Source organism: Gammaproteobacteria bacterium, assembly GCA_035501935.1.
Classification (GTDB): Bacteria; Pseudomonadota; Gammaproteobacteria; order JAJPIJ01; family JAJPIJ01; genus JAJPIJ01.
On record DATJVC010000024.1, the window covers coordinates 1 to 55927 of the forward strand.

The 55927-nt window shown below is 60.6% G+C and carries 62 protein-coding genes and 3 tRNA genes (1 of these 65 cut by a window edge); 27 read left to right on the forward strand and 38 right to left on the reverse strand.

What is annotated here, in order from left to right; genetic code table 11:
* The coding region (locus VMH34_05890; protein ID HTT08305.1) for a sodium/proton-translocating pyrophosphatase at positions 1–996 on the reverse strand (996 nt) is incomplete at its 3' end.
* Positions 997–1099: 103 nt separating this feature from the next.
* Positions 1100–2365, reverse strand: a complete 1266-nt coding sequence (locus VMH34_05895; GenBank protein ID HTT08306.1) for a 6-phosphofructokinase — start codon at positions 2363–2365, stop codon at positions 1100–1102.
* A 144-nt stretch (positions 2366–2509) separates the two neighbouring features.
* Between VMH34_05895 and VMH34_05900 the strand changes: the two genes are divergently transcribed.
* From VMH34_05900 to soxZ, 3 genes are read left to right on the forward strand one after another with little or no spacing between them, the layout of a single operon-like run.
* Positions 2510–3964, forward strand: coding sequence for a M48 family metalloprotease (locus VMH34_05900; protein HTT08307.1), 1455 nt, complete (start codon positions 2510–2512; stop codon positions 3962–3964).
* On the forward strand, positions 3961–4443 hold the full coding sequence (locus VMH34_05905) for a thiosulfate oxidation carrier protein SoxY (protein HTT08308.1): 483 nt from the start codon (positions 3961–3963) through the stop codon (positions 4441–4443). The genes VMH34_05900 and VMH34_05905 overlap by 4 nt, the downstream gene beginning before the upstream one ends.
* 1 nt (position 4444) lies before the next feature.
* Positions 4445–4756 (forward strand): thiosulfate oxidation carrier complex protein SoxZ, encoded by a 312-nt coding sequence (soxZ, locus tag VMH34_05910; protein ID HTT08309.1) that lies wholly within the window; start codon positions 4445–4447, stop codon positions 4754–4756.
* Between the two features lie 7 nt (positions 4757–4763).
* Here soxZ and glcF read toward each other — a convergent pair whose 3' ends face one another.
* The 5 genes from glcF to VMH34_05935 form a co-directional block, all read right to left on the reverse strand.
* Positions 4764–6020, reverse strand: coding sequence for a glycolate oxidase subunit GlcF (gene glcF, locus VMH34_05915; protein ID HTT08310.1), 1257 nt, complete (start codon positions 6018–6020; stop codon positions 4764–4766).
* A 4-nt stretch (positions 6021–6024) separates the two neighbouring features.
* Entirely contained in the window at positions 6025–7083 is a 1059-nt protein-coding gene (gene glcE / locus VMH34_05920) for a glycolate oxidase subunit GlcE (protein HTT08311.1), read from the reverse strand.
* Positions 7084–7102: 19 nt separating this feature from the next.
* A complete protein-coding gene (locus tag VMH34_05925) occupies positions 7103–8575 on the reverse strand; it encodes an FAD-linked oxidase C-terminal domain-containing protein (protein ID HTT08312.1) in 1473 nt (490 codons plus the stop codon).
* A 64-nt stretch (positions 8576–8639) separates the two neighbouring features.
* On the reverse strand, positions 8640–9623 hold the full coding sequence (locus tag VMH34_05930; GenBank protein ID HTT08313.1) for a lysylphosphatidylglycerol synthase domain-containing protein: 984 nt from the start codon (positions 9621–9623) through the stop codon (positions 8640–8642).
* 174 nt (positions 9624–9797) lie between these two features.
* Positions 9798–9873 (reverse strand) — tRNA-Glu (locus tag VMH34_05935).
* A 147-nt stretch (positions 9874–10020) separates the two neighbouring features.
* Between VMH34_05935 and pcnB the strand changes: the two genes are divergently transcribed.
* From pcnB to VMH34_05965, 6 genes are read left to right on the forward strand one after another with little or no spacing between them, the layout of a single operon-like run.
* Positions 10021–11370 carry a polynucleotide adenylyltransferase PcnB gene (gene pcnB, locus VMH34_05940; GenBank protein HTT08314.1) on the forward strand — a complete coding sequence of 450 codons (1350 nt, stop codon included), beginning with the start codon at positions 10021–10023 and terminating at the stop codon, positions 11368–11370.
* Positions 11367–11861 carry a 2-amino-4-hydroxy-6-hydroxymethyldihydropteridine diphosphokinase gene (folK, locus tag VMH34_05945; GenBank protein HTT08315.1) on the forward strand — a complete coding sequence of 165 codons (495 nt, stop codon included), beginning with the start codon at positions 11367–11369 and terminating at the stop codon, positions 11859–11861. The genes pcnB and folK overlap by 4 nt, the downstream gene beginning before the upstream one ends.
* Complete coding sequence (locus tag VMH34_05950; GenBank protein ID HTT08316.1) at positions 11858–12499, forward strand: deoxynucleoside kinase; 642 nt, start codon at positions 11858–11860, stop codon at positions 12497–12499. Before folK ends, VMH34_05950 begins: the two co-directional genes overlap by 4 nt.
* Before the next feature lie 6 nt (positions 12500–12505).
* The gene (panB, locus tag VMH34_05955; GenBank protein HTT08317.1) at positions 12506–13306 is read left to right on the forward strand and encodes a 3-methyl-2-oxobutanoate hydroxymethyltransferase; all 801 of its coding nucleotides are present in this window, start codon (positions 12506–12508) and stop codon (positions 13304–13306) included.
* Complete coding sequence (gene panC / locus VMH34_05960; protein ID HTT08318.1) at positions 13306–14160, forward strand: pantoate--beta-alanine ligase; 855 nt, start codon at positions 13306–13308, stop codon at positions 14158–14160. The genes panB and panC overlap by 1 nt, the downstream gene beginning before the upstream one ends.
* Positions 14161–14165: 5 nt before the next feature.
* Entirely contained in the window at positions 14166–14792 is a 627-nt protein-coding gene (locus VMH34_05965; protein ID HTT08319.1) for a class I SAM-dependent methyltransferase, read from the forward strand.
* A gap of 28 nt (positions 14793–14820) precedes the next feature.
* On the opposite strand, the gene VMH34_05970 is transcribed toward VMH34_05965, so the two are convergent.
* The 10 genes from VMH34_05970 to rpe form a co-directional block, all read right to left on the reverse strand.
* Positions 14821–14897 (reverse strand) — tRNA-Arg (locus tag VMH34_05970).
* A 19-nt stretch (positions 14898–14916) separates the two neighbouring features.
* Complete coding sequence (locus VMH34_05975; protein HTT08320.1) at positions 14917–15279, reverse strand: DUF1232 domain-containing protein; 363 nt, start codon at positions 15277–15279, stop codon at positions 14917–14919.
* A gap of 5 nt (positions 15280–15284) precedes the next feature.
* Positions 15285–16160, reverse strand: a complete 876-nt coding sequence (locus tag VMH34_05980) for a hypothetical protein (protein HTT08321.1) — start codon at positions 16158–16160, stop codon at positions 15285–15287.
* Between the two features lie 40 nt (positions 16161–16200).
* Positions 16201–17001 carry an indole-3-glycerol phosphate synthase TrpC gene (trpC, locus tag VMH34_05985; GenBank protein ID HTT08322.1) on the reverse strand — a complete coding sequence of 267 codons (801 nt, stop codon included), beginning with the start codon at positions 16999–17001 and terminating at the stop codon, positions 16201–16203.
* Positions 17002–17015: 14 nt separating this feature from the next.
* Positions 17016–18035 carry an anthranilate phosphoribosyltransferase gene (trpD, locus tag VMH34_05990; GenBank protein HTT08323.1) on the reverse strand — a complete coding sequence of 340 codons (1020 nt, stop codon included), beginning with the start codon at positions 18033–18035 and terminating at the stop codon, positions 17016–17018.
* 4 nt (positions 18036–18039) lie between these two features.
* Complete coding sequence (locus VMH34_05995; protein HTT08324.1) at positions 18040–18621, reverse strand: aminodeoxychorismate/anthranilate synthase component II; 582 nt, start codon at positions 18619–18621, stop codon at positions 18040–18042.
* A gap of 111 nt (positions 18622–18732) precedes the next feature.
* Positions 18733–20757, reverse strand: a complete 2025-nt coding sequence (locus VMH34_06000; GenBank protein HTT08325.1) for an AsmA family protein — start codon at positions 20755–20757, stop codon at positions 18733–18735.
* Between the two features lie 59 nt (positions 20758–20816).
* A complete protein-coding gene (gene trpE, locus VMH34_06005) occupies positions 20817–22301 on the reverse strand; it encodes an anthranilate synthase component I (GenBank protein ID HTT08326.1) in 1485 nt (494 codons plus the stop codon).
* Between the two features lie 11 nt (positions 22302–22312).
* Entirely contained in the window at positions 22313–22984 is a 672-nt protein-coding gene (locus VMH34_06010) for a phosphoglycolate phosphatase (protein HTT08327.1), read from the reverse strand.
* Positions 22981–23655 carry a ribulose-phosphate 3-epimerase gene (gene rpe / locus VMH34_06015; GenBank protein ID HTT08328.1) on the reverse strand — a complete coding sequence of 225 codons (675 nt, stop codon included), beginning with the start codon at positions 23653–23655 and terminating at the stop codon, positions 22981–22983. Before rpe ends, VMH34_06010 begins: the two co-directional genes overlap by 4 nt.
* A 130-nt stretch (positions 23656–23785) precedes the next feature.
* On the opposite strand from rpe, the gene VMH34_06020 reads away from it, so the two are divergent.
* The 3 genes from VMH34_06020 (at position 23786) to VMH34_06030 (ending at position 25984) form a co-directional block, all read left to right on the forward strand.
* A complete protein-coding gene (locus VMH34_06020; protein HTT08329.1) occupies positions 23786–24244 on the forward strand; it encodes a CopD family protein in 459 nt (152 codons plus the stop codon).
* 174 nt (positions 24245–24418) lie between these two features.
* Complete coding sequence (locus VMH34_06025) at positions 24419–25159, forward strand: prepilin-type N-terminal cleavage/methylation domain-containing protein (protein HTT08330.1); 741 nt, start codon at positions 24419–24421, stop codon at positions 25157–25159.
* Positions 25160–25270: 111 nt separating this feature from the next.
* On the forward strand, positions 25271–25984 hold the full coding sequence (locus VMH34_06030) for an ABC transporter ATP-binding protein (GenBank protein ID HTT08331.1): 714 nt from the start codon (positions 25271–25273) through the stop codon (positions 25982–25984).
* Positions 25985–25991: 7 nt separating this feature from the next.
* Here VMH34_06030 and VMH34_06035 read toward each other — a convergent pair whose 3' ends face one another.
* The gene (locus VMH34_06035; GenBank protein ID HTT08332.1) at positions 25992–26411 is read right to left on the reverse strand and encodes an OsmC family protein; all 420 of its coding nucleotides are present in this window, start codon (positions 26409–26411) and stop codon (positions 25992–25994) included.
* A 122-nt stretch (positions 26412–26533) separates the two neighbouring features.
* On the opposite strand from VMH34_06035, the gene crp reads away from it, so the two are divergent.
* The 3 genes from crp to VMH34_06050 all read left to right on the forward strand — a co-directional run bounded on the left by crp (position 26534) and on the right by VMH34_06050 (position 28108).
* On the forward strand, positions 26534–27172 hold the full coding sequence (gene crp, locus VMH34_06040; GenBank protein HTT08333.1) for a cAMP-activated global transcriptional regulator CRP: 639 nt from the start codon (positions 26534–26536) through the stop codon (positions 27170–27172).
* Between the two features lie 57 nt (positions 27173–27229).
* Positions 27230–27306 (forward strand) — tRNA-Met (locus VMH34_06045).
* A 154-nt stretch (positions 27307–27460) separates the two neighbouring features.
* Positions 27461–28108 (forward strand): ferritin family protein, encoded by a 648-nt coding sequence (locus tag VMH34_06050; GenBank protein ID HTT08334.1) that lies wholly within the window; start codon positions 27461–27463, stop codon positions 28106–28108.
* A 24-nt stretch (positions 28109–28132) separates the two neighbouring features.
* On the opposite strand, the gene VMH34_06055 is transcribed toward VMH34_06050, so the two are convergent.
* The 3 genes from VMH34_06055 to VMH34_06065 form a co-directional block, all read right to left on the reverse strand.
* Entirely contained in the window at positions 28133–29179 is a 1047-nt protein-coding gene (locus tag VMH34_06055; protein ID HTT08335.1) for a glycosyltransferase family 1 protein, read from the reverse strand.
* Positions 29176–30009, reverse strand: coding sequence for a UDP-2,3-diacylglucosamine diphosphatase (locus tag VMH34_06060; protein ID HTT08336.1), 834 nt, complete (start codon positions 30007–30009; stop codon positions 29176–29178). The genes VMH34_06055 and VMH34_06060 overlap by 4 nt, the downstream gene beginning before the upstream one ends.
* A 114-nt stretch (positions 30010–30123) precedes the next feature.
* Positions 30124–30573, reverse strand: a complete 450-nt coding sequence (locus VMH34_06065) for a diacylglycerol kinase (protein ID HTT08337.1) — start codon at positions 30571–30573, stop codon at positions 30124–30126.
* Between the two features lie 134 nt (positions 30574–30707).
* Here VMH34_06065 and VMH34_06070 point away from each other — a divergent pair, with 134 nt between their 5' ends.
* Positions 30708–31820, forward strand: a complete 1113-nt coding sequence (locus VMH34_06070) for a glycosyltransferase family 1 protein (GenBank protein ID HTT08338.1) — start codon at positions 30708–30710, stop codon at positions 31818–31820.
* A 48-nt stretch (positions 31821–31868) separates the two neighbouring features.
* On the opposite strand, the gene rimK is transcribed toward VMH34_06070, so the two are convergent.
* The 3 genes from rimK to VMH34_06085 form a co-directional block, all read right to left on the reverse strand.
* Positions 31869–32774 carry a 30S ribosomal protein S6--L-glutamate ligase gene (gene rimK / locus VMH34_06075; protein ID HTT08339.1) on the reverse strand — a complete coding sequence of 302 codons (906 nt, stop codon included), beginning with the start codon at positions 32772–32774 and terminating at the stop codon, positions 31869–31871.
* Complete coding sequence (locus tag VMH34_06080) at positions 32771–33232, reverse strand: RimK/LysX family protein (protein ID HTT08340.1); 462 nt, start codon at positions 33230–33232, stop codon at positions 32771–32773. Before VMH34_06080 ends, rimK begins: the two co-directional genes overlap by 4 nt.
* A gap of 62 nt (positions 33233–33294) precedes the next feature.
* Positions 33295–34071, reverse strand: a complete 777-nt coding sequence (locus tag VMH34_06085) for an SDR family oxidoreductase (protein HTT08341.1) — start codon at positions 34069–34071, stop codon at positions 33295–33297.
* A gap of 251 nt (positions 34072–34322) precedes the next feature.
* Between VMH34_06085 and VMH34_06090 the strand changes: the two genes are divergently transcribed.
* The 3 genes from VMH34_06090 (at position 34323) to VMH34_06100 (ending at position 36560) form a co-directional block, all read left to right on the forward strand.
* A complete protein-coding gene (locus tag VMH34_06090; protein ID HTT08342.1) occupies positions 34323–34532 on the forward strand; it encodes a cold-shock protein in 210 nt (69 codons plus the stop codon).
* Positions 34533–34987: 455 nt separating this feature from the next.
* Positions 34988–35845 carry a tRNA 2-thiocytidine(32) synthetase TtcA gene (ttcA, locus tag VMH34_06095; GenBank protein ID HTT08343.1) on the forward strand — a complete coding sequence of 286 codons (858 nt, stop codon included), beginning with the start codon at positions 34988–34990 and terminating at the stop codon, positions 35843–35845.
* A 37-nt stretch (positions 35846–35882) separates the two neighbouring features.
* A complete protein-coding gene (locus VMH34_06100) occupies positions 35883–36560 on the forward strand; it encodes a VTT domain-containing protein (GenBank protein HTT08344.1) in 678 nt (225 codons plus the stop codon).
* 74 nt (positions 36561–36634) lie between these two features.
* Here the strand turns inward: VMH34_06100 and VMH34_06105 are convergent, their stop codons facing one another.
* Together VMH34_06105 and VMH34_06110 are read right to left on the reverse strand one after the other, a co-directional pair.
* Positions 36635–36916 (reverse strand): hypothetical protein, encoded by a 282-nt coding sequence (locus VMH34_06105; protein ID HTT08345.1) that lies wholly within the window; start codon positions 36914–36916, stop codon positions 36635–36637.
* Positions 36917–37191: 275 nt separating this feature from the next.
* The gene (locus VMH34_06110; protein HTT08346.1) at positions 37192–37713 is read right to left on the reverse strand and encodes a Crp/Fnr family transcriptional regulator; all 522 of its coding nucleotides are present in this window, start codon (positions 37711–37713) and stop codon (positions 37192–37194) included.
* Between the two features lie 265 nt (positions 37714–37978).
* Here VMH34_06110 and VMH34_06115 point away from each other — a divergent pair, with 265 nt between their 5' ends.
* A complete protein-coding gene (locus VMH34_06115; GenBank protein ID HTT08347.1) occupies positions 37979–38440 on the forward strand; it encodes a RimK/LysX family protein in 462 nt (153 codons plus the stop codon).
* Between the two features lie 23 nt (positions 38441–38463).
* Here VMH34_06115 and VMH34_06120 read toward each other — a convergent pair whose 3' ends face one another.
* The 7 genes from VMH34_06120 to gshB all read right to left on the reverse strand — a co-directional run bounded on the left by VMH34_06120 (position 38464) and on the right by gshB (position 44475).
* Positions 38464–39798: a dihydroorotase gene (locus VMH34_06120; protein ID HTT08348.1), complete on the reverse strand. Its 1335-nt coding sequence runs from the start codon at positions 39796–39798 to the stop codon at positions 38464–38466.
* 1 nt (position 39799) lies between these two features.
* Positions 39800–40765, reverse strand: coding sequence for an aspartate carbamoyltransferase catalytic subunit (locus VMH34_06125; protein ID HTT08349.1), 966 nt, complete (start codon positions 40763–40765; stop codon positions 39800–39802).
* Positions 40762–41250, reverse strand: a complete 489-nt coding sequence (gene pyrR, locus VMH34_06130) for a bifunctional pyr operon transcriptional regulator/uracil phosphoribosyltransferase PyrR (protein ID HTT08350.1) — start codon at positions 41248–41250, stop codon at positions 40762–40764. Before pyrR ends, VMH34_06125 begins: the two co-directional genes overlap by 4 nt.
* 41 nt (positions 41251–41291) lie before the next feature.
* Complete coding sequence (gene ruvX, locus VMH34_06135) at positions 41292–41714, reverse strand: Holliday junction resolvase RuvX (GenBank protein HTT08351.1); 423 nt, start codon at positions 41712–41714, stop codon at positions 41292–41294.
* Positions 41711–42271, reverse strand: coding sequence for a YqgE/AlgH family protein (locus tag VMH34_06140; protein ID HTT08352.1), 561 nt, complete (start codon positions 42269–42271; stop codon positions 41711–41713). Before VMH34_06140 ends, ruvX begins: the two co-directional genes overlap by 4 nt.
* A gap of 146 nt (positions 42272–42417) precedes the next feature.
* Positions 42418–43413 (reverse strand): TonB family protein, encoded by a 996-nt coding sequence (locus tag VMH34_06145; protein HTT08353.1) that lies wholly within the window; start codon positions 43411–43413, stop codon positions 42418–42420.
* A 105-nt stretch (positions 43414–43518) separates the two neighbouring features.
* The gene (gene gshB / locus VMH34_06150) at positions 43519–44475 is read right to left on the reverse strand and encodes a glutathione synthase (GenBank protein ID HTT08354.1); all 957 of its coding nucleotides are present in this window, start codon (positions 44473–44475) and stop codon (positions 43519–43521) included.
* 93 nt (positions 44476–44568) lie between these two features.
* Here gshB and hemC point away from each other — a divergent pair, with 93 nt between their 5' ends.
* Positions 44569–45504, forward strand: coding sequence for a hydroxymethylbilane synthase (hemC, locus tag VMH34_06155; protein ID HTT08355.1), 936 nt, complete (start codon positions 44569–44571; stop codon positions 45502–45504).
* Positions 45505–45590: 86 nt separating this feature from the next.
* Here hemC and VMH34_06160 read toward each other — a convergent pair whose 3' ends face one another.
* Entirely contained in the window at positions 45591–47135 is a 1545-nt protein-coding gene (locus VMH34_06160; protein HTT08356.1) for a porin, read from the reverse strand.
* 201 nt (positions 47136–47336) lie between these two features.
* Between VMH34_06160 and phoB the strand changes: the two genes are divergently transcribed.
* The 6 genes from phoB to VMH34_06190 all read left to right on the forward strand — a co-directional run bounded on the left by phoB (position 47337) and on the right by VMH34_06190 (position 53486).
* Positions 47337–48032, forward strand: coding sequence for a phosphate regulon transcriptional regulator PhoB (gene phoB / locus VMH34_06165; protein HTT08357.1), 696 nt, complete (start codon positions 47337–47339; stop codon positions 48030–48032).
* Positions 48033–48155: 123 nt separating this feature from the next.
* Positions 48156–49472 carry a phosphate regulon sensor histidine kinase PhoR gene (gene phoR / locus VMH34_06170; protein HTT08358.1) on the forward strand — a complete coding sequence of 439 codons (1317 nt, stop codon included), beginning with the start codon at positions 48156–48158 and terminating at the stop codon, positions 49470–49472.
* A gap of 190 nt (positions 49473–49662) precedes the next feature.
* Entirely contained in the window at positions 49663–50295 is a 633-nt protein-coding gene (locus VMH34_06175) for a helix-turn-helix domain-containing protein (protein HTT08359.1), read from the forward strand.
* On the forward strand, positions 50292–51407 hold the full coding sequence (locus VMH34_06180; GenBank protein ID HTT08360.1) for an efflux RND transporter periplasmic adaptor subunit: 1116 nt from the start codon (positions 50292–50294) through the stop codon (positions 51405–51407). Before VMH34_06175 ends, VMH34_06180 begins: the two co-directional genes overlap by 4 nt.
* A complete protein-coding gene (locus tag VMH34_06185; GenBank protein HTT08361.1) occupies positions 51388–52341 on the forward strand; it encodes an ABC transporter ATP-binding protein in 954 nt (317 codons plus the stop codon). The genes VMH34_06180 and VMH34_06185 overlap by 20 nt, the downstream gene beginning before the upstream one ends.
* Positions 52338–53486: an ABC transporter permease gene (locus VMH34_06190; protein ID HTT08362.1), complete on the forward strand. Its 1149-nt coding sequence runs from the start codon at positions 52338–52340 to the stop codon at positions 53484–53486. The genes VMH34_06185 and VMH34_06190 overlap by 4 nt, the downstream gene beginning before the upstream one ends.
* Positions 53487–53502: 16 nt before the next feature.
* Here the strand turns inward: VMH34_06190 and VMH34_06195 are convergent, their stop codons facing one another.
* The 4 genes in view from VMH34_06195 to pstB are tightly spaced (at most 29 nt apart) and all read right to left on the reverse strand, a layout consistent with a single transcriptional unit that may run on beyond the window.
* Complete coding sequence (locus VMH34_06195; protein ID HTT08363.1) at positions 53503–54117, reverse strand: DedA family protein; 615 nt, start codon at positions 54115–54117, stop codon at positions 53503–53505.
* A gap of 29 nt (positions 54118–54146) precedes the next feature.
* A complete protein-coding gene (locus VMH34_06200) occupies positions 54147–54734 on the reverse strand; it encodes a DNA-3-methyladenine glycosylase I (protein ID HTT08364.1) in 588 nt (195 codons plus the stop codon).
* Positions 54735–54740: 6 nt separating this feature from the next.
* Entirely contained in the window at positions 54741–55457 is a 717-nt protein-coding gene (gene phoU / locus VMH34_06205; protein HTT08365.1) for a phosphate signaling complex protein PhoU, read from the reverse strand.
* A gap of 23 nt (positions 55458–55480) precedes the next feature.
* Positions 55481–55927: the 3' portion of a phosphate ABC transporter ATP-binding protein PstB gene (pstB, locus tag VMH34_06210; GenBank protein ID HTT08366.1), read on the reverse strand. Its footprint extends 330 nt past the window's final position; only the last 447 of its 777 coding nucleotides appear in the window; its start codon lies beyond the right edge, outside the window — the gene reads right to left on this strand; it ends in the stop codon at positions 55481–55483.

Consider the following 55927-nt stretch of genomic DNA (forward strand, 5'->3'; position numbering starts at 1 on the left):
GCAGAGATAGAACTTCCACCAATGGGGCGCGACCCCGCCCTCCCCGAGCTTGAACGTCACGTCCTTCATCATCCAGTACGTGATCGGGAGGAACGCGAGCGCCGCGAGCAGGCCCGACGTGATCAATCCCTGGTACAGGGCGCGCTCGACGTTCCCGGCCTTCGATCGCACGGCGAACGTGCCGATGATCGAGGCGACGATCGACACGCCGCCGAGCACCAGCGGGTACAGCGCGACCGTCGACTGCTCGCGGAACAGCAGCACGCCGAGCAGCATCACGGCAACCGCCGTAACGGCGTAGGTCTCGAACAGGTCCGCCGCCATCCCCGCGCAGTCGCCGACGTTGTCGCCGACGTTGTCGGCGATCACGGCCGGGTTGCGCGGATCGTCCTCGGGAATGCCGGCCTCGACCTTGCCGACCAGATCGGCGCCGACGTCGGCGCCCTTGGTGAAAATGCCGCCGCCCAGACGGGCGAAGATGGAGATGAGCGAGGAGCCGAAGGCCAGCCCCACCAGCGCGTGCAGGGCCTCATCGGTGCCCATGCCCGTTTTCAACAGCACGGTGTAATAGCCGGTGACGCCGAGCAGGGCGAGTCCCACCACCAGCATGCCGGTGATGGCGCCGCCGCGGAAGGCGATCTGCAGTGCCGCATTTAGTCCTCTCTTGGCAGCCTCCGCCGTGCGCAGATTGGAGCGCACCGAGATGTTCATGCCGATGAAGCCGGTGGCGCCGGAGAGTACCGCGCCGATCAGGAAGCCGATGGCCGTGTGGCTGCCCAGCGCGTACCAGATGACCGCCAGCAATATGACGCCGACGATGGCGATGGTGCGGTACTGGGTGGCGAGATAGGCCGCCGCACCCTGCTGCACCGCCGCCGCGATTTCGCGCATGCGCTCGTTGCCCTGCGGTTGGGACAATATCCATTGAACCGACCAGCCGCCGTAAACGATGGCCAGCAGCCCGCAGGCCAGCGCGAAGAGTAATGCGTGCGACATGTGATTCCCCCAGAAAGTCGTTAGCTGAAATTCACTTTAAAAAAGCTTGATCCCCTGAATTCCCATGTCCCGGAGGCGCATGGCCTCGGAATGGGTGCGCATTCTACTTCAGAACAAAGCTGGCCGTCAGCCGCTTTTTGACCGGCGCATTTTTGAGCCGGACGTACTTCGGCAGGCCGTCCTGGTAGGGCGGATAGTCCTCGCCCCGGATCAGCGGCCCGAGGTAGGCGCGGCATTTCGCCGTGATCCCGAAACCGTCGGCGGTGATAAAGTCTCGCGGCATCTTTTTCTCGTGGTTGGCGACATTTTCGAGGTCCGCCACGCCGATCTTCCAGCGGTAGGGCTTGTTCGAGGTGCGCACGATTGTCGGCATGACGGCGTTGCGCCCCTGCACCGCCAGTTCCACGCCTGCCCTGCCCACCGCGTAGGCCTGCTCCACGTCGGTCTTCGATGCCACGTGCCGCGCCGCGCGCTGCAGGTAATCGGCCACTGCCCAGTGATATTTGAGCTTCAACTGTTGCTTGATCAGTCCTGCGATCACTGGCGCCACGCCGCCCAGCTGCGCGTGGCCGAAGGCGTCGCGCAGCCCCTGATCGGACAGGAATTTCCCGTCGGCGTCCTTCACGCCTTCCGAGACCACCACGGAACAGTAACCGTATTTTTTGACGCACTCATCGACCCTGGCGAGAAAACGCGCCGGTTCGAAGGTGATCTCCGGAAACAGGATGACGATGGGCAGGTCGAGATCCCGATCGGCGGCCAAGCCCCCTGCTGCCGCGATCCAGCCGGCGTGCCGCCCCATCACCTCCAGCACGAACACCTTGGTTGAGGTCTTCGCCATGCTGGCGACGTCCAGCGTTGCCTCGCGCGTGGACACGGCGATGTATTTGGCCACCGAACCGAATCCCGGGCAGCAATCGGTGACGGGCAAATCGTTGTCCACCGTCTTCGGCACATGCACCGCGATGATGGGATAGCCCAGCTGCCCGCCCAACTGGGAAACCTTGAGGCAGGTGTCGGCCGAATCGCCGCCGCCGTTGTAAAAGAAATAGCCGATGTCGTGCGCCTGAAACACCTCGATCAGGCGCTCGTACTCGGCGCGGTTCTGCTCCAGCCCCTTGAGCTTGTATCGGCACGAACCAAACGCACCGGCGGGCGTGTGCTTGAGCGCGCGGATGCCGGCCGGTGATTCTTTGCTCGTGTCGATCAAATCCTCCAGCAGCGCCCCGATGATGCCATTGCGCCCGGCGTAGACCCTGCCGATGTGCCGGCGATGTTTGCGGGCGGTTTCAATGACGCCGCAGGCGCTGGCGTTGATGACGGCGGTGACGCCGCCGCTTTGGGCATAAAAGGCGTTGCGCGGGTTCATGCTGGCTTATAATGCGGTGAGTGGGGTAAATGAGAGCGCGCATAGTAACGTGCCGAAAACATTACGCAAAGCTCCCGATGCCGGAACCGCTACGGAGGCCGGCAGTCCAACCTTTTGCTGACCAACGCGCGTTTACGAACCCTCATGTTTCGCCTGCTGATTTTCCTGTCTCTGCTGCTGGGGCCGCCGTTCTTGCTCGCGGTCGAGGAGCTGCCGGATATGGGCGATTCCGCAGGAGCGCTGATTTCCCCCGAGCAGGAACACCGCGTCGGCGAGGCCTTCCTGCGTGATCTGCGTTCGCAGCAGAAGGTGATTGATGATCCGGAATCGGAGGCCTATATCAACGCGCTTGGTCACCGGTTGTCGTCAATGGCACAGGGGCAGACCAATCCCTTCACCTTTTTCGTGGTCGACAGCCCGGTCATCAACGCCTTCGCCATTCCCGGTGGTTTCATCGGCGTGCACGCGGGCCTGATCCTGCAAACCAGGACCGAGAGCGAGCTGGCGGCTGTGATGGCGCACGAAATTTCACACGTCACCCAGCGTCACGCCGCCCGCATGTTCGAAGCGGCCAGCAAGCTCAGTATCCCGACCGCAGTTGCCATGCTCGGCGCCATCGCTCTGGGCGTGGTCGCGCCGCAGGCCGGGCAGGCGGCGTTGATGGCGGTCACTGCCGGGGAGCAGCAATACGCCCTCAACTTCACGCGCGCCAACGAACAGGAAGCCGACACCATCGGCATGCAATTGCTGGCGCGCGCCGGCTTCAATCCACAGGCCATGGCGGATTTCTTCGAGCGCCTGCAGACCGCCAACCGTTACAACGACCCGGCCAACGTGCCTGAATTCCTGCGCGACCACCCGGTGACCACGAACCGCATCGCCGATGCGCGCGCTCGGGCCGAGCAATATCCCAAACGACACTATGAAGAGAGCGTCGCTTTTTATCTCGCCCGGGCGCGGTTACAAGTGCTGACCGCCAGGAACCCGCAGGATATCGTGCGGATGTATGCCGACAATCTGCGCAATGGCCAGTACCAGGTGGAGGAGGCCGCGCATTATGGCTACGCCCTGGCGCTGGTCGCCGCCGGGGAGCACGACAAGGCCCGGCAGGAACTCGAACGGCTGTCGAAGGCGGCGCCCGATGAGGCCGCTTACATGCTTGCACTCGCCAGCCTGGATGTGGACGATGAACAATACCCGCGCGCGCTGCAGACCTACCGCAAGGTATTGCAGCTCTACCCGGATTACCATCCCGCCGTTCTCGGCTACGCACGGGCACTGCTCTCCGCGGGCCGGGGCAAGGAGGCATTACAGACCCTGCGCGATTACACGCGCACGCATGACCTCGACCCACGCGGTTACCGTCTGCTGGCCGAAGCCGAGGGACAAGCGGGCGATCCCATCGAATCGCATCTGTCGCAGGCCGACTATTACTACATCAGTGGCGAACTGCCGCAGGCCATCCAGCAGGTGAAGATCGTCCAGGATAAACAGAACAACGCGTCGTATTATCAGCGCGAACGGGCGCAGGCCTATCAGGAACAGTGGCAGAAGGAATTCGACGAACAGGAAAAAGAAAGGAAGCGCGGGCAGCCATGAACGCAGCGCCGTCTGCGCCCACCCGCCGTGTTTTTTTGCGGAAACTGCTTGCCGTTGCCACCGGGCTCGCGGGTGCGTTGAGCCTGGGCCTCGGCCGTCCGGCCCTTGCCGCCTGGCCGGCCCGCGCCTTCGCCGCCAAGACCGAAACCGGGGCCGAACAGGAACTCTTCGCTGGTGCCGGCATCGCTGACAGCGCGGCGATACGGCTGGAGTTGCCGGCGCTCGCCGAGGACGGCTCGGTGGTGCCGCTCACGATCGACACCGATCTCCCCGCCGTCGAATCCATCAGCGTGTTCAGCGACAAGAATCCCTTCCCGCTCATCGCCCGTTTTGAGTATGGCCCCGGTGCGATCGGTGGCTATGTCTCCACCCACATCAAGCTTGCGGAATCGGCATACGTCACGGTGATCGCCCAATCACAGGGCCGGCTCTGCCGCGCGCGGAAATTCGTCACCGTCCTCAAGGGCGGTTGCAACTGAGATGAGTTCCAGCATCAAGGTAAGGGCGACGCTGGAGAACGACACGGCATTGATCCGGGCATTGATCCGGCACCCGATGGAGAACGGCCGCCACAAGGACGAAATCACCGGGGAACTCATCCCGCTCAACCACATCACCGAAGTGCTCTGCACCCACAACGGCCGGCCGGTGATGACCTGTCATCTGGGCCCGGGGGTTTCGAGAAACCCATCGCTGTCCTTCAAGATCAAACCCGCCCGCACGGGTGATGCCCTGGCGCTGTCATGGCAGGACAATTTGGGCGGCAGTGATCAACTCGAAGTCGCTATTTGAACCTTCTTCACACTGCGGCGCGTCCGCTCAGCAGTTGATCCAGCAGTTCAATCCAGTGCTGCACGCGCAGCGGCGTGCCGCTTTGCAAATGCAGCTGACAGCCGATGTTGGCGGTGAGGATGCGCTCCGGCCCCCCGGCGGTCAGCGCAGCCAGCTTGTTGTCGCGCAGCGTTTGCGACAGCGCGGGCTGCAGCAGCGAATAGGTCGCCGCCGATCCGCAACACCGATGCGCGTCACCGACTTCCGTCAACTGAAAACCACATTCTGCGAGCAGTGTCTCCACCAAACCGGGCAACTTCTGTCCATGCTGCAACGTGCACGGCGCCTGATATGCCACCTTCATCTCCGGCAGCGGCAGGCGTTTGAGCAACTCGCGCAACGCGACGCGTTCCTGCGCCACGACTTCGCCCACATCGCGCGTCAACTGCGATATCCGCGCGGCCCTGGCGGCATAGCGCTGATCATGGCGCAGCCAGTGGCCGTATTCCTTCACACTGACGCCACAGCCACTGGCCGTAATGACAATGGCCTCCACCCCCTGCTTGATGTACGGCCACCAGGCGTCGATATTGCGGCGCATGTCGCGCAGGGCGGCGCGATGCCTGCCGAGATGAAACCGCAGCGCTCCACAACAGCCCGCGCCGGGCGCTTCCACCAGTTCCATGCCCAATCGATCCAGCACCCGCGCGGCGGCGATGTTGACTTCCGGCGCCAGCGCCGGCTGCACGCACCCCGTCAGCGCCAGCATGCGGCGGCGGTGCGGCGATCTTCTCGCGGCCGGCGGCGCCAGCGTGTGCTCCATCATCGGCGGTATCTTCGATGCCCATGTGCGGGGCAATACTGGCCGCAGCCGCCGTCCGATCCTGAGTAGAAACGCGAACAAGCGCCGGCGTGGGATCACCGCCGCCAGGATGAAACGTTGAAGGTGATCGAACAGCCCGCGGCCGGCGCGTTTGTCGGCGATGGGCCGCACCACATCCAACAGCCGGCCATACTGCACGCCGGAAGGACAGGTCGTCTCGCAATTGCGGCAGGTGAGGCAGCGATCGAGGTGCTGCTGCGTCTTGTGTGTCGCCTTGCTACCCTCAAGCAGCATCTTCATGAGATAAATGCGTCCGCGCGGGCCGTCGAGTTCATCGCCGAGGATCTGATAGGTTGGGCAGGTGGCATTGCAGAAACCGCAATGCACGCACTTGCGCAGGATGGCCTCGGCTTCCAATCCTTCCGCAGTGCCGCGGACAAAATCCGCCAGTCGGGTTTCCATGATTTTATAAATATGAATAGAGTCGGCCGGGATTGAAAATACCCTGCAGATCGAAGACGCGTTTCAGTTTCACATGCTGCTCGCGCAGCGCCGCCGGCAATGGATGGAAAACGTCGCTGCGCGCGCCGCCGCGGAACAGGGTCGCGTGGCCGCCGCAACGCGAAACCGCGGCCCGGATGTCATCAGTACTCGCGTTTGATTTCAACCAGCGCAGACCTCCCGCCCATTCCACGAGTTGACGTCCGGGCAGCGACAGCGGCAACGTCAGCGGCGGCACGGACAGTCGCCATAGGGGTTCGGCGCCGTTGAAGAATGGATCGGCCTGCTCTCGCACGCCCACCCAGAATTGTGATGCCCGTCCGGATTCAATGCGTTCGCCGCGCAGTTTCTGGCACGCGGCGGCCACCGCCTGTTCGCCGCCTTCCAGACGCACACTCAGGTCACCGCTGGAAAAGGCACTGGCCGACACCGGCATCCCCTGTGCAACCCAGCCGTTGACGCGTTGCGTCGCTTCTTTTTCGTCATATGAGAATTTCAGCGTCGCTGAGGCGCGTGGACGCGGCACAACCTTGAGTGAAACTTCCAGAATGATGCCCAGCGTGCCGAGCGCGCCGGCCATCAACCGCGAAATATCGTAACCGGCGACGTTTTTGATGACCTGGCCGCCGAACCGCAGCATGCGTCCCCTGCCGTCGAGCATGCAGACGCCGAGCACGAAATCGCGCAGCGCACCTGAGGCCAGCCGCCGCGGTCCGGACAAACCGGCGGCCACCATGCCGCCGATCGTGGCGGCCGGCCCGGAGTGTGGCGGTTCGAAGGCCAGCATCTGGCCCGAACCCGCCAGCAACTTCTCCACCTCCGCTAATGATGTCCCCGCGCGCGCGGTGATGAACAGTTCGCTGGGCTCGTAGGCCACTACGCCGCGATACGCGCCCACATCCAGCAAATCGCCCTCGCTGGCATTGCCGTAAAAATCCTTGCTGCCACCGCCGCGAATGCGCAGTGCTCGCCGCGCCGCCGCCGCCGCCCGCACCTGCTCCGCCAAGCCCGCGATTTCTGTCATGACGAACGCGGCTGTCCTTTTAGAAACGTGGCAGTTCCGGGTGCGGCAGCGCGCCTTCATGAACGTGCATGCGGCCATATTCGGCGCAGCGATGCGGCGTCGGCACCGCCTTGCCGGGATTGAGCAGGCCATGCTCGTCGAACGCCGCCTTGACCGCGTGCATGATTTCAAGTTCGGCGCTCCCGAATTGCATGCACATCTGGTTGATCTTCTCCACGCCCACGCCATGCTCGCCGGTGATGGTGCCACCCACCGCCACGGACAGCTCCAGAATTTCAGCGCCGAAACGTTCCGCCTGCCGGGTCTGCCCCGGCTGATTGGCGTCGTAGAGGATGATCGGATGCAGATTGCCATCGCCGGCGTGAAACACGTTGGCACAGCGCAGGCCGTACCTCTGTTCCATGGCCGTGATGCTTTGCAGGACGTGCGGCAGGCTTTTGCGCGGAATGGTGCCGTCCACGCAGTAATAATCCGGCGCCAGCCGCCCGACCGCCGGGAAGGCCGCCTTGCGCCCGGCCCAGAATTTCAGCCGTTCCGCCTCCGAATTGGAAACCCGCAAACTGCTGGCGCCGCTTGCTTTCAGGATTGCGCTCATCCGCGCGATTTGTTCGCCGACATCCGCCGCCGTGCCGTCGGCTTCGCACAACAGGATGGCCTGTGCGTCGAGTGGATAGCCGGCCTGTGCGTAGGGCTCCACTGCTTCGATGGAGGTCTTGTCCATCATCTCAAGTCCCGCGGGGATGAAGCCGTCGGCGATGATATTGGCGACCGCCTGGCCGGCCTGTGCCACGTCTGCGAACGCCGCCATGATGACCTGCGCCGTCGCCGGACTTGCCAGCAGCCGTACAGTGACTTCCGTGATCACCGCCAGCATGCCTTCAGAACCGGTGATGAGTGCCAGCAGATCATAACCGGGCGCGTCCGGCGCCTCGCCGCCCAGTTCCATCGCTTCACCCTCGACGGTAAGCGCGCGCACGCGCAGGACATTGTGCAGGGTCAGGCCGTATTTGAGGCAATGCACACCGCCTGAATTTTCGGCGACGTTGCCGCCGATGCTGCACGCGATCTGGCTGGAGGGATCGGGCGCATAAAACAAACCGTGTGCGGCGGCGGCCTCGGAGATGGCGAGATTGCGCACGCCGGGCTGCACGCGGGCGATGCGCGCAAGCGGATCGAAATGCAGAATGCGATTGAACTTCGAGAGACCCAGAAGGACGCCTTCCGCATGCGGCAGCGCGCCGCCGGACAAGCCGGTGCCGGCGCCGCGCGCCACCACCGGCACGCGCAGATCGTGGCATGCATGCAGCACTGCCCGCACCTGCGCTTCATCTTCAGGCAGCACCACCGCCAGCGGCAGTTGCCTGTACATCGTCAGCCCATCGCATTCGTAGGGCTTCAGATCCTCCGGCGTGTGCAACAAGGCGTCGCGCGGCAATACTTTCTGCAACTGCTTCAATAATCGCGCGCGCCTGGATCGTGACCATGGGGGCATAAGACGCATCATCGCAGTTTACAAAGCCCATCTCAAAAATCCCCGCGCTGGCACCGGGAAACCCTTAATCTCCAGACACGATCCGTCGCCTCAACAACAATCTGTTCTCCAGGATTTGCCACATCACCAGCGCCGGCATTGCCAGCAGCAGTTCGCGTCCGCGCTTGAGCAGTGACATCGCCAATGCCACCTGCGATCCCAACCCGAAGATCGCGCCCAGCATCACGTAGCTGCCCTCCTGCACGCCGACGGCGGCCGGCACGAAAAAGACCACGGTGCGAATCGCATAGACCAGGCTCTCGATGGCCAGCACCTGCCATACCGCCAGCGGATGCCCCAGAAACCACAGGCCCGCCCAGGTTTCGGCGGCACCCGCCATCCAGGCCACCAGGTGCAGCAGGAACGCCTGCCAGATCCGGTGCCGCCTGACATAGAGCTTGCGGATGGCCGCCTCGATCTTTGCCACGCCGCGCACCGCCGGCCATTGCTGCGCTTCCGCCAGCCTGAAAGACAATTGCTCCAGCCAGCTCAGCAGGCCGGAGCGCTGCACCCGCATGAAACCGAACACCGCGGGGATCGCGACGACAATGCCGAATATGGAGGTTTTTATGATCGGATCGTGCGGATCCTGCCAGTACAAAAGAGTCACCCCGATGATGGAAAATGCCAGCTGACTCAGGAGTTCCATGGTGATATCGACAACCACACTGGCGATGGCGTCCGACGCGGTGAATCCATAGCAGACCAAAGCCCGCATGCCGGCGAGTTCGCCGCTGATGGGCAATATGGAAATCACGCTGCCGGCTCCATCCCGCACCAGTCGCGATAAAATAAAAAGACCGCTGTTGTTGTTGGTCCCGCATGAGGTCTGACGCCAAGCCAACCCGCACAACGCCATGGAAGGCAAATGCAGGGCCGTGACCGCCAGTAGCGCTGTCCAGCCACCCACCGCGATTGCATGCCCGACGTCGGCCACGCCCGAATTGACCAACAGGCCGACGGCGAGAGCCAGTCCCGCGAATAAACCGATGAGAATCGCCGTCTTCAATATGCCGGCTCAAATTGCGTATCGCGGGTTCATTGCGCGGTGATATTCAACCCCACGGGCGTGTTTCATGACAGTTATTGCGTCGCCACGAATATTCAGTGTGCAAACAACCTGAATGTTACCTAAAACGGCTTCCGACTGGCAGCACGAACATGTATCTTCTGACATCCTGTATGGCGCTCCCTGCGGGAATCGAACCCGCGTTTTCGCCGTGAGAGGGCGACGTCCTGGGCCGCTAGACGAAGGGAGCGAAAGGCGGTTTTCAGATTGGACGGAAAACGGTGCTATTATAAGCGCCTGTCCGCCCATCTCAATCATTGATTTCTGTTTCCAGACATACTTTTCATCACGCCGGCCGCACGTCCGGCCCCTTTGTCCACATGAGTTTTGATCGCCCATGAGTTCATCCGCCCCTTCCGCTCCCGTTGTCCGGCTGCCCGTCGCGCCGCGCATCATTCCGCGCGCGGAACACAACATCTCGCGCGACAGCATTTCCGAACGCGCACTCAAAGTGTTATACCGGCTGAAGAACGCAGGTTACCTGGCGTGCCTGGTCGGCGGCAGCGTGCGCGATCTGCTGTTGGGCCGCGAACCAAAGGATTTCGATGTCGCCACCAACGCGCGGCCGGAGCAGGTACGCGAGCTGTTCAAGAACTGCCGGCTGATCGGTCGCCGTTTCCGCCTTGCCCATGTGCACTTCGGCAATGAGATCATCGAGGTCGCAACTTTCCGCGCCAACACCCTTGCCACGGCTTCCGACGCGCGTGTAATCGAGGAGGACGGTCGCATCCTGCGCGATAACGTTTACGGCACCATCGACGATGATGTCTGGCGGCGTGATTTCACCGTCAATGCGCTGTATTACAACATCGAGGACTTCTCCGTCATTGATTATGTCGGCGGGATGGCCGATATCGCGGCCGGTCAACTGCGATTGATCGGCGACCCTGATGTCCGCTACCGCGAAGATCCGGTGCGCCTGCTGCGCGCCGTGCGTTTCGCCGCCAAACTGGGATTCCGCATACATCCGGACACCGAGACGCCGCTGCACACACTCGGCGAATTGCTGGACGTCATTTCACCGTCGCGATTGTTCGAGGAGATGCTGAAACTTTTCCTTGCCGGCAAAGCGGTGCAAAGTTTCGAATTGCTGCGCCACTACGGGCTGTTCGGCCGCTTGTTCCCCGAAGTGGAGGAATCCCTGGGTGAGGAGGAAGCCGGCTTTCCGAAAATGCTGCTCGTCAAGGCGCTGGAGAACACCGACCGGCGGCTGGCGGAGGACAAGCCGGTGACGCCGGCGTTCCTGCTGGCGGCGCTGCTGTGGGCACCGGTGCAACGGCGCACGCGGCAATATCAGGCGCAGGAACATCCCCCGGCGCACGCGGCCGAACTGGCGCAGGATGACGCCATCGCCAGGCAGATCGCGCGCGTGGCGATGCCGCGCCGGTTCACGCAGATGGCGCGCGAGATCTGGTTGCTGCAACATCCGCTGGAGCAGCGCGTGGCGCGCTCCGTGGTGCGCTGGTTCACGCATCCGCGCTTCCGCGCGGGTTACGATTTTCTGGTCCTGCGTGCCGAGGCCGGCGAACCCGTCCGCGAGGCGGCGGATTGGTGGACGGCGTTCCAGCAGGCCACGGAAAACACACGTGCGGAAATGATCGCGGCCCTGCCGCAGCCCGCGCCCGGCAGCGGACGCAAGCGCCGGCGCCGTGGCGGAAGACACCGCCACAAGAGTGCTCCAGTGTGAATCACGCAGTGCGGGTTTATATCGCGCTGGGCAGCAACCTCAACGATCCGCGCGCGCAGGTTGAAAGCGGCCTGAAGCATCTGGCCCGGCTGCCGCGGTCGACGTGGCGCGGTGCCTCCAGCCTGTATCGCACGCCGCCCATGGGGCCCGCACCGCAGCCGGATTACATCAACGCCGTGGCCGTGCTCGATACGCATTTTCCGGCGCACGCGTTGCTGGATGAACTGCTCGCCATTGAGCGCGCGCATGGCAGGGTACGCGGCGCCGATCGCTGGGGGCCGCGCACGCTGGACCTCGACATCCTGCTTTTCGGCAAAACAATACTGAGCGATGCGCGGCTGACCCTGCCGCATCCCGGCATCACCGAGCGTGCTTTCGTGTTGCTGCCATTGGCCGAGCTGGCGCCTGATCTCATCGTGCCGGGCAAGGGGCCCCTGCGTGACCTGGTGCGAGCTTGCGACGTCTCCGGCATAGAACGCCTGCCGGCATGAACGAGCCCACGGGGAAATACATCGTCGTTGAAGGTCCCGTCGGCGTCGGCAAGACCACGCTCGCCCAGCGCCTGGCGCGATCGCTCAATTCCGATCTGCTCCTTGAGACGCCGGAGGAAAATCCCTTTCTGTCGCGCTTCTATGAGCAGCCGCGCCAGTACGCGCTGCCCACGCAGCTTTTTTTCCTGTTCCAGCGGGCGCGGCAGATCCAATCGATGCAGCAGGCGGATCTGTTTGCGCCGGTGCGTATCAGTGATTTTCTGCTGGATAAGGATCGTCTGTTTGCCGAGCTGACGCTGACCCCGGAGGAATTGAACCTGTACAATCAGGTTCACCAGCATCTGGCCGTCGAAGCGCCCACACCCGATCTCGTGATTTACCTGCAGGCACCGGCGCATGTACTGTTGCAACGCATCGCGCGGCGGGGTCTGGCGTTTGAACGCCGTATCAGCGAGGATTACCTGAACCGGCTCGTGGAGGCCTATGTGCGTTTCTTCCATCGCTATGACGCCGCGCCGCTCTTGATCGTCAACGCCACGGAGATCGATCTCGCCAATGACGAGGCCGATTACGCGGCGCTGCTGGAGCGCGTGCGCCAGGCGCCGCCGGGCCGGCAGTACGTCAATCTGCGCTACTAATCTCTCATGGCCACCGGCAAGATCACATTGCATCGCCTGCGCGGGATGAAACAGGCCGGCGAGAAGATCGCCTGCCTCACCGCCTATGACGCCAGTTTTGCGCGCGTGCTGGAGGATGCCGGCGTGGAAGTGGTGCTGATCGGCGACTCGCTCGGCATGGTGATGCAGGGCCACGGTTCCACCGTGCCCGTCACGCTGGCGGACATGATTTATCACGCTGCATGCGCAGCGCGTGGTTGCGAACGCGTGCTACGGGTGGTGGACATGCCCTACATGAGTTACGCCTCGCCGGCACAGGCGCTGGGCAATGCGGCGCGCCTCATGAGCGAAGGTTCGGCGGAGGTCGTGAAAATGGAGGGCGGCGCGTGGCTGGCCGATACGGTGAAACTCTTGAGCGAACGCGGCATTCCCGTCTGCGCGCACCTGGGACTGCTGCCGCAGTCCGTGCATCGGCTGGGCGGTTACCGCGTACAGGGCCGCGACGCCGTCGACGCGGAAACCATGCGTGAACATGCCAGGATCTTGCAGGCTGCGGGCGCCATGATGCTGGTGCTGGAATGCGTGCCGCGTCAGCTGGCGGCGCAGATCACATCCGAGTTGAAGATTCCGGTCATCGGCATCGGCGCCGGCAAGGACTGTGACGGGCAGGTGTTGGTGCTGCAGGATGTGATCGGCATCGGCCGCACCACCCGGCACACGCGGAATTTCCTCAGCGGGCAGCGCCACAACATCCCGGACGCCATCGCAGCATATGTGCGGGCGGTGAAGAGCGGCGAGTTCCCGGCGACCAAGCACGGCTTTGATTGATGCAGACGGTTAAAGACCCGCAGCAGTTGCGCACCGTGCTGCACGACTGGCGGCAGGCCGGCCAGCGCGTGGCGCTGGTCCCCACCATGGGCAATCTTCACGACGGTCATTTGTCGCTGCTCGATCGCGCGCGCGCGATTGCCGACCGCACGGTGGTATCGATCTTCGTCAACCCCATCCAGTTCGGCAAGGGCGAGGATTACGCGCGCTATCCCAGCACGCTGGAGCAGGACGGCGCAAAACTTGCGGCCAAAGGACTTGATCTGCTGTTCGCGCCGAACCTCGATGATCTCTACCCCGGCGGCATGGACCGCGACACCCGCGTCAGTGTGCCGATCCTGGATCACATCCTCTGCGGCGCCTTCCGTCCGGGACATTTCTCCGGCGTCGCCACCGTGGTCACCAAATTGTTCATCATGGTGCAGCCGGACGTGGCGCTGTTTGGCGAGAAGGATTATCAGCAGGTGCTGGTGATCAAGCGCATGGTGCACGACCTGTGCATACCGGTGGAGATCGTCGCCCACCCCATTGTGCGTGAGCCCGACGGCCTGGCCATGAGTTCACGCAACGCCTATCTGAATCCAGAGGAAAGGAAAAAAGCCACGCTCATTTACAAGGTGCTCTCCGCGGCGGCGACGATGATCGAGAATGGAGACCTGAACTATCAGGGCATCGAAGCGGAAGCCATGGCCTCGCTGGCGCGCGCGGGTTTCCGTCCCGAGTATGCCAGCATCCGCCGCAATGCCGATCTCGCCATGCCGGAAACCTGTGACCGGGAGCTGCGCATACTCGCCGCCGCCTGGCTCGGCAGCGCCCGCCTCATCGACAACGTCGCCATTCACCGCAAAAAATAATTTTAATGAATCAAAAAGATCACTGGGAACGCGCTTATTCGACCAAGCTTCCCGTGAAGCTGGGTTGGTATGAGCCTCATTTGCAGACCTCCTTGAACAGGATTAAGGAGATTAATCTGCCGAAGGACGCGCCGATTATCGACACCGGCGGTGGTGCCTCTACGTTGGTAGATGATCTTTTGGAGGGGGGTTGCCGATCAATCACTGTCCTAGATATATCGGAGCAAGCCCTGTCCGTAGCGAAAGCACGGTTGGGCAATAGAGCGGATTTGGTTAAATGGATAGTAGGGGATATCACTTCGGTTGATTTGCCGACACATCATTATGAGGTATGGCATGACCGAGCGGTATTTCACTTTCTCACTGAACCGGTGCAGCGGCGGAAATACCGGGATAATCTTCTGAACGCATTAAAGCCGGGCGGACATCTGATTATTGGTACGTTCGCGCCAGAAGCACCACCCCGATGCAGTGGCCTGCCGGTACAACGTTACAGCCTTGAGCAACTGAAACGCACGATGGGCGGAGAATTTGACTTAAAGCGCAGTCACAAAGAACTGCATGTCACACCAGGTGGTGTAGAGCAAACGTATCTTTATTGCCATTTTCGCAGAGAGACCGACAGACCGTAAGCTTGCGTCGGCAATGATGTATCAGAATTGGCGCGCCCGGAGGGACTCGAACCCCCGACCACTCGGTTCGAAGCCGAGTACTCTATCCAGCTGAGCTACGGGCGCGTGATTTCTGTGGATTCTATCAGGACGCTGCAGGTTCCTTAAACCATTCACTGAGTTTTTGCTTCGCCTGCGCGCGGATCTCCGGCGTGACGCTGGCCGCGACCACGGCCAGCGCTGCGACCATCACGCCGAGATCATCGGTGTAACCGATGATCGGGGTCAGATCGGGGATGGCATCGATCAGGCTGATGAAATACCCCAGTGCACCGATGATGGTGGCCTTGGCCCAGGCGGGCGTGGCCGGCGCGCGAGCCGTGTAGTAAAGAATCAGCGCCTTCTCGACGACCTCGCGTCCGGCTATGAGCGCGTAGGCTTTAAGCTTGTCCCAGAACGACTTGTCCGAGTATTCAATGCCGAAACCGGAGTTGTCGTAATCGGTCACGGGCGTTACCGCGATTTCAGTTGATACGCGATGACCGTGCCGTCCATCATCATCGGTAACAGCGCGATCCGCTTCTTCGACATATAGCCGACGTCGGCTGAACCCTGATGCAGATTGACGAGCACGTTGACCGTGCCGTCCGACGCCACGGTCATGAGCTTGCCCACCATCCAGTCGGTGGCCAGCACCTGACCGTCCGGCAGCAGCTCGATGCCGTCCATGTTGCCGACGGGCTGGCTGCCGCCGAAATCCTTGATGGACTTGTCGCGCATGGAGATCACCTTGACGCGGCCGGGTACGGGGGTACTGAAGCCACCCGCCGCCATCACGCCCCAGGCACCTTCGATCATCCGCCCGCCGGCGACATGCAGGCCGTTGGGATTTTCCAGCGTCGCGGAATCCAGCCACACCTCAAGCTTGCCCCGGTGCAGGCGATGGATCTTGTTCGTCACCATGTCGGAGACGTACACGTTGCCCCTGCCGTCGGTCGTGACGTCATTCAGAAACTTTGCGCCGGGCGCCTCATAACGATGGCTGATTTTCCCTTGCTTGATGTCGATCTCGACCAGTGCGTCGATATCAGCGGCATAAAGTTTGTCGCCGACGCGCCCCAGCCCCTTGGGGCCGTTGAGGCCCGTGACCCATTGCAGATCCAGCACCTTGCCGGCGGTGGACAGGCGCGAGATGAAACCGTTGCCGTCCCTGGCGCCGGCGTCGCCGTTGATGTTGGAGACGTAAATGACATCGCGTTGTTCGTCGTAGAGCGCAGATTCGGGGTGTTGGAATACCGCCTCCGTTTCCCAGAGCTTCTCAGCACTCCAGTTTGCCGCGGCGGCGGTGAAGGCGATCAGACTCAGCAGACAAAACACGAATGCTCGCATGGCGAATTCTCCTTGTTGAATCAACCGGTATTCTGACTTCTTAAAGTGAAAACAATTCCTTGAGTTTCGCGCCGGGATCGGCCGACGACATGAACGCCTCGCCGACCAGGAAGGCGTTGACGCCGCGCCGGCGCATCAACGCCACATCTTCCGGTGTGTGTATGCCGCTTTCGGTCACCACGGTGCGATCGGGCATCACGTCGACGAGCAAATCCAGCGTGGTATTGAGATCGGTGGCGAAGGAGCGCAAATCGCGGTTGTTGATGCCGATGAGCGGCGTACGCAGCAGATGTCCGCGTTCCAGTTCCTTGCGATCATGCACCTCCACCAACACGTCCATGCCCAGATCGCGCGCCAGTGAGGCCAGGTCCTGCATCAGCTTGTCCGGCAGGCAGGCGGCGATCAGCAGGATGCAGTCGGCGCCAAGCGCGCGGGACTCATATACCTGGTAGGGGTCAATCATGAAATCCTTGCGGATGACGGGCAAGGTGCAGGCCTGCCGTGCCTCGATCAGATGATCATCGGCGCCTTGAAAGTAATCGGCGTCGGTGAGCACTGACAGGCACGTCGCCCCCGCCGCCACATAGGATTTCGCGATGGCCGTCGGGGAATAATCTTCACGAATCACCCCGCGGCTGGGAGAGGCCTTTTTACATTCGGCAATGACGGCCGGTTGACCCAGCGCAATCCTGTTCTGGATGGCATTCGTAAAACCGCGCGGCGGTTTTGCCGACGCCGCTTTCCTCTTCAGTTCGGCGAGTTTCACTTTGGCGGCGCGCGCCGCCACTTCCCTGCGCTTGTGCTCCACAATCTCGCGGAGAATGTCCGGCGTGCCCATGATGGAAATACTCGAGCTCACCGCGTCTTCTGCGTGTAACGGATGAACCGTTGAAAGCAATCCAGTGCCTTGCCATCGGCGATCGCCCGCTGCGCCTTCTGTACCCCGCTCCTCCAATCACCGGCCAGACCGCACACATGGATGGCGGCGCCGGCATTGAGGCACACGATGTCGCGCACCGGCCCCGGTTCGTTGCGCAGGGCCGATTCCAGTTTGCGCAGACTTTCCCGCGCGTCGCCGGCCGCGAGATCCATGAGCGCACCACGCGGGATGTCCGCCTCCTCCGGCGTGATCGTAAAGCTGCGGATGGCGCCGTCGCGTAATTCTGCGACATGGGTCGGTCCGGCGATGCTGATCTCATCCAGGCCATCCTCGGCGTGCACCACCCAGACATGGCGGCTGCCGAGTTCACGCAACACCTCAGCCAGCGGGAGCAGCCACTTGCGGCTGTACACGCCGAGCACCTGGTTCACCGTGCGCGCGGGATTGGTGAGCGGCCCCAGCAGATTGAACAACGTGCGCACGCCCAGCTCACGGCGTGGCCCGACGACATGGTGGGTCGCGGCGTGATGCTTCGGCGCGAACATGAACCCCACGCCAGTCTCCCGGATGCATTCCACCACCCGCGCAGGCGTGAGATCGATCTTTGCGCCAGCCGTCTCCAGCACATCGGCGCTGCCGCTTTGGCTGGAGGTGGCGCGATTGCCATGCTTCGCCACATGCCCGCCGGCCGCCGCCACGACGAAGGCGCTGGCAGTGGAGATGTTGAAGGTACGGGCGCCGTCGCCGCCCGTGCCGCAGGTATCGACCAGATGCGGAAGGTCGATCGTCACTGCGGCGGCCTGTTCACGCATGACGCGCGCGGCGGCGGCGATTTCGGCCACGGTCTCGCCCTTCATGCGCAGCGCAATCAGAAAACCCGCGATCTGCGCCGGCGTGGCCGCGCCGCTCATGATCGCGCGCATGGCCATCGTCATTTCATCAGTCGTTAGATCGCGCCGCTCCGTCAGCGCCTGCAGATAAGACACTATCGACATGTCGTCAGCGACTTTTGAGAAAATTTTTCAGCAGCTGGTGACCATGCTCGGTCAGGATGGATTCGGGATGGAACTGCACGCCGGAGACATGATGCTGGCGGTGCCGTACGCCCATGATTTCATCCACACTGCCGTCGGCGCGCTCCGTCCATGCCGTCATCTCCAGACACGCCGGCAGGGTTTCCTTTTTGATCACCAACGAATGGTAGCGGGTGGCGGTAAACGGGTTGGCCAGATCGCGGAACACGTCCTTGCCAGTGTGCCGGATCAACGAGGTCTTGCCGTGCATCACTTCGCGCGCGTGCACCACGTCGCCGCCGAACACCTGACCGATGGCCTGATGCCCCAGACACACGCCGAGGATGGGCACCTGCGACTGGAAATGTCGGATCACATCCATAGACACGCCGGCCTCGTTGGGTGTACATGGGCCCGGTGAGATCACGATATGTTCAGGCTTCAATTTCCCAATTTCATCGACCGTGATCTGATCGTTGCGATACACCCGCACGTCCGCCCCCAGCTCGCCCAAATACTGCACCAGGTTGTAGGTAAACGAATCGTAATTGTCCAACATCAGCAGCATGATTGCGCACTCTATTTGTGCAATACCTTCAGGTCACGGGAAGCCGGCATTGTCGCCGGAAATCGCAACCAACGGAATCCCCGCATCGCGGGAAACGGCCAACAGCCTGCATTATTTGCCGAAGATGCTCTTGAACACGCCCTGCACGGCGTCGGTGGCGCTTTTTGCCGCTTCCTTGGTGGTGTCCGTGGTTTTCTCCATGACCGATTTCTGCTTTTGCGCCGATCTGAGCGGCTGGGTGCCGGCGGCGATGGCGCAGACATCGTCATCAGAACTTGCCCGGTCAAACAGCCCCTCGGCCAGCAACGTCAGTCCGCCGGTGGCCACTGCCGCCCCGACCTTGAGTCCGGCCTCGGCTGCGCCGCCGGCGTCGGTGGCCGGGTGCGGATTGGAGAGCGTGCCGCCCAGACGTACGAAGTCGCCGAGTGCGGCAATGTTGAGCCCGACACCGGTGCGCGGCTTGGGTTTGGCGCCGATATCGATGCGCTCGGTCTTGAGGTCCACCGTGCCGCCGCCCAGAATGCTGAGTTTGTCCGTGCGCACGCCGAGTCCAGTGGGGCCGCTGGCGACACCGTTTTTGATGCCGAAATTCACGACCGCGCATTCGATATTGGTGTAAGGATCGGATTTGGCCAGCGGGTTAAGCAGACGCAGACTGTCGAGCAGTAGATCCGTGCTGGCGAGATTGTTCGGCATGCGGCCTGCGCCGGCATGCACCAGCAGTTTGCCATTGCCATCACCCATGATTTCCGCTGCGGAAGCGCCATTGCCATGCAGGTCGAAAGTGAAATCAGTCGGTGCATTCTCCAGATGCTTGCCGGCCAGTTGCGGCAGCTGGCCGGGCAGGATGCCTTTGCCATGCAACTCGATATTGATCTTCGGTTTGGCGGCGGTGGCATCAGCCGATAACGTGCCATCCACCCTTCCGCCGGCCAGTCCGGCATCGAATGGGTCGAGCGTTAGCCGTCCGTTCGTCAAGGCCAAGGTGACGGCGACTTTGTCGAAAACCATCTTGTGTGTTTTTAAGACACCTACACGCAGCACGCCTTTGGCGTCCGCAACGCGCAAAGATGGAAACGGCAGCGGATTGGTGGAGAACATGCGCTCGCTTTTCTTTTCCTTTTCGGGGGACGGCAGAATTTCCGCCAGATCGATGAGGTTGGAATTGAATTCACCGCCGACGATTGGGCGTGGCCCAGTGGGATCGACCTGCAGATGCCCCGCCAGATCAGAATTCCCCACTTTCACGGTCAGGCTGGGAATGGAGTATCCCTGGCCCGTCTTTTTCTGCAGCGGGATTATCGAAGCCGAAACGGAAACCGGAGACAACGGCGGCAATTTGCGGCCGGCAAGATCGCCCAATGCAGCCAGTGTTTCGGCATTGAGCGAGATTTCCGCCCTGATGCCCTCGCCGGAGACGGGTCTTTCGGCCTCGCCGCGCAACGCGGCCTTCACCGCCTTGAGCCGGCCTTTCAAATCGAAGGGCCAGCGCTGGTTTTCGCGCAAGGCCTCCCATGAACCCACCGTACCCGACAGCGAAAGCGGGAGACCCCGGTAAGCACCATCGAAGTCCAGCGTGATTGGCGCTCCCGCCGAGGTGCTTTCCAGACGCAGGGATTTGATATCAAGCGACTGGCCTGCCGCCGCCTTCGCCTCATGGTATTGAAGCGTCGATTTCTCGACGCGGATCTGCCGCACCGCCAACGCGAATGGCAGAGGCGCCGCAGTATTCGCGGCGGTCGGCTTTTGATCGCCGATCACCCAGTTGCCTTCGCCTTTTTCGTTTGTTTCCAGCCACAGTTTCGCGCCCGACAATTCCAGGCGCTTGATCTCCAAATGTCCTCGCAGCAGCGGCAGCAGCGCGGCCTGCGCTTCCACTCGATCAATGACGGCGAGGTCCCCGTGCCTGCTCCACGCGGCATTGCCAAATCTGATGCCTTCCACCACCACTGTCGGCACCAGCGAAGGCGCGAACCGGATATCGCCGGTGATGCCGAAGCTGCGTCCGGTTTGCTTGGCGATCAGCGCCACCAGTTCGCCCTTGTAGCGATTGACATCGAAACGCCTCAACAGGCCGGCGCCAATACTGACGGCCAGCAGGCAGAACAACGTAAGAATCAGCAACACCCGTTTCATGGTGCTTTAACCGGAAAATAACCACTGACTTCAATTGTAGCCGCGAACCGGCGGTTTGATTACCCGGAAGTGTCGAGTCCGGCGGCGGCGAGCGTGACGGCCCGGAACATGGCGCGCGCCTTGTTCAAGGTCTCCTCCCACTCCGTGGCCGGAACGGAATCGGCGACGATGCCGCCGCCGGCCTGGATATGCAGCATGCCCCCCTTGATGACGGCGGTGCGGATGGCGATCGCCGTATCCATATTGCCGCTGAAGGCCAGATAACCCACGGCGCCCGCGTATACCCCGCGCTTGACCGGCTCCAACTCATCGATGATTTCCATGGCCCGGATCTTGGGCGCGCCGCTGACCGTGCCGGCCGGAAACGTGGCGCGCAAAACATCGATGGCGTTCAGGCCCGGCTTTAATTTACCAAGTACGTTGGAAACGATGTGCATGACATGCGAATAGCGTTCGATCACCATTTTTTCCGTCACGCGCACGGTGCCGATCCCGGCGACGCGGCCCACATCGTTGCGGCCCAAGTCAATCAGCATCAGGTGCTCGGCGATCTCCTTGGGATCCGACAACAAATCCTTTTCCAGCGCCAGATCCTCCGCCTCGGTCTTCCCGCGCGGGCGGGTGCCGGCGATGGGCCGCACGGTGATCATGCCCTCCTCCAGCCGTACCAGAATTTCCGGCGAGGAACCGACAACGTGAAAATCGCCGAGGTTGAAGAAGAACATGTAGGGCGACGGGTTCAGGCTGCGGAGCGCACGGTAGAGATCGAGCGGCGGCGCGGCAAAGGGGATCGACATGCGCTGCGACGGCACAACCTGCATCACGTCGCCGTCAATGATGTATTGCTTGATCCGTTCGACGGCCGCCATGTAGCCCTCGCGCGTGAACGAAGAGCGGAAATCCGCCTCAGTCACCTGCATGGCGCCTTCATGGCGGGGAACTCGAGGGTTGCCCTCCCGCAATTTCTTGATTAGATCATCCAGTCGTTGTTCCGCGGCCTGCAATGCGCTGTCGCTTTCTGCGTCGACGTGCACCACCAGATGCAATTTGCCCTTGAGGTTGTCCACAATCAGCACTTCATCGGAGAGCATGAGCAGAATGTCCGGCACTTCCAGCGGATCGGGATTGGGACAGGTGCGCAGGCGCGGTTCGATGTAGCGCACGCAATCGTAGCCGAAATAACCGACCAGGCCGCCGCTGAAGCGCGGCAATCCCGGCAACGAAGGAACACGATGGCGTTGATGGTACGACTCTATCCAGGCCAGCGGATCGGCCGCGCTGGCGCGCTCCACCTCCCGTCCGTCCTGGGTAACTGCGATATCTTCGCCGCGCACGCGGATGACAGTGCGCGCCGGCAGACCGATGAACGAGTAGCGGCCCCATTTCTCGCCGCCCTGCACCGATTCGAACAGATAGGAATGCGGACCGTCCGCCAGCTTGAGATACGCCGAAAGCGGCGTGTCCATGTCAGCCAGCACCTCCCGCGTCACCGGGATGCGGTTGTAACCCTGGCGCCGGAGCGCGTTGAACTGGGCGGCGTCCATGAAACGGGCGTCTAGAGGTGCGCGGATAAATCCGCCAGTGTCGGGATCACGGCATCCGGTTTTTCCACGCTGATGTCGTTGCCATGATTGTAGCCATAACTGACGCAAACAATGCGAAAACCGGCCGCCCGCGCGGCCTGGATGTCATTGATGGAATCCCCCACCATGACGCTGTGCGCAGGTCTGGCGCCGCATTTGTCCGCGCAATGCAAAAGCGGCAGTGGATCGGGTTTCCGTCGCGCCAGCGTGTCGCCGCTCACCACAATCTCAAACTCACCGCGGATGCCGAGCGAGCGCAGCAGCGGCTCGGTGAAGCGGGCCGCCTTGTTGGTGACGCAGCCCACCGGGCAGCCGAGGCTGCGCGCGTAACGCAACCCCTCCAGCGCACCGGGATAAAGACGGCTCAGTTCATCGGTGTGCTCGCCATACAATTCCAAAAAGCGGGCATGGGCGCGTTGATATTCCGCGGTATCATCGGGTTCCGCGTCCATCGCACGGGTGAGTGCGCGCTTGATGAGCCGCTCGGCGCCGTTGCCCACCCACATCCGCACCTGGGTTTCCCCGGCCGGCGCACGGCCCAATTCGCCGAGCATTTGATCAATGCAATAGGCGATGTCCGGCACACTGTCGACCAGCGTGCCGTCCAGATCGAATAACACCAGCTCGGGCACGCCGTTGTTCATGCCGGCACCTTCGCAAGTTCGGCGCGCATGGCCGCAATGGTCGCCGCATAGTCCGGGCTGCCAAAGATGGCCGAACCGGCGACAAAGGTATCCGCGCCGGCCTCCGCGATGGCGCGAATATTGTCGACCTTGACCCCGCCGTCGATCTCGAGACGGATGGCGCGCCCGCTGCTGCGGATGAGTCTGCGGGCGGCGCGCAATTTGTCCAGCGCCGCAGGGATGAACGATTGGCCGCCGAAACCGGGATTCACCGACATGATCAACACCATGTCCAGCTTGTCTAGCACATGATCAAGCGCGTTGAGCGGCGTGGCGGGGTTCAACACCAGGCCCGGTTTGCAGCCCGCGTCGCGGATCAGTTGCAACGAGCGATCCACATGATCGCTCGCCTCCGGATGAAAGGTGATATAGGTGGCGCCGGCCCTGGCGAAATCGCCGATCAGCCTATCCACCGGCCGCACCATCAGATGCACGTCGACGGGCGCGGTGACGCCGTGTTTACGCAGCGCCTCGCAGACCACCGGTCCGAAACTCAAGTTCGGGACATAGTGATTGTCCATCACGTCGAAATGGATGAAGTCGGCCCCTCCCTTGAGCACGCGCGCGACCTCCTCGCCCAGACGGGCAAAGTCGGCGGACAGGATGGATGGCGCGATAACGTACGGATTCATAAGCCATATGCCCTTGCAAGGGGCGCCACTTTACCCGATTGGCGGCCGCATTTCAGCCTTGGGTGTCAGCGATGTAAAAATCACGCGGCGTTGGTTGTGAGATACTTTCACCGGATCATTACAGCCCGCCATGTTTTTCGCACTCAGCCTGCATATCCTGGCCGCCATCGTCTGGGTGGGCGGAATGTTCTTCGCCTACGTCTGTCTGCGGCCGGCGGCGGTGACATTGCTGGAGCCGTCGCTCCGCCTGCGATTGTGGATTGCCGTCTTCCGGCGTTTCTTCCTGTTTGTTTGGCTGGCGGTGGTGCTGCTCCCGGTAACCGGGATGTACATGGCCGATCGCCTGTACAGCGATATCGCCTCAGCCCCGGCGGCGATAGTGCTGATGGCCGGCATCGGCACCCTCATGATCCTGCTCTATTGGCACGCCTTCTTCGCGCCCTACCGCCGGTTGCGGCGATGCGTCGCGTTGGGCGATTTCAAGGAGGGGGGGCGACAACTTGCCCGTATCCGCCGCATCATCGGCGTCAACACCCTGTTGGGCGCCTTGGTGGTGCTGATGGCCGTGGCCGGGCAAATCATGAATTAACCGCCGGGCTTTATTGTCAAAAACCTGACGATCTTGTCGGTAATGCCAACAATAACAATAAATGTGCTTGAGGGTATAATCAATAAATGATATATTAAACAATCAGTTATATTTATGGCATGACCAATGCTTATCCCTAGACAGGCAACAACTCAACCATGAGGTTTTAAGTTTATGAATACTGCTTTCAACAAACAACGCGGTTTTACCTTGGTGGAAATCGCCATCGTACTGGTCATCATCGGCCTGCTGCTGGGCGGTATATTGAAAGGCCAGGAGCTGATCACCAGCGCCCGCGTACGCAACATCGCCGACCAGAACTCCGGCGTCCAGGCCGCCTATTACGGGTTCATCGACCGCTACCGCCAGGTGCCGGGCGACATGACCGGTTCCGGCGCTAATTCAGTTTGCAATGTGGTCAGTGCCAATGCAGCTGGTTGTTCCGGTGGCACCACGACGATCGCGGGCGATGCCAACGGTCAACTCAAGCCCAATGATTGGGGTGAAGGTTCGGCGTTATGGGCACATCTGTCCGCCGCCAATTTCATCCAGGGTGCCTATGTAGGCGGCGCCACGGACGCCACCAGCTACTCACAGGACAATGTCGCACCGAAAAATGCCTTCAATGGTTACATCATGCTGACTCAATCTGCGGATTATGTAGGTGGAACCCCCACCACCCGTCTGCTGATGGTGGTGGGCCATCTGATTCCGGCCAACGTCATGAGTGAATTGGACCGCAAGATAGATGACGGCCTTCCGTTGACCGGTGTACTGCGCGCGACCCCGAATTCGGGTAACGCGCTGGGCAGCGTGTCGACAATTTCCGCCAACTGCACCACCACTTCCGGCACGACCACGATTTGGGACATCAACACCAACGACCAGGACTGCGGCGGGGCTTATCTGTACTGATGTTTTGATATTTTGATGTTTTTGGTTGCGACTCCTCCAACTTAAGCCCGCCTCTGGCGGGCTTTTTGTTTGCGGTCATTCGACCTCGCCTTGACCTGCTAAACTTGCGCCATGCCGCACGCACTCCGTTTTCATGCCGTCCGCAAAAACTATGGGCGGTTAAGCGTGTTGCGAGGCATCGACCTCGAAATCCCCGCCGGGGAGTTTTGCGGATTGGTGGGCGTCAACGGTGCCGGCAAGACCACGCTCATCAAGAGCCTCCTCGACCTCTGCGCCATCGACGGCGGGCGCATCGAAATCTTCGGGACCACGCATAAGGAGACCGCCGCGCGCGCGCATCTGGCCTATCTGCCGGAGCGTTTTCTGCCACCACACTACACCACCGGCCGGGATTTCATGGAACTCATGCGCACGCTGCACGCGGCGACTTACACCGCCCCGCAGTGCGAGGCGGTGCTGGCGGCGCTGGATTTCGATCCCGGCGCGCTCGCCAAGCCGGTACGCGCATTGTCCAAGGGCATGGCGCAAAAACTGGGATTGGCGGCCACCCTGCTGTCTGGAAAACCATTGTTTGTCCTCGACGAGCCGATGAGCGGACTGGACCCCAAGGCCCGCGCCCTGCTCAAGCAATACCTGTTGGGCTTGCGCGGGCGGCAGCAGACCTTGTTTTTCAGCACTCATTTGTTAAGCGACGTGGAGGCACTCTGTGATCGCGTCGCCATCCTCCATGGAGGAGAATTGCGCTTCACGGGCCGGCCGGCGGAATGTTGCGCCCAATTCGCGGCGCCGACCTTGGAACAGGCGTATCTGCGGTGCGTGGAGTGATTCGCGGTTATGGCGCTTCTTCGATCACGAAGTCGTGGGTGATGGCCGCGGTCTTGCCCAGCATGATGGAAGCCGAGCAGTATTTTTCCGCGGACAGTTCCACGGCGCGTCTGACCTGGGATTCAGCAATCTGCCTGCCCCGGATGATGAAATGCACATGAATGCGGGTGAAGACCTGCGGCGGGGATTCGGCACGCTCGGCATCGAGTTCGACCTGGCAGTCCCGTACGTCCTGGCGCGCCTTCTTCAGGATATGCACGACATCGTAGGCGGTGCAGCTACCCATACCGAGTAGTACCATCTCCATCGGTCGTGGGCCCAGATTCCGACCGCCGCCTTCCGGTGGTCCATCGATGATCACGGCATGCCCGCTGGCCGATTCGGCCACGAACATGGCCCCATCCACCCATTTCACGGCGCCTTTCATCTGCCCCCCTTAATTCAAGGATCGAACGCCTTTGAATTATCGCACATCGACAATCAACAGCGGCTTCACTAGACTAGGCACTTATCCGCCCCCAAATGACCTGTTGGGAACGGGGACAAGTGATGCCGGATCCGCGCCTGCCCGTGAAGGGCAATGAAACCATTCGCCGCTTCCTCGAACATTGCCAGAGGAAGATGTATCCCGCCAAAAGCACCATCATTCGGCAGGGCGACCCCTCGAGTGAGTTGTACTACATCGTCAGCGGCTCGGTGACGGTTTTGCTGGAGGACAAGAACGGCCATGAAATCGTTCTGGCCTACTTGAACGCCGGTGATTTCTTCGGCGAGATCGGCCTCTTTAACGAGAACGTCGGCCGCACCGCCTTCGTGCGCGCGCGTGGCGCCAGTGACATCGCCAGCATAAGCTACGACGCCATCAAGGCGCTCACCTCACTTATGCCGGATTTGATTTTCGTCATTGCCTCGCAACTGGCGTTGCGTCTGCGCCGCACCAATACCAAGGTCGGCGATCTGGCGTTTCATGATGTCGCCGGCCGCATCGCGCGCACACTGCTGGACCTGTGCAAGGAACCCGACGCCATGACCCATCCCGACGGCATGCAGATCCGCATTACCCGCCAGGAACTGGGGCGCATCGTTGGCTGTTCGCGCGAGATGGTCGGGCGCGTGCTCAAATCGCTGGAAGAACAGCATCTGCTGACGGCCCACGGCAAGACCATCGTGGTCTTCGGGGTGCGATGACGGCGCCCGCCATTGACAAGGCGGGGATGACTCCGGACAATCGCGCCCTCCCGCGATGGCTACGTAGCTCAGCCGGTTAGAGCGCGGCACTCATAATGCTGAGGTCGGTGGTTCGAGTCCACCCGTAGCCACCAACAATCCATCCGCCGTTTCCAACCCGCACCACCGGGCGAGAGTTCTTGGATTCCAATGGAGTCGCACTTGCGGGATGATTCACCATCACCTGAGAGCCTCATGGTACGAAGATACCCCATGCCATCTGCCCGGAAACATTGGTCACGCCGGTGCGTGCTGAAAAACGCGTTGCTGGCGTTACTGCCGTGGAAATTGTTTATCGACCCACGGATGGTGGCGGCCGGTGCGTACCCCGAAACCACCGCCGCACTGGAGACTGCATATCAGAGAGAGGTGAATGCACAGCAAATGTATTTGTCGTTCAGCCACAAGGCAAAGGCGGACGGTTATGATGGCGTGTCGTATCTGTTCTTTGCCCTTGCCGCCTCGGAGCAGATTCACGGGCGCAACTTCCAGAGGATCCTCGAAAGCCTCGGTACGAGACCGCAATATTCCCCCGCTCCGGTAACACCCTTGAGTACGAAGGAGAACCTGATTGTCGCGGCCAATGACGAAATCGACACCATCGACAACCTGTATCCTCAAACCCTCAAGCGTATCGAACCTGAAGGCCATCCGGAGGCGGTTGCTTACGTCACTTATGCGTGGCAATCCGAGAAACAGCATCGCGACATGATTGAGAAAGTGCAGGCCTATTCCGAAGATTTTTTCGACAAGGTGGTGCAAACCATCAATGAATTCACCAGCCGCTATTTCATCTGCCAGAATTGCGGTTCCACGCTCAAGGACCTCCCGTCCGGGAACTGCCCCATTTGTGACCAGCCATCAGGCAGCTATCGGAAAATCGACCGCCCCGCGTGAGGCGGGCACCAACCGGCTGCCCCATCAGGCCGTTTGCATGGATACCGGATTGGCGGCCGATGTTTGATCGCCGGATTTGATGGGCGCGAGGTAGGATTCGAACTGCCGCGCGGAATTATCCCACGAGAAACCTTCGGCATATCGCCGGGCGTGATGACGGGATATTTCGAGCGCACGCAGGCACGCCGACTGTAAATTCCAATCAAGCAACCCCACGGGGCTGCTGCCGATGACATCGATGGGGCCAGCGACGGGAAAAGCCGCCACCGGCGTCCCGCAGGCCAGGGCCTCGAGCAACACGAGTCCGAAGGTGTCGGTCAGGCTGGGAAAGACAAACGCATCGGCGGCTTGGTAAAAGCGAACCAACTTTTCCACCGGTTGGATCCCGGCAAAATTGACCTGGGGATATGCGCGCTCCAGTTTGGCGCGCAGCGGGCCCTCCCCCACCACCCATTTCGATCCCGGCAGGTTCAGTTTCAGAAACGCCTCGATGTTCTTCTCCACCGCCACCCGGCCCACGTAGAGAAAGATCGGCCGCGCGGTGTTGAGAAAATCGCGGTCTCCCGGCGTGAAGATTTCGGTGTCCACGCCGTGGCTCCAGGGGACGGTATTGGTGAATCCCCACTGCTGCAAATCGCGACGCACTGCCGCCGTCGGCACCATCAGCGCGCGGGAATGCCGGTGGAAGCGGTGCAGCCAGCGGTAGGTGATCGCCAAAGGCAACCGAATACGGGCATGCACATATTCCGGGAAACGCGTGTGGTAGGCCGTGGTGAACGGCAGTCGCCGCCGCAAGCAATAGCGGCGGGCGGCCAAACCCAGCGGTCCTTCGGTGGCGATGTGCAGGGCGTCCGGCGCCGACGATTCAATGCGCGCCACAACCTGGCGGTATGGCAGGACGCTCAAGCGGATTTCCGGATAAGTCGGGCAGGGCAGCGACTTGAATCCGGCCGGGGACAGGAATTCCACCGCGTGTCCGCGCCGGTGCATGGCCTCTCCGATCGTGCGCAGGACGGTCACCACGCCGTTGACCTGCGGCGACCAGGCGTCGGTGACGATTAAGATCTTCAGGCGGGGGCTCCTGCTTCGTGAGAAGCATACGAGATTTCCCGCGGCATGCCGCGCAATTGTTGCCACTCGATAAGCCGCAGTTCGCCGTCCAGGGTCTCGGCCAGGGCGGAAAGGCTTTCCACCCAATCGCCATCGTTGCAATACAGCACGCCGTCGATGGATTTGATGACCGGTTTGTGGATGTGTCCGCAGACCACGCCTTGGAAGCCGCGCCGGCGCGCATCATTGGCAACGGCGGTCTCGAAATCGGTGATGAAATTCACCGCGTTTTTGGTTTTGTGTTTCAAGTACTGGGACAACGACCAATAGGTCATCCCAAGCCGGGCGCGGATGTGATTGAACCACTGGTTGAGTTTGAGGATCAGCGTGTAGAGGTGATCGCCCAGCAACGCCAGCCAGCGGGCCCGTTGCACCACGCCGTCGTACAGGTCTCCGTGCGTGACGAGCAGCCGGCGGCCATCGGCGAGCGTGTGGACAGCCTCCTCCGCTATTTCGATGTCGCCGAAGCGATAGCCGAGAAACTGTCGCGCCGCCTCGTCGTGATTGCCGGGGATATAGACAACCCGGGTGCCCTTGCGCGCCTTGCGCAAAATTTTCTGGATGACGTCGTTATGGGCCTGGGCCCAGAACCAGCGGCGTTTTAGCTGCCAACCGTCGACGATGTCGCCGACCAGATACAGAAAATCGGATTCGTTGTAACGCAGAAAATCCAGAAGATATTTGGCCTGGCAACCCGGCGTGCCTAGATGGAGGTCGGAGATCCAGATTGCACGATAATGCTGTGGACGGAAAATCAGGAATTCCGCGGTGTCCAGCACAGGCGTCCTCACATTTTGGCCGCTGGCATTGGGACATAATCACATGACAGTAATATTGCGGTTTTGAGACATTTTGAATACGGATATTCACTAAGCGCCGTCGGCGCCGTTACGGCATTCTTCGCTTCACAAGAATTTCAGCAACCGTAGAACCGACTCGGGGGGGAACCACAATTTCGCGAGAACCACCGACCAGACCATGATGCAGAGCACCAAGGACAGCAGCACGGCGGCGCTACCCATATCCTTGGCCCGTCCCGCGAGTTCATGCAAATCCCTGGAGACACGGTCGGTGACGGCCTCGACGGCTGAATTGAGCAATTCCACAATCAGCACGATGAGCAGGCTGACGATCAGCGCCAGCCGTTCGTAGGGACTGATTGGCAAAACGCAGGCCAGCACGGTGAGGCAGGCTGCCAGCCAGCACTCTTGCCGGAACGCCTCTTCGTGACGATACGCCGCCAACAAACCCAGCCGTGAGTATCCCAAGGCATCGCGTAAACGCCGCCAGCCTTTGATCTGACCCTTGGCGGGCGCGCCAGTGATCGCGTTCGTGCCGTCTTCATGTATTGTCATGAAAGTGACTTTTTATGTTCATGTGTTTGCCATTAAACATGGAATATAGTCTGCGCCGCTCGGCGAGGGATTTCGCATGATTGCTCCCCAGCTTGATTAAGTTATCACATGACCACGCGTTTGTTCGACGCGCCATGACCAAACCGGAAATTTTTACGGCGGTGCCAGAGAGTTATACCAAATCAGCTTTCGTTAGACGTATTGCCATTATCACCGATGCCTGGCATCCGCAGGTCAACGGCGTCGTCAACACGCTGATACATACAGGCGCGGAGCTGTGCAAACTGGGGCATCGGGTGCTGTTTGTCACCCCGCAGTCCTTTCACACAGTTCCATGCCCGACCTACCCGTCGATCCGGCTCGCGATTCTGCCCGCCGCGGGCGTTGCCCGCATGCTGCGCGAATTTGCTCCCGAAGCCGTTCATATCGCCACGGAGGGCCCGCTCGGCCACGCGGCCAGGACATTCTGCCTGCGTCAAGGCTGGCGCTTCACCACGTCATTTCACACCCAGTTTCCGGAATACATCCGCGCCCGTGTACCCATACCATTGCAATGGTCGTATGCCTATCTGCGCCGGTTTCACAATGCGGCGGCGGCGACGATGGTCGCCACGCCCTCGATGCTGATGCGTCTTCATCAACGACGATTCCGGCGCGTGGCCCTGTGGTCAAGGGGGGTCGACAGCGACTTATTCAAACCTCGGCCCCTGCCGGATATTGACGGGATCGGGCCCCGTCCCTTGTTGTTGTATGTTGGACGCGTGGCGGTGGAAAAAAACCTTGAGGCATTTCTGCGTCTGGACGTCGTCGGCACCAAGATCATCGTCGGTGATGGACCCGACATCCAACGGTTGCGCGCTACCTATCCGAGCAGCAGCTTTTTGGGCGAGAAGCGCGGCCAGGAACTGGCCGCCACCATGGCGGCGGCAGATGTGTTCGTGTTCCCCAGTCGTACGGATACGTTTGGCCTAGTCATGTTGGAGGCGATGGCCTGCGGCGTGCCAGTAGCGGCCTATCCGGTCACGGGGCCCATCGATGTCGTCCGCGATGGCAAAACCGGCGTGCTGGATGAAGATCTGGCCACCGCGATCGCCGGCGCCCTGAAAATTCCGCGACAGAACTGCGTGGAATATGCACGCAGGCACACCTGGCGCGCCTGCGCGGAACGATTTGTCTCGCTGCTGGTGCCCGTGCGTTCCCGGAAAAGCGTAACGAGTAACGTGGCCCATGGATGCCTGGCGGGTTGATGCGAGGCAATAAAGTGACGCCAAGCGCGGCGGATCTGCATCAACCTGCTAACCCTTGCCGCGGGTGTGGGTACGGTGAGGGCGCGCCTTGTTCTCGATAAACTCAACGATGGCCCCGGCAATGTCTTTCCCCGAGGCCGCTTCGATACCCTCCAATCCGGGTGAGGAATTGACCTCGATCACCAGCGGGCCGTGATTGGAGCGCAGGAGGTCCACGCCGCAGACGTTGAGGCCGATGATTCTGGCGGCGCGCACGGCGATGGCGCGTTCTTCCGGGGTGATGCGGATCAAGGATGCACTGCCGCCGCGGTGCAAGTTGGAACGGAATTCTCCCTCCCTGCCCTGGCGCCGCATGGCGGCGATGACCTTCCCGCCGATGACCAGGCAGCGGATGTCCATGCCCTTCGCTTCGCGGATGTATTCCTGCACCAGGATGTTGGCCTTGATACCCATGAATGCCTCCACCACGCTCTCCGCCGCCTTGGCGGTTTCCGCGAGCATCACGCCCACGCCTTGCGTGCCTTCCAGCAGTTTGATCACGACCGGCGCGTTGCCGACATGGCGGATGAGGTCCTTGATGTCCTCCTGAGAATGGGCGAAACCGGTGACTGGCAACCCGACGCCCCTGCGCGCCAGCAATTGCAGGCAGCGCAGCTTGTCGCGCGAGCGGGTGATGGCCACTGATTCATTAATGCTGAATACGCCCATCATTTCAAACTGTCGCACCACGGCGGCGCCGTAGAATGTAACCGAAGCGCCGATGCGGGGGATGATGGCGTTGAAACCGGTCAGTTCCTGGCTGTGGTAAAAAACGCGTGGGTGATGGGCGGTGATGTCCATGTAACAACGTAGAAAGTCGATGACTCGCACTTTGTGGCCGCGTTGCTTCGCCGCCTCGACCAAGCGGCGCGTGGAATACAGTCTGGGGTTGCGTGACAGGACGGCAATCTTCATGGGATCCTCCGCTTCCCCAACCGCGGCCTGCCCAGCAGATAAGAGGCGGCCGGATCGACCACCAGACGACGATGCATGGCCGTGCGGCCCAGCAACATGCGAAAACGCATGGTGTCGCGATCGGTGATCGTGACCTCGATGCGATGGCGCTGTTCGCACAACTGTACCGTCGTTACGATGACGACGCGCTTTTCGCTGTGGCCGCCGGAGTCGGTCACCCAGCGCTCATCCAGAATATCGGCTTCGCAGATCACGACCCGATCGGCTCGGTGTTGGCTGGGATGCATTTGGAACCGCACGCGGGGCACGCCGCGTTCCACCGTGCGGGCCACGGAAAATGCGTGCAGGGCGGAGGTACGGGCGCCGGTATCCACCTTGGCCTTGATTGCGGGGATGCGCAAATCCGGCAAACCCACCCATTCGCGCCATCCGACCCGAATCATTTTTTCCAGCGGCATGGTTATGCCCCCCCACACCCACCCCCGGTCCGCATGATGAGCGGGCCGGTTTATGACAAGTATCAGGTCAAGAACCGGCCGCCGTCGAGCCGGAGGATCTGGCCGGTGCAATAGCTGGCGTCACGGACCAGAAACAGCACGGCACGGGCGGCGTCCTCCGGTGTGCCCGGCCGGCCCAGCGGCACTCGGGTCATGTAGGCGCGCCGTTCGGCCTCGGTATAGGATTCGGCCCATTCGATCACCCCCGGCGCGATGGCGTTGACAGTCACCCGCGGCGCCAGCTCAATGGCGCAGGACGAGGTGATTTCCATCAAGGCGGCCTTGGAGGCATTGTATGCCAGATAATGTTTCAGCGGTTCACCCATGACGTGAATGTCTATGAAGTTCACCACCCGGCCGGCGCTGTCGGGATCACGGGAGTCGTGGTGTGCCCCCAAAAGCGGTGCGAAGCGCTGGATCAAGCGCAATGGCGCGCGGGCATTTACGGCCTGATTCAGATCATAATCCGCGGCGCCGACCTTTCCCCACGGCGTGGGCGCGAAGCTGCTGGCGTTATTGATGAGCGCATCCAGGCGTTCAAAACCGGCCATCAGCGCCGATGCAATTACGGCGTCGGCGTCAGGCTGCGACAGATCCGCGGCGATCGCGAGCCCGCGCCGGCCCAGTGCTTCGATGCGGGCCACCACTTCCGCCGCCTCTTCCCGGCTGCGCTGGTAGGTGATGGCGACATTCATGCCGGCCTCGGCCAGTTTGAGCGCCACGGCGCGGCCCACGCGCCGGGCGCCACCGGTCACCAGCGCGACTTTGTTCACCACCGACGGAGATTGATTGGCTGTCATACGGAGCGCCGGCGATTATTTCATGCGTGACGCGAGATTATTAACGTGCACCATAACTGATCTCCGGCGGATGCGTCTATTGCGTCACAAAGTGGCCGTGAGAAAATAGTGGCTTCCGTCGCGAGATTAGTCTATGCTTTGTCCCGCTGCAGTGTAAGTCGCAGGATGGTGAAGATGTTCCTCGAAAACCTCTCTATGCTGCCTTCGATCGATCTGCAACACACCCGTTTAATTTTTTGGAGTTAATACGCATGGCAACAGGTACTGTAAAGTGGTTTAATGAAGCAAAGGGGTACGGTTTCATTACTCCGAGTGAAGGTGGTGACGATGTGTTCGTGCACTACTCCGCAATCAAGGGTTCCGGTTTCCGGACCTTGCAGGAAGGTCAGAAAGTAAACTTCGAGGTGCAGCGCGGCCCCAAGGGCTTGCAGGCATCGGCGGTGACGCCAGCGGAAGCCTGATCCCGGCTTTTTTCAGGCATATCCGCCGGGTGCGGAACCGCCTGAAGCAGAGGGTCGATTCGCGCCACCACGCTGATCGGCGATCTCGACATCGCGCGTTGACCTTGGAAATCTCAGCGCGCTTACTGCGCCGTGACCCGCTAGGGGGGGCGTGCTGCTTCCCGTAAGGGGGTTGGGCGATTGACGAATATTGAGGTGCAAGCCGCGGTTCGGCGGGTATTGCCATGCACTGCGCGTGTGGCGTTCATGACCGCACCGGGGTGTTCGCAACGCAATTGACGTCAGGGGAGATTTTACCCACCGACTGCGTCAGTCAGGTGAGCGTGTCGCGGCATAATAATCGTTCAGACTCACGATTGCACCGGCCATCCCCGATATTTACCCTTTGAAATCCCGTTGATATTTTGAGGTCGGATTGTGGCGGTCTCCTGCTCCGAGTATAGTTTTTCCGGTTTATGCACGCCTCCTCAATTCCATCTTCGCGCGACGACAGGAAAGACCGGCTTGAATTAAACAAGCTGGCCAAACGCCTGCGGCGCTTTGTGGGACGCGCCATCGAGGACTACCAGATGATCGAGCCCGGAGATCGGGTCATGGTCTGCATGTCCGGAGGCAAGGATTCCTACACGCTGCTGGACATCCTGCTCAGCCTTCAGCGCAGTGCACCGGTGGATTTCGAACTCATTGCCGTCAATCTGGACCAGAAGCAGCCGGGATTTCCGGTACACGTGTTGCCCGATTATCTGTCCGCCCGCGGCGTGCCTTATCACATTTTGAATGAGGACACCTATAGCATCGTCAAACGTGTAGTGCCGGAGGGTAAGACCACCTGCGGGTTATGTTCCCGGCTGCGGCGCGGCATCCTCTACCGGCATGCCAAGTCCTCCGGCATGACCAAGATCGCGCTGGGCCATCATCGCGACGATATCATTGAGACGCTGTTTCTCAACCTGTTCTTCGGCGGGCGGATGAAGGCCATGCCGCCGAAGCTGCTCTCCGATGACGGCGCGCATATTGTCATCCGGCCGCTGGCCTACTGCCCGGAAAGAGACATTGAAACATATGCCGTACTGCAAGGCTTTCCGATTATTCCCTGCAATCTTTGCGGCAGCCAGGAAAACCTGCAACGCCGGCAAATCAAATCCATGCTGCAGGAATGGGAAAAGAAATGGCCGGGGCGTTTGAACAATATTTTTTCTGCATTGCAGACTGTCAATCCATCGCATCTTGCCGATAAAAATCTTTTCGATTTCGCCGGGATGGGAACGAGGGATGGAGTATACAAATCCTGGCTCATTCATGACGGTAAATGATCCAATCCCGAAGAACGATCAAAATAGAATGCTGACAATGTGCAAACGTCTCCTGGTGTTATGTGGGTTGCTCCTGATTTGGGGATCGGCTTGGTATTTTGACCTGGGCCAAGTGCTGCGCCTGGAAGCGCTGCAGGCACGGCTGTATGAATGGCAAATGTTCTATGCCAGCCATCCCTGGCTGACCATTGGCGGCTATATACTGCTATTCATCGTCCTCACCGGTGCCTCGTTGCCGTTCGCGGGTGTGCTGGCGCTGCTGGCAGGCGCTTTATTCGGCCGGTGGGTGGGTTTGCTTACCGTCATGTCCTCCGCAGCTGCCGGTGCCACCATCGCTTTTCTGAGCGCCCGCTACTGGCTGCGCGACTGGGTGCGCGTCCGCCTGGCACATCATTACCAGAGGCTGGATGCCGGCTTCCGGCAGGAGGGTTGGGTTTTTTTACTGACCATGCGTTTGATCGCGTTTCCGTTCTGGATTCTCAACCTGGTCATGGGCCTGACATCTATGGATGTCTTCACATTTTGCGCGGTCAGTCTCATCGGCTTGCTGCCAGTCATGTTCATCCTGGTCAGCGCCGGGACAGAACTGGCGCAGATCCACAACCTGCGAGACGTACTGTCGCCTGGATTACTGGGGTTGCTGGGCCTGCTTGCCCTGGTGATATTGCTGATGCGTTTCTTTGCACCTTCGCTGGTGCGCTGGCGACAGCGATAATCGTTCGAAAAAAAGCCCGCCGAAGTGGCGGGCTCAAATCCCAACGAGAAGGGAACAGCGATTACATCGTTTCCTCAGTGAATGGCCGCCGATGGCTCGCACAGCATGCCGAGCAGGCGGCGCAGGTGGAATTCATGGGCGCGATAAAGCGTCATTAGGCCCGTCCGATTGTGTGGATCCATTTGCTTCAGATCGAAAATCCGCCCTTGATAGTAGGCCAGATCGTCCAGCAACTGTCCGCGGGCGCGTTCAATCACGGTATCGAAGTATTCCAAATCGGCAGGTTGCAACAGACGCTCCCGTTTTGAGCGGCGGCTGTTATCAATGACCAATTGCAATGTTGCCTTGTGGTTCATAACCGCCTCTTTAAAATAAGCCATCGGCCGTGTGTGCCCTTTCTCTGATTGGTTACTGTGCACTGGTCATGCCAGTTCTTGAGTTTTGTGGTCTTCGGCACTCAATTGGCAATAAAAAATCATTTATTAACAAGTGATTACTTGAATACATTGGCTATAAGATTGTAGCGACGGTTGAACAAAAATAAGGGGGAATCTGTAGATTTGTCGGCGGACGGCGACATAGAGGGATACGGCCTCGATAATACTACCGCTGAATTACCGGGTTAAAAGCTCTATAAAGGCGTATCCACGGGGTCAATGTAACGATCTGCCGCAATCCAGTCACGAACCGCGCTTTCCGGCTCCACCAGCGTCTTGAACAATTGCGTATCGGCCTCGCGTAACCGGCGACTGACTTCCCGGCCCAGATTCATCAGCAGTAGCGTGTACTGTTCCGGATCCTTCTTGTAAATCTCATACATGTTGGCGCTGGAGATTTCGATTGCCGAACACGGTTGGCGGGCAATCGCTGAACCGCTGCGGGGCCCCAAATCGAGCAGAGTCAGAATTCCGAAACAATCGCCGACGCCCAGTTTGCGCAATAGATAAGTGCTGTCCTTCCAGCTCTTGACGATGTCGATCTCGCCTTCTTCCAATACAAACATGGAATCGCCCGGATCCCGCTCGCGGAAGTAATAGGCGCCCGCAGGTTGCTTGACGATGCGGGTAAATTGCAACAAGTAGCTCAGAATGTCGGCGTTAATGCCGCCAAAGATCGGCATATTTTGCAACAGGCGTATACGGGCGGTGTTCACGGTGGCTGTTAATCGTTATGGTGGTGCCTTGTCGGAGGGGTGCAAAGATAATCCATACGCGTCCTTGGGTAAACGGCCCGCGGAATGGCACCTTTAAACAAACGGTTGGGTTGCGGCCCGTCCGGGAAGCCAAGAATTTTACCGGCCAAGATTAACTGGAAAAGCAAACTTCCCTTACAATGGTCCTCAACCACGCTCCAGATTGCCGCGCCATTCATTGAATTGAGGTTTCTGCTTGTCCCCATCTCGATCTCTCCTTGTCGCCTTGAGTCTGACCCTCGGCATCGGCGTATGGGCCGGATATCTTTTGCGCGGCGGCCATGTCATCCATGCGACAGAACCCTTTGTCATCGCCGAGGGACCAATCACATTCGTGGCGAGGCTGGATACCGGCGCGGCAATCTCCTCCATCAATGCCCGCGACATTACAGTGAACGGGGCCGATGAGTCCCATCCGCGACGTGACATCGGCAAACCAATCCACTTCACGTTGGTCAATGAAAAGGATGAATCGGTGACCTTGGACTCAACGGTATCCGATGTCAAAAGCGTGCGCACCGGCGATTGCCGCGAGTGGCGTTATCACGTTTACTTGACGCTGATCTTCCATGGACGCAAGGAACGCCTCTTGGTCAATCTCAATGATCGCAGCGCCTTCGCCGAGAAAATGCTGGTGGGTCGGGATTTTCTCGGGCACGGTTACGCCGTCCAAGTGGGCGATCCCTGAGCACTTCGAACTTTTGAAGCGCGTTATTCCCCGGAAGGTCGTTTTCGTGCGGATCGCCGCCATGATCGGGATGGCGATGAACGGGCTGCGCGATGGATCACCTTTCCGCCCAGCAGGGTTACACGTACCCGGCCCTGCACGTGCTCGCCGAGAAGCGGGGTATTTTTTCCCGTGCTGAGCAAGGTGTCCTCCGCGACAACCCAGTCCTCCTGTGGATCAAAAATACACACATCCGCACTGGCACCCGCCGTCAGTGTTCCGGCGGGGGAGCCCAATATCCGCGCCGGCTTGATGGTACAGGCGGCGACGGCAGCGGGAAGGTCGAGGACCTTGTCGCGAACCAGCCGCAGCATCAACGGCAGCCAGGTCTCCAACGCCGAGATGCCCGGTTCGGTGGCCGCAAAGGGCTGGCGCTGCGCATCTTGATCCTGGGGTTGGTGATCCGAGCAGACGGCGCTGATCACACCCGCCCGCAACGCCTTGCGCAAGCCATCGCGGTCAAGCGGGGATCGAAACGGCGGCCGCACGTGATAAGCACTGTTAAACCCCGCGGTCTCGGCGTCGGTGTGGAACAAGTGCTGCACGCTCACATCGGTGGTGACCGGCAGACCGCGACGCATGGCCTCGGCCACCAGCATGGCGGCGCGGGCGGTGGACAAACGGCAGAAATGAGCACGGGCGCCGGTATGTTCGATCAAGAGCAGATCGCGGGCAACCGCCACGGTCTCGGCGGTTTCGGGAATGCCCGGCAGGCCCAACCGGGTGCTGAACGCGCCTTCATGGATGCACCCTTGTCCGGCCAGCCAGGCGTCCTCCGCATGCAGGAACACGGTCAGGTCACAGGTGCGGGCGTATTCCAATGCCCGGCGCAACACCTCGGTATTGACCATCGGCGCCATGGCATTGCTGACACCCACACAGCCGGCTCGTTTCAGGCTGTGCATGGCCGCCAGCACTTCACCCTTGAGTTCTTGGGTGAGCGCGCCCAGGCAGACCACGCGCGCTCGGCCCGACTGGGCCGCCCGCTGGTGGATGAGTTCCACCACCGCCGGTGTGTCAATTACCGGGCGGGTATCGGGCGGACAGCACAACGTGGTCACGCCGCCGGCCGCGGCCGCCCGGGTTTCGCCAGCGATGGTGGCTTTCTGATCCTGGCCCGGTTCGCGCAGGCGAGCGCTCAAATCCACCCAGCCGGGGGAGACGATGAATTTCTTCGCGTCGATGACCTCCGCAGCGCGGAAATCCCGCGGTGCACGGCCAACGGCGGCGATCCGTCCGTCGGCGATGTACAGATCCGCCACCGCGTCGATCTCGTTGGCGGGGTCGATAATACGGCCATTTTTGATGTGCAGGTTCACGTTAGTTCGCCTGGCTGCCGGCGGTCATCGCCATCACCGCCATGCGCACGGCAATACCATGGCTGACCTGTTGCAGGATTACCGAGCGGACACCGTCGGCCACCTGCGAATCGATTTCCACCCCGCGGTTGATGGGCCCCGGGTGCATGACAATGGCGTCCGGATGGGCGAGCTTCAACCGTGCCGGCGTCAAGCCATACAGATGGAAGTATTCCGCGGCGCCAGGTAGCAGCGCCCCGCGCATGCGCTCGGTCTGCAACCGCAGCATCACGATCACGTCGACATCGCGCAAGCCCGTCTCGATGTCATGGAACACGCGCACACCGAGCGTCTCGACGCCGGCGGGGATCAGCGTGCGCGGACCAACGACGCGTACTTCCGGCACACCCAGTGTTTTGAGCGCGTGAATTTCTGATCGCGCGACGCGCGAGTGCAAGATATCGCCGACGACGGCGACCTTGAGCCGCGTGAAGTCGCGCTTGTGGCGGCGGATGGTATAGGCGTCGAGCATCGCCTGCGTTGGATGTGCATGCCGCCCATCGCCGCCATTGATGACACTGATGTGCGGCGTTACGTGACGGGCGATGAAATGGGCGGCCCCGCTCAGGTGATGCCGCACCACGAACATGTCGCAGTGCATGGCCTCCAGATTACGCAGCGTGTCCAGCAGCGTCTCGCCCTTTTTGGCCGAGGAACTCTCGATGTTGAGGTTCAGCACGTCGGCGGACAGGCGCTTGGCCGCCAGCTCGAAGGTGGTGCGCGTGCGCGTACTGGGTTCGAAGAACAGGTTGACTATGGTCTTGCCGCGCAGGAGGGGAACTTTCTTCACCGCCCGTCCGCCGATACCGGCAAAACCTTCCGCCCGATCCAGGATCTCGATCAGCAGTTCGCGAGGCAAACCTTCGATGGTTAAAAAATGCTGGAGACGGCCGTGGGCATTGATCTGGAGGTCGCGTTCCTTCTTCATGCCGTCTTGGTACTCTTCATCAGACTCAATCGCAGTGGGTCTGGGCCAAGCAGTTTAACATGTTCCCTGGGCTTGAGTGATAACGACATGCCTGCGATATCCGCCCGGATGGGCAGTTCCCGTCCGCCGCGATCCACCAGTACGGCGAGCGTCACGCTGGCCGGCCGACCATAATCGAAGATCTCGTTCAGGGCCGCGCGCACGGTGCGGCCGGTGTAAAGGATGTCGTCCACCAGCAGGATGTGACGGTCGGTGATCGTGAAGGGCAAATTGGAGGGCTCGACGGTGGGATGGATCCCCACGCGCTCGAAATCGTCGCGGTGATAGGCAATGTTCAGCGCGCCTGGCGGTTCGTGGATATTGAGATGACGCCGCAGGGCATCGGCGATCCACACCCCGCCGGTGCGCACGCCGATGACCGCGACGGGGTGCCGACCGTTGGATTTCAGAAATGCGCGCAGATCTGCAGCCATGCCGGTCAGCATCTTCGGGACATCTCGATCTTCCGGCGCGGTCTTTACCCGCTTCATGTGTGCGCGGAAGATGCGGGCGAGCGGGCGTCGTGTTCCCGCAGCCACGACTCCAGGATGATCCGCGCCGCTTCGGCGTCGATGTCCGCGGCAGCGCCCACCGCCTCATGCGACGACAGGCGCTCATCAATGAATTCCACGGGCAAGCGGAAGCGATCCGTAAGCTGGCGGCTGAAGCGTTTGACTTGATCGGTCAGGGGATGCGGGCGTTCATCGTGACTCAGGGGCAGGCCCACAATAAACTTCTGCGGCTGATATTCACTCACCCATGCCGTGATCCGATCCCAATCAGGGCGCCGGGCGTGCACGGGAACGCTGCGCAGCGGGCTCGCCGTTCGCGTCAGGGTCTGCCCCACTGCCACGCCGATGCGCCGCGTACCGTAGTCGAAGCCCATGACTGTTAATACCGCCCCATTCATGCATGGCCGGCCTCGGTGGATAAACTATCGGCCCGTATGCCGAGCAGGGCGACGGCGGCCTGCCAGCGATCCTCAGGCGACAGGCGGAATAATATGTCCTGGTTTGCCGGCGCGCTGAGCCAGGAGTTGTCCAGCATTTCGCGTTCCAACTGACCCGCACCCCAACCGGCATAGCCCAACGCCACCAGCGCATCCGCCGGCCCCTCGCCCTTGGAGATGGCCTCCAGAATATCGCGCGAGGTGGCAACGCCAATCTCCGTGCTGACTTGTAAATTGGAACTCCATGTCCCCATGGGACGATGCAGCACGAAACCACGATCAGGCTGCACCGGCCCCCCGTTGAACACCAGCCGGCTGTTGATTTGTGGATCGGCGGTCGCCATTTTCATCTGTGAGAAAACTTCGCCCAGAGCGATGTTCATCGGCCGGTTGATGACAATGCCCATGGCGCCCTCTTCACTATGGGCGCAGATATACGTCACGGTCTGGCTGAAATTCGGGTCCGCCAGCGTCGGCATGGCAATCAAAAATTGGTTGGTCAAATTCAACGCTTCCATGTAATAAGTATCGGCGCGAAGTCGACAATTCTCAAGCGGCCGGACAGTTGATTGTTCTTTATCGTTATTTTTACCCCCACCATTTCGCTGACAGCGGGCGCCGCGCCATTGCGCGCAGCTTGTCCAGTCTCACGCAAAATGAGTTGTCACTGCGCGGCAAAATGCTCGCTGCTCTGGAACTGCCAGGTTCGGGTGATGTGCAGGATGTCGACTTCCTTGACGAAATCCTCCGGGAACGGCGCGTAGGGTGCGGCCATTCTGACGATACGGATTGCGGCGTCGTCGAGCACGGCCTGGCCGGAGGGGCGCCGCACGCTGATTTCATTGATGGAGCCGTCCGAGTTCAACGCGACATCCAGGATCAGGCTGCCGGAAAGTTTTTTGCGCCGGGCCTCGTCCGGATAGTTGAGGTTGCCCACGCGTTCGACCTTGGCGCGCCAGGCCTCCATATAGGCGGCATATTTGTATTCACGCGTGCTGGCGGAAATGAACTTGCGCCGCGGGCGCTTGGCGATGGCATTTTCGCGTTCCTCGATCTCCGCATCGAGGCTGGCGATGGCGAAGCTCCTCGCCACGAGGGTCGCCGCCGTCGGCACGGGTGCAGGCGGTGACGCTTGTGCGACGGTTTGTTCCTCCACCGGCTTTTTCTCTTGTGCGACTTCCCGGGTTATTTCTTCCTGAGTGGTCTTTTCGATCTTTTTAATTGGTTTCAGCTTCGGTTTCGTCGGACTCACCGGCTGCGGTGCTGGAACCTCGGCAATAAGTTCATGTGCAGTTGCGAATGTCGGCGGCGGTGATATGTGCGCAGGCGGAGTCAGCGGCTTGGTGCTGATCACGCGGACGGGGGACGCCGCTGATGCCGGCGGGAGGGGGCCAAAGGTGGCGGGCAGCACGGCGCGAAACGGCGTGGCGGGACGGGCGTTTTCTTCCGATTCTCCACCGCCGAGATGATTGGCTTGGGCCAGTCGATCGGCGTCCGGGGGTGGCGTCTCGGAGCGGCTCTGCACCAGCACGATCTCCATCATGTTGTAGCGCGTGGTTTTGCCCGCCGCCGGCTTGAAGGCGACGCCAAAAACAAACATCGCATGCAGAAGTAAGGCCAGACAGAGGGTGAGACCCAGACGGTCACCCGGCGTTATCATTGGAGCAGCGCTGACTGCGGACAAATAGGAATCCCTCTTTATCCCGACACCTGCATTATAACTCCGAATGGGCTCACCCGTGGTGGCGCGCGCGTACGGGGGACATTACCGGCGTGCGCCCAAGCGCCGTTCGATCGCGTCCAACACCCGCCCCTTGATGTCGATTCCGTAAATCGCTTCAAGTTCGCGTACGCAGGTCGGGCTGGTGACGTTGATCTCGGTCAGATAGTCTCCGATCACGTCCAGCCCCACGAACAGCAGGCCGCGCTCGCGCAACACCGGCCCCACCTGCGCGGCGATCCAGCGATCGCGCTCACTCAAGGGCCGGCCCTCGCCGCGACCGCCGGCGGCCAGGTTGCCGCGGGTTTCACCGGCGGCCGGGATGCGCGCCAGCGCGTACTCCACCGGCTCGCCATCGATCATCAGGATGCGTTTGTCGCCTTGGGCGATGTCATGCAGATAGCGTTGCGCCATGACAAATTTGCGGCCGTGATCGGTCATGGCCTCGAGGATCACGCTCAGATTGGCGTCACCCAGGTGCACGCGGAAGATGGAGACACCGCCCATGCCGTCGAGGGGCTTCAGCACCACTTCGTGATGCTCCTCCACGAAGGCGCGCAATACGTCGTCCTCGCGGCTGACCAGTGTCGGCGGGCAGCATTGCGGAAACCAGGCGGTGAACAGTTTTTCGTTCGCGTCGCGCAATGATTGCGGGCGGTTGACCACCAGCGCGCCACGCCGCTCCGCCTGCTCCAGCAGATAGGTGGCGTAGATGTATTCCATGTTGAATGGCGGATCCTTGCGCATGAGGATGCCATCGAACTCGGCGAGCGGTCGCATGGCCGAAGCCCCCAGCGCGTACCAGTCCTGTGCATCATCGCGCACTTCCACGCCTCGCGCCCGGCCGAGCGCCTCGCCGTCGCGCAGCAGCAAATCGTTCAACTCCAGATAGGACAGCGCATAGCCGCGTGCCTGCGCCGCCAGCATCAGCGCGAAGGTGGTGTCCTTCTCGATGTGGATCCCCGGCAGGGGATCCATGACGACCGCCAGTTTGATGGACATTTCCGTGAGTCTCTTTACATCGCCATGCACGGTTTGCGCTATTCACTCCGGGCCGCGTAGCATAGGCGGACCATCGCTGCAGTATAACCGCCCGTGTCTCCCTTGACATCGCTCGCCATCGCCACCCGCAAGAGCCCGCTGGCCCTCTGGCAGGCGACACATGTGCGCGATGCGCTACTGGCGCACCATCCCTGGCTGGATGTGCAGATCATCGGCATGCGGACGCGCGGCGATAAAATTCTCAACAGCCCGCTGGCTGCAGTCGGCGGCAAGGGTCTGTTCACCAAAGAGCTGGAGGACAGTCTGCTTGGTCGCCGTGCCGACATCGCCGTGCATTCAATGAAAGACGTGACCGTGGAGATACCCGCCGGCCTCGCGGTGCCGGTGATGCTTAAACGGGAGGACGTGCGCGATGTACTCCTGTCAATTCATCACGCCGATCTCGACGCCTTGCCACACGGTGCGCGCGTGGGCACCGCCAGCCTGCGCCGGCAGTGTCAACTCAAGGCCTGGCGCGATGACGTGAAAGTACTGTCCTTGCGCGGCAACATCGGCACGCGCGTCAAGAAACTGGAGGCTGGTGAATACGACGCCATCGTACTTGCCGCTGCCGGCGTCAAACGGCTGGGGCTGGAGGGGCATGTGCGCCAGCATTTGCCTGTCGAAACCATGCTGCCGGCGATTGGCCAGGGCGCCATCGGCATTCAGTGTCGCAGCAATGATGCGCGTGTATTGGAATTGATCACGCCCCTGAATGATACCGACACTTTGACCTGTGTGCTGGCCGAACGGGCGCTCAATCGGGGGTTGGGCGGCGGTTGTCAGGTGCCCATTGCCGGCCATGCGTCATTACACGGCCCACAATTGATTTTACGCGCCCTGGTGGGCCGTCCTGATGGCACTGAAATCATCCGGGGTGAGATCAGCGGCCCGGTAGATGAGTTGGAACTGCTGGGCCGGAGTCTGGCCGAGGATCTGCTGTCGAGAGGTGCGGGGGCGATTCTCGAAGAATTCGGCCCGTATTGTTAATAAAGAAACGCCCCCGGCGGATGTCCCACCGGGGGCGGAGGCTTGCAGGGAACAAACTGCGTTAGAAGGAACCTGTATGAATTTTCTTACCAGAACACCTGCGCGCGCGCCACGAACGCACTCGGGTTTTCATGATTGAATACGAAGGAGGTGCCCTTCAGCAGGGGGGTGGTCGGTGTGGAATCTTTTAGCGTATCCAGATTGATGACTTGGATATAGTCGGCCATGAAGCGCATATTGGCGTTCACATACCAATTGACGCCAGCGGAAACGGCCTCCTCTTCACCGCCTTCCACCAGTGCTTTGGTGTCGTTCAAATCCAGTGTGTCATACCGCACGGCCACTTGCAGAGCGCCCCAGCCGCCCTTGCCCACCGGTGACTTTGGCTGTACCGGGCCCCAAGCGGCATTAGCTGCGTCGAAATTCATGCTGTCACCCGGGGTCAGGAAAAAGCCGGCCTCGGCGTAATAGCCCTGTAGGGTCGCTGTCTTACCGTTATAGCTCGCCGTCAGAAAATTGCTGCTGCGATCCACATCCCACTGGGTGTATTCGGTTTGGAGATGAAACGGACCCCAGACCACGGCGCCTTCTGCGTTCCAGGCGAAAATGTCATCGATATTGCTGCGGCCGTTATTCGCCCCGCCTTGGTACTGGAAGAAAGGCGCGGTGGTTAGCAGTGTCGGCGACCTGTTGAAGCGCCCTGCCTGAGCAGCAACATTTATCACTGTTTTCTGTGGGTCGCGATACCAGGCTGCGCCGCCGACATGCACCAAGTGGTTGGCATCCGGCATGTAGGGGTTGACGGTTCCGCGCACCACACCACCGAGCACCTCACTACAACCACGATTGTTTTTGGTACCACTGACTCCGCCGCAAGCCCCCGTACTCGATGTCGGTGGCGTGTTTGTGAAGTTGCCGGTAAAGACGCCACCTTGTAAGGTCCACAACTTCTCGCCATGGATTAAGCCGCCCAAGCCGATGTCATATTCATCCTGCAGCTTCTCACCGAGCAATGGACGTTCCACAAACAGAGTGAAATTGTCGCTGGAATAAGTCACGAGGCCAAACGGGAAGGCCTGCTGGCCCGCCTTGACAAACCAAGTTCCCTTGTCCTCGGTATAGCCCACGAAGGCGTCCTTGGCCGCGTTACCTGGGAAATCCCATTCGAACTTGTACAACCAGTTGTGCCACATCTTGCCCTGAATGCCGAGACGCGCGCGCCGCAACTCGCCGCCGCTGCCTATCTTGTTCGTCTTGGAGTCGGAGTCAATGGCATCGTAGTCCGCCTGCACGCGGCCAATAAACTGCCAGGTGAAATCGCCGTCCGGCGAGGAAACCTGGATTTTGCCCTTGGTGTCGATCTTGGGCATCTCTTTGGCGACCTTTTCGGTGGTCTCCTTGGTGGACTTCTTGAGATCCTCCTGTTCCTTCGTGATCTGTTCGCCCTCGACCTGGGCAACCCCCTTCAACTGCTCATAGGTCTGCTGGTCGATGGTGCCCTTATCCTTGAGCACCCGCAGCAACTCCAACATGGCATCATTGGCGGCAAGTGCCGGGGTGGTGGCGGCTATCGAGAAAGCGGCCAGAAATGCTCCAAGCAGCGGTTTACAATGCGAACGATTGAGCAGCATGATCTTCTCCTCTAAAAAATTTTTAATTGGCACAGGATGCCGCGCCGTTGGTGGGCGGTCGTTGTTGTGCGATGAACATTAAACAGGCCTTGTGACAGCCTGATTGCGATAAGATGACGATTCGATGACAGTGATGAATTAATAATTTTCATACGCCTGTCATAATTTCCGACCTAGACTGCGCGGCGAATAAATCAACTTGTGAGCAAGGGCTTGAGCGTATTGATCGTGGATGACGAGCCGGCGATTCGGCAAATGCTGGCCTTCGCTTTAAGCGGCGGCGGCTACCGTTGCCAGGAGGCGGCGACGGCGGATGAAGCGCGGCAGGCCATACAGGAACACCCGCCCCAATTGATATTGTTGGACTGGATGCTGCCCGGCGTCAGCGGCATTGATTTGGCGCGCGGGTTGAAGCGTGAAATCAAGACACGCGACGTGCCCATTATCATGCTCACCGCCCGTGGCGAGGAAAGCGACAAGGTCTCGGGTCTGGACAGCGGGGTGGATGATTACATTACCAAACCGTTCTCCACCAAGGAGCTGCTGGCCCGCATCAAGGCCGTACTCCGTCGCAGTCACGCCCACCGGCCGGCCGAGAGCGTGGAAGTCGAGGGTTTGCGGTTGGATGCCGAAACGCATCGCGTGACGGCCCAGGGCGCCACGCTGACGCTCAGCCCCACCGAATTTCGCCTGTTGCATTTTTTCATTACCCATCCTGAGCGGGTCTACAGCCGCAGCCAACTGCTCGATCAGGTCTGGGGCAATCAGGTCTATATCGACGAGCGCACCGTGGACGTGCATATCCGCCGGTTGCGCAAGGTGTTAAGCGGTCATCGTTATGATCATTTTATTCAGACTGTGCGCAGTGTCGGCTATCGTTTTTCCACTCGCGAATAATCCCACAGACATATTTTGAATTTGGAAAAGTCCTGGGCCGGGCTTTCCAACATGTTGTTTACCGCGGTTTGCAGGATGCATCGGTAGCGGTATCATGTTTCACAGGCGGTAACAGTCAATACCATGTCTCCCGATATTTGGCGTCTCATACTGTGGTTGTCAGGCGGCGGCATACTCGGTGCGCTTGCCGGACAGACGCTTGCCGGCCTACTTTGTGCGGCGTTGGGCCTGCTGGTCTGGCATATCCGCCATTTGCAACGTTTATTGCATTGGCTGCGAATCCGGATGGATGGGGAGGCCCCTGACAGCCCGGGAATTTTCGAGGAGCTTTGCCGAGAAATCGATTATCTCCACGCCCGCCACCGCCGCCGCAAACGCAAATTGTCCAAGGTGCTCAAGCAATTCCAGGACGCCACGACCGCTTTGCCGGACGCCACCATCATCCTGGATGCGGATGGCGGCATTCAGTGGGCCAATACGGCGGCGGCCGAATACCTCGGCATCCGCTGGCCGGATGATGCCAAGCAGCGGCTGACGCATTTGGTGCGCGATCCAGCGGTGGTTGATCTGTTGAACAATCCGGACTTGCAGGAACAGTCGGTGGAGCTGCCCTCGCCATCCAAACCCGGGGTGCATCTGAGTCTGCGCGTCGTGCCTTATACGGAGGATCAGCGCCTGTTCGTCGCTCGCGACGTCACCCGCCTGCACCGTTTGAACGAGATGCGGCGCGATTTCGTTGCCAACGTTTCACATGAGTTGCGCACGCCGCTGACCGTGGTGCGCGGTTACATTGAAACCCTGCGTGCGGATAAGAAAAACTGCCCGGCAGTCTGGCAGCCATTGCTGGCGCAGGTCGAAAACCACACCGAGCGCATGGCCAACGTCATTCGCGATCTGCTGCTGTTGTCACGCCTGGAGCAGAATGAGCAATCCGCCGGACGCGGGGAGATTGCCGTGGCCGATATGCTGGGTCGGATCCATGCCGAGGCCCAGGCCTTCAGCGGTGAGCGCCGGCATTTGTTCTCACTCGAGGCCGACGCCGGCCTCCGCCTGCTGGGCGCGGAAAGTGAATTGTACAGCGCCTTTTCCAACCTGATCGTCAATGCCGTCCAATACACCCCGGCGCGCGGCGTCATTCGCGTGCGTTGGTACAGCGACGAGCATGGCGGTCATTTCAGCGTCGAGGATAACGGCATCGGCATCCCCGAACATCACCTGCCGCGCATCACCGAGCGTTTCTACCGTGTCGATCAGGGTCGTTCGCGCGAGACCGGCGGCACGGGTCTGGGACTGGCCATCGTCAAGCATGTATTGCAGCGGCATCAGGCGCGCCTGCACATTGAAAGTACGCCTGGCAAGGGTAGTCTGTTCCGCTGTGATTTTTCCCCCGACCGGCTTGTCTACGTGTCGGCGGATCAAGAGCAGAAACAAAGCGCCTAAACGCCTTACACCATCTTCGGTGCGGATCGGCGGTCATTCATCGCACCTGAACACGGTGACGTTCCCGTCTACATTCCCTGACCACAGGTGCAAGCCCGATATTGACACGGCAAATTATATGACTGATAGTCATACATGACCTACAGTCATTATTATGGCCAGCATTCATAAAATTCCGAGGACACCTCCCGTGGACGGCGATCGCCGCGAGCGGCGCCGCGCGCAGACCGCGCGGCGCATTCTGCAAACCGCCCTGCGCTTGTTCGCCGAACGGGGTTACGCCAATACCACGATTGAAGCCATCACCGAAGCGACCGACATCGGCAAGGGCACGTTTTTCAACTATTTCCCGAGCAAGGAGCACTTGGTCATCGCCTTTGGCGAATTACAGATCGCAAAAGTGACGGCTGTCGCGACGTCGAAGACGACTGAAAAATCCATCCGCGATCTGATTACCCGCATGGTGGAAGACATCGTTTCCGAATGGCGTGGCAATCAGCGTCTTTGGCGCGTCATGTTCGGCGCCATGCTGTCCAACGAGACCTTGTCGCGCAAATTTGCAGAACTGCTGGCCTTGGGTCGCAGCAACGTTGCCATCCTGTTCAAAGAAGGCCAGCGTCGTGGCGAAATTCGCCGCGACATATCGCCGCTGGTGCTGGCCCGCATGCTACAGCAGACCATGCTGGGCGCGCAGCTGGTCTGGTCCAGTCACTCCGATTTGAATCTCGTCGATTGGATCGAACAGTCCGTTGATTTGCTCTGGTCGGGCACGGGCGCGCCGGCCCGCGCCGAGTCTGCGTTCGCAAAAAGGGATCAGCGATGAACCGACGGTTCCTCCTGCTGTTGCTGCCAGGCATTGCCATACCCGCGGCGGTCGCCTTCGATTGGTTTAATTTCAAAGAATCCGCGGATAATGGCCTGGTGGTCTCCGGCACTCTGGAGGCGCGTAATATCGATGTCGGCTCCAAGATCGGCGGACGCATCACACAGGTGTTGGCGCATGAAGGCGATCACATGACGGCGGGTCAGTTGCTGGTGGTATTTGACGACGCCGAACTCAAAGCCAGGGTCGATCAGGCGCAAGGCCATCTGGATTCCGCCCACGCCAACCTGGAAAAGCTGGAACACGGTTCTCGCCCCGAAGACATCGCTGAAGCGCTGGCGGCCACCAGCAAGGGCGCCAATGATCGCGGCTACCTCATCGAGGCGATCGCGCAGGCGCGTGCGGATCGCGAACGCGCCGCAGCCGATGCAATCGATGCCGAGCAGAGTTTCCGGCGCGTGCGGGATTTGGTCCGTACCGGCGCCCTGCCGGCGCAATCACAGGATGACGCCCAAGCCAAACTGGACACCACAAAGGCCGCGCTCCGGGCGGCGGACTATGCCGTGGCCGGGGCCGAGGGCCGTTTGCGCGCCGCACAGGCCGTTTCGGAACGCACCGAGCGCGGTTTCCGGCAGGAGGACATCGACGCTGCCCGCGCCGATGCCGCACAGGCGCAGGGCGAATTGGAGGAGGCGCAGGCCCGCTGGGCCGAACATGAAGTCCGCGCCCCCACCGCCGCCGTGGTGGAGGTACTTGACCGGCGGCCGGGTGATCTCCTGCCGCCCAATGCAATCGTGGCCAAGCTGCTGGAGGCTGATCAGCTTTATGTCGTGGTATACGTTCCGGAGACCCAGATCGGCTTGGTGCATGTGGGTCAGAACGCCAGGGTCAGTGTCGACGCCTATCCCGGCGAGATTTTTTCAGCGAAGGTTGAACAAATCCGGCAGCAGGCCGAATTTCTGCCACGTAACGTGCAGACCCGCGAGGAACGCGTTCATCAGGTCATCGGCGTCAAATTGCGCGTCGATAACCCGCGCGACCGCCTGCGCGCAGGCGTCAGCGCCGAAGTGAGGTTCGCCGGGGAAACAGATAATGCCGGCAATACGCGCTGAGAATCTGGTACGCCGCTTCGGTGATTTCACCGCCGTCGACGGCGTCAGTTTCACCGTGGAGAAGGGGGAAATCTTCGGGTTTCTGGGACCGAATGGCAGCGGCAAGACCGTCACCATCAAGATGCTGATCGGCATCCTGCCCTTGAGCGGTGGCGGCGCGTGGGTCGACGGCATCGATGTGCGTACCGACCCCGACAGCGTCCGCAGTCGCATCGGCTACATGAGCCAGAAGTTCAGTCTGTACGACGACCTGACGGTGCTGGAAAACCTGCGCTTCTATGGCAAGGTCTACGGACTGCGCGGCCGGTCGCTGGAACGGAAAATAGCGGCTGTGATCGAGCAGAATCAGATCGGTACCTATCGTAACCGGCTGGCGGGGCGTTTGTCCGGCGGCTGGAAGCAGCGTCTTGCGCTCGGTTGCGCCATGCTTCACGAACCGAAAATACTCTACCTCGACGAGCCCACCGCCGGTATAGACCCCGTGGCGCGGCGCCAGCTTTGGGATTTGTTGTTCCAGTTGTCGGGTCAGGGCATCACTTTCTTTGTGACCACGCACTACATGGACGAGGCCGAGCGTTGCAGTCATCTGGCATACATCCACTACGGCAAATTGATCGCCGATGGCACGCCCGCGTCGCTGCGATCCCTGCCGGACATCACGCCAGCCGGCACGCATCGATTCGAGATCACCGCCGGCGAAGTCACCACCGCGCTGCAAATCGCTCATCAACTCGACGGCATGCGCAGCGCCACCATCTTCGGTCGCTCCATACACGCCTTGGTCGATGAATCCCTCAATCAAGAGGAGTTGGCGGGCGCGTTGCGCGCCCGCGGCGCGCGCATCGAGGAAATCCGTCCGCTGACGCCCAGCCTGGAGGATGTGTTCGTGGAACTGACCTACCGTCACCAGCGGCAATCCGGAGCGAGCGCATGATCAATCCTTTTCGCGGGTTGGGGGCCATCTTTTACAAGGAGGTGATCCATGCCCGGCGCGATCGCATGGCCATCATGTTCTCCTTCATCATGCCCATTTTGCAGATGACCATTCTGGGGGCAGCCATCGATACAAATGTCCGGCAGGTACCGACCGTGGTTCTGGACGAAAGCGGCGCCAGCCAGACGGCCACACCGTCGGATCGCGGAACCTTCGACAGCCGCGCCCTGCTCGATCGTCTGCGCAACTCTGATACCTTCCGCATCATAAAATACGTGCGCTCCGATCGCGAACTCAATGAAGAGATGATCGCCGGCCGCGCCCGTGTCGGCATCAAGATTCCGGTGAATTTCGCCCGCGATCTGCTCGACGGCCGCAGCGCGCAGGTCATGGTGATGGTGGATGGTTCCGATTCCTCGGTCGCCGGCCAGGCGGTGAACGTCTCCAGCCAGATCGGCCTGGACGAGTCGCTGCGGCGCCTGCTGCCCGCCGGAGTCGCCGTGCCGATCGAGGTCCGGCCCAAATTGATGTTCAACCCCGATTCGCGCTCGCCCAACTTTTTCCTGCCCGGACTCACGGCCGTGCTGCTGTTGTTTGTCACCACCATGCTGACCGCTTTTTCCATTGTGCGCGAGAAGGAACGCGGCACACTCGAACAGTTGCTGGTGACGCCGGCGCGTCCCCTCGGCATTCTGCTCGGCAAAATCATGCCTTATTTCGCGCTCGGCGTGCTGGAACTCAGCGCCATCCTGATCTTCATGCGTTATGTGTTCCAGGTGCCGATCCACGGCAACGCGCTGCTGCTGATTGTATTATCCACCGGCTACCTGTTTGTCAATCTGACCATCGGGACGCTGATTTCCACCAAGGCCAACTCGCAGGCCGAGGCCATGCAACTGGCCATGATGACGACGTTGCCCAGTATTTTTCTCTCCGGTTACATCTTTCCGCGCGATACCATGCCGCTGGTGTTCTATGGCATGAGTTATTTCGTCCCCGCGACTTACATGGTCGACATTTCCCGTGGCGTCATCCTGCGCGGGGCCGGCGTTGCCGAATTGTGGATCGACGCGGTCGCGCTGGCCTTTCTCGGTTTGCTGGTCTTGTTGATGGCGGTGCGTCGCTTCACCCGGATGATCGTGTAAGAACAGCCGCTGAAATTCAGCCCGCCGGATTGCGGCCAAGACGTTGGCGCACATACCAGCCGGCACTCAACAGCAGCACCACGGCGACTGCGATGTCCAACTGATGGGAATACTGCAAAACAAGCTCCCATCGTTCACGCAACTTCATTCCACAAAAAAGCAGGAAGCCGTTCCATAGCGTCGCCCCTGAAAACGTGGCCAGCAGAAACGGCCCTAACGGCATCCGGCCGGTCCCGGCGGGTATGGAAATCAGGTGCCGCACGACGGGGATGAATCGGGCAATAAAAATCGTCCAGAAACTGCGGCGGTGGTGAAAAAACCGCTCGGCGCGCTCAAGGTCGCGGAGATTCAGCAGCAGATAACGACCGAACCGCACCACCACCGGCCTGCCGCCGTAACAGCCAATCGCGTAGGACAACAAAGAACCGAGCACGGAACCCAGGCTGGTGGCGGCGACGGCCATCGACAAGTTCCAATGACCGTCGGCGACTTGAAAGCCGACAAAAGGCATCACCGCCTCGCTCGGTACCGGTACGATCATGCTCTCCAGCGCCATCAACGCACAGGCGCCCGCATAGCCGGTGGTTTCCAGCACGCGTACGGCGGTGTCGGCGATGGCCTCGGTCAGCATGAGGCCATCCTACCAGATTGAACTTTGGATCAATCCGGAAGCCGGCTGATTTCCCGGTGGCGGGGGCAGGTCAGTTCGTGATCGTTGACCATGCCCACCGCCTGCATGAAGGCATAGCAGATGGTGGGGCCCACAAAATTAAATCCGCATTTTTTAAGGGCCCTGCTCATGGCCTCTGATTCCTTCGTCTGCGCCGGTACCAGGCGGTAATTGCGCCAGCGGTTCTGCCGGGGGTGGTAATCGACAAACTGCCAGAGAAAATCCGCCAAGGACACGCCCTGTTCGTACAGCTTCAGCACGGCGTGGGCATTTTGAATCACCGATTCGAGCTTGCCGCGGTTGCGGATCAGTCCGGGATCGGCGAGCAGCCTTTTCAGTTTGCGGCTATTGAAACGAACCACTTTCTCCGGATCGAACCCCGCAAACGCCCGCCGGTAATTTTCGCGCTTCTTGAGGACAATGATCCAACTCAAACCCGCCTGCGCGCCCTCCAGACACAGCATTTCGAATAAATGCCGCTCATCGTGGACCGGCACGCCCCATTCTTCATCATGGTAGGCGATGTACAGGGGATCGGCCGTGCACCAGCCACAGCGGCTGGACGGCTTGCCGGACATGGGAACCTACGTCGAAGGCGCTTCCTGCAGCTCCTTGGCCAAATCATCCAGTGGCTGGTGCCGCACATCCTTGCCCTTGACGAGATAGATAATGCTCTCGCAGATGTTGATGACGTGATCACCGATGCGCTCCAAGGCCCGCACCATCCACACGACGTCCAACACCGCCGTAATGCTGCGGGCGTCTTCCATCATGTAGGTGATGAGCTGGCGGATGGCGGCGTCGTATTCGCGGTCCACCGAAATGTCCTCATGGGCAATTTTGATTGCCGCCGCGTGGTCCATCCGCGCGAAGGCATCCAGGGCGTCGTGCAGCATGTGTCGCACGTGGTTGCCGATATTGAGGACGTTGACGTAGTAGGATTTCGGGCTGACCAGGTTGATGAGCCGCAACGTCACGCGGCTTACCTTCGAGGCCTCATCGCCTATGCGCTCCAAGTCGCGAATGATCTTGATGACCGCCAGCACCAGGCGCAGATCGCGCGCGGCGGGCTGCCGGCGCGCCAGAATTTCGGTGCATTCCTCGTCGATCTCGAGTTCCAGATTGTTGACCTTGAAATCGCTGGTGGCGATCTCCTCGGCGATGTCCGATTTGCTCATGGCGAGGGCATCAATCGACATTTTGAGATGCTGCTCCACCAACCCGCCCATGGACAGCACCTTGGTGCGAATGTCTTCAAGCTCGCGTTCGTATTCCTGGGAGATATGTGTCAGCCATTGCATGGATCGATCCTCCGGGCCCGCCGTTAGCCGTAACGGCCGGTGATGTAATCCTCGGTTTGTTTTTCCTTCGGGTTGGTGAAAATCGTCTTGGTCGGGCCCATCTCGATCAAATTGCCGACATACAGAAAGGCGGTGAAATCCGACACGCGCGCCGCCTGTTGCATGTTGTGGGTGACGATGACGATGGTGTAATCGACCTTCAGCTCGTTGATCAATTCCTCGATCTTGAGCGTCGAAATGGGATCCAGCGCCGAGGCCGGTTCGTCCAGCAGCAGGACCTCGGGCTGCACGGCGATGGCCCGGGCGATGCACAGTCGCTGTTGCTGGCCGCCGGATAGTTGCGTGCCGTCCTGGTTGAGTTTGTCCTTCACCTCGTCCCACAGCGCCGCCCTGCGCAACGCCTTTTCCACGCGCTCATCCATCTGTCGGCGCGATAGTTTGTGATACAACCGCACACCGAAGGTGATGTT

Excerpts from the sequence above, each read along its gene's own strand:
- VMH34_05900 (HTT08307.1), top strand. The coding sequence starts at position 2,510 with ATGTTTCGCCTGCTGATTTTCCTGTCTCTGCTGCTGGGGCCGCCGTTC.
- VMH34_06145 (HTT08353.1), bottom strand. The coding sequence starts at position 43,413 with ATGATAACGCCGGGTGACCGTCTGGGTCTCACCCTCTGTCTGGCCTTA.
- VMH34_06030 (HTT08331.1), top strand. The coding sequence starts at position 25,271 with ATGCCGCACGCACTCCGTTTTCATGCCGTCCGCAAAAACTATGGGCGG.
- VMH34_06010 (HTT08327.1), bottom strand. The coding sequence starts at position 22,984 with ATGAACAACGGCGTGCCCGAGCTGGTGTTATTCGATCTGGACGGCACG.
- VMH34_05995 (HTT08324.1), bottom strand. The coding sequence starts at position 18,621 with ATGCTGCTGATGTTGGACAATTACGATTCGTTTACCTACAACCTGGTG.
- VMH34_06020 (HTT08329.1), top strand. The coding sequence starts at position 23,786 with ATGTTTTTCGCACTCAGCCTGCATATCCTGGCCGCCATCGTCTGGGTG.
- VMH34_05905 (HTT08308.1), top strand. The coding sequence starts at position 3,961 with ATGAACGCAGCGCCGTCTGCGCCCACCCGCCGTGTTTTTTTGCGGAAA.
- VMH34_06035 (HTT08332.1), bottom strand. The coding sequence starts at position 26,411 with ATGAAAGGCGCCGTGAAATGGGTGGATGGGGCCATGTTCGTGGCCGAA.
- VMH34_06000 (HTT08325.1), bottom strand. The coding sequence starts at position 20,757 with ATGAAACGGGTGTTGCTGATTCTTACGTTGTTCTGCCTGCTGGCCGTC.
- phoR (HTT08358.1), top strand. The coding sequence starts at position 48,156 with ATGTCTCCCGATATTTGGCGTCTCATACTGTGGTTGTCAGGCGGCGGC.
- pyrR (HTT08350.1), bottom strand. The coding sequence starts at position 41,250 with ATGCTGACCGGCATGGCTGCAGATCTGCGCGCATTTCTGAAATCCAAC.
- panB (HTT08317.1), top strand. The coding sequence starts at position 12,506 with ATGGCCACCGGCAAGATCACATTGCATCGCCTGCGCGGGATGAAACAG.
- glcF (HTT08310.1), bottom strand. The coding sequence starts at position 6,020 with ATGGAAACCCGACTGGCGGATTTTGTCCGCGGCACTGCGGAAGGATTG.
- ttcA (HTT08343.1), top strand. The coding sequence starts at position 34,988 with ATGCACGCCTCCTCAATTCCATCTTCGCGCGACGACAGGAAAGACCGG.
- phoU (HTT08365.1), bottom strand. The coding sequence starts at position 55,457 with ATGCAATGGCTGACACATATCTCCCAGGAATACGAACGCGAGCTTGAA.
- glcE (HTT08311.1), bottom strand. The coding sequence starts at position 7,083 with ATGACAGAAATCGCGGGCTTGGCGGAGCAGGTGCGGGCGGCGGCGGCG.
- VMH34_05980 (HTT08321.1), bottom strand. The coding sequence starts at position 16,160 with ATGCGAGCATTCGTGTTTTGTCTGCTGAGTCTGATCGCCTTCACCGCC.
- VMH34_05965 (HTT08319.1), top strand. The coding sequence starts at position 14,166 with ATGAATCAAAAAGATCACTGGGAACGCGCTTATTCGACCAAGCTTCCC.
- VMH34_06140 (HTT08352.1), bottom strand. The coding sequence starts at position 42,271 with ATGGAAGCGTTGAATTTGACCAACCAATTTTTGATTGCCATGCCGACG.
- VMH34_06190 (HTT08362.1), top strand. The coding sequence starts at position 52,338 with ATGATCAATCCTTTTCGCGGGTTGGGGGCCATCTTTTACAAGGAGGTG.
- VMH34_06185 (HTT08361.1), top strand. The coding sequence starts at position 51,388 with ATGCCGGCAATACGCGCTGAGAATCTGGTACGCCGCTTCGGTGATTTC.
- trpE (HTT08326.1), bottom strand. The coding sequence starts at position 22,301 with ATGGACGCCGCCCAGTTCAACGCGCTCCGGCGCCAGGGTTACAACCGC.
- VMH34_06070 (HTT08338.1), top strand. The coding sequence starts at position 30,708 with ATGACCAAACCGGAAATTTTTACGGCGGTGCCAGAGAGTTATACCAAA.
- VMH34_06085 (HTT08341.1), bottom strand. The coding sequence starts at position 34,071 with ATGACAGCCAATCAATCTCCGTCGGTGGTGAACAAAGTCGCGCTGGTG.
- ruvX (HTT08351.1), bottom strand. The coding sequence starts at position 41,714 with ATGAATGGGGCGGTATTAACAGTCATGGGCTTCGACTACGGTACGCGG.
- VMH34_06065 (HTT08337.1), bottom strand. The coding sequence starts at position 30,573 with ATGACAATACATGAAGACGGCACGAACGCGATCACTGGCGCGCCCGCC.
- VMH34_06195 (HTT08363.1), bottom strand. The coding sequence starts at position 54,117 with ATGCTGACCGAGGCCATCGCCGACACCGCCGTACGCGTGCTGGAAACC.
- rpe (HTT08328.1), bottom strand. The coding sequence starts at position 23,655 with ATGAATCCGTACGTTATCGCGCCATCCATCCTGTCCGCCGACTTTGCC.
- VMH34_06090 (HTT08342.1), top strand. The coding sequence starts at position 34,323 with ATGGCAACAGGTACTGTAAAGTGGTTTAATGAAGCAAAGGGGTACGGT.
- VMH34_06160 (HTT08356.1), bottom strand. The coding sequence starts at position 47,135 with ATGCTGCTCAATCGTTCGCATTGTAAACCGCTGCTTGGAGCATTTCTG.
- panC (HTT08318.1), top strand. The coding sequence starts at position 13,306 with ATGCAGACGGTTAAAGACCCGCAGCAGTTGCGCACCGTGCTGCACGAC.
- gshB (HTT08354.1), bottom strand. The coding sequence starts at position 44,475 with ATGTCCATCAAACTGGCGGTCGTCATGGATCCCCTGCCGGGGATCCAC.
- VMH34_05950 (HTT08316.1), top strand. The coding sequence starts at position 11,858 with ATGAACGAGCCCACGGGGAAATACATCGTCGTTGAAGGTCCCGTCGGC.
- crp (HTT08333.1), top strand. The coding sequence starts at position 26,534 with ATGCCGGATCCGCGCCTGCCCGTGAAGGGCAATGAAACCATTCGCCGC.
- VMH34_05925 (HTT08312.1), bottom strand. The coding sequence starts at position 8,575 with ATGCCCCCATGGTCACGATCCAGGCGCGCGCGATTATTGAAGCAGTTG.
- VMH34_06125 (HTT08349.1), bottom strand. The coding sequence starts at position 40,765 with ATGAAGAAGGAACGCGACCTCCAGATCAATGCCCACGGCCGTCTCCAG.
- VMH34_06105 (HTT08345.1), bottom strand. The coding sequence starts at position 36,916 with ATGAACCACAAGGCAACATTGCAATTGGTCATTGATAACAGCCGCCGC.
- trpD (HTT08323.1), bottom strand. The coding sequence starts at position 18,035 with ATGTCGATAGTGTCTTATCTGCAGGCGCTGACGGAGCGGCGCGATCTA.
- soxZ (HTT08309.1), top strand. The coding sequence starts at position 4,445 with ATGAGTTCCAGCATCAAGGTAAGGGCGACGCTGGAGAACGACACGGCA.
- VMH34_05895 (HTT08306.1), bottom strand. The coding sequence starts at position 2,365 with ATGAACCCGCGCAACGCCTTTTATGCCCAAAGCGGCGGCGTCACCGCC.
- rimK (HTT08339.1), bottom strand. The coding sequence starts at position 32,774 with ATGAAGATTGCCGTCCTGTCACGCAACCCCAGACTGTATTCCACGCGC.
- pcnB (HTT08314.1), top strand. The coding sequence starts at position 10,021 with ATGAGTTCATCCGCCCCTTCCGCTCCCGTTGTCCGGCTGCCCGTCGCG.
- VMH34_06100 (HTT08344.1), top strand. The coding sequence starts at position 35,883 with ATGTGCAAACGTCTCCTGGTGTTATGTGGGTTGCTCCTGATTTGGGGA.
- VMH34_06025 (HTT08330.1), top strand. The coding sequence starts at position 24,419 with ATGAATACTGCTTTCAACAAACAACGCGGTTTTACCTTGGTGGAAATC.
- VMH34_06180 (HTT08360.1), top strand. The coding sequence starts at position 50,292 with ATGAACCGACGGTTCCTCCTGCTGTTGCTGCCAGGCATTGCCATACCC.
- VMH34_06080 (HTT08340.1), bottom strand. The coding sequence starts at position 33,232 with ATGCCGCTGGAAAAAATGATTCGGGTCGGATGGCGCGAATGGGTGGGT.
- VMH34_06200 (HTT08364.1), bottom strand. The coding sequence starts at position 54,734 with ATGTCCGGCAAGCCGTCCAGCCGCTGTGGCTGGTGCACGGCCGATCCC.